The following is a 52,779-nucleotide window of genomic DNA, read 5'->3' on the forward strand; positions in this document are numbered from 1 at the left end:
TCCGTCCACACCCCCGAACACCTCGCCACCGTCGCCACCCAACTCAACGGCCGACCCCGCGAAACCCTCGGCTGGGACACCCCCGCCGAAGCCCTCCACCAACTACTCTGCCCCCCACACCAACAAACCAGCGTTGCAACCACCAGTTGAAACCACCAGATCGACAACGGCGCTAACTACCCCCATTCCGCTTTGGCTACCCTCGGGCCATGAGTGATCAGTGCCTGTTCTGCGGCATCGTGGCCGGCAGCATTCCGAGTGTGAAGGTGGCCGAGGACGACACGACCTACGCCTTCATGGACATCAACCCGGCCTCGGACGGGCATCTGCTCGTCGTCCCCAAGAGGCACAGCAAGGACCTGCTCGAGATTCCGGGCGACGACCTGACCGCCGTCACCCTGGCCGCGCAGCGCCTCGCCAAGGTCGCGGTCGAGGAGTTGGGCTCGGACGGGGTGAACCTGCTCAACTGCTGCGGCGCCGCCGCATGGCAGTCGGTGTTCCACTTCCATCTGCACGTGATTCCCAGGTACGCGGACAAGGCCAGGGACCGGCTGACGTTGCCCTGGAAACCGGAGGTCGCGGGCGACATGGACACGATTGCCGCCCTGGGCGCCCGGCTTTCCGCCGGCCAGGGTTGACCCCGAGCGGGGCCCCGCCACAACCCGTCCGCACTTTCCCGGGAAAGTGCGGTTGGGGGCGGGGCCGGGGTCAGCCGGCCATGTCGGCGTAGGCGATCACCTTGGTGATCTTCGCCCGGACCAGGTACTCGCCCGGCACGGCGTTGCGCCTGCCGAACTCCTCGGCCCGGTCCTCGCCCATGTAACGGCTGCCGATCATGGTGGCCCAGCGCAACAGCTCCGCAGGGTCCTCCGACAACGACACCGAGCCCCGGAACTGCACGAAGGAGTAGGGCGGTGCCTGGTCGTCCACGGCCAGGGAGAATCGGGGATCCCGCCGCAATGCCCTGCCCTTCAACGAGGTCGCGCCCGTGTTGAAGATCAGTTCGGCACCGTGGGTGCCCTCGTGCAGCACGAACCAGATCGGGGTGACATGGGGGGCGCCGTCCGCTCCGGTCACGGCCAGCTTTCCGGTGCGGGTGCCCTCGGTGGTGAACGCCCACCACTCGTCCCTGCTCATCTCGTACATGACGGGACCATATCGAGACCGCGGGCGGCTGGGGGCGAGTGCCGCGGACCGGTCACCCGTGCGGGTAGACCGCCACGGCGACTAACCTTGCCCGCTGTGCGCGACGACGAGCTGAACGGGGCGGGGCTGGCCGACGAGGCGCTGGCCCGCAGGCTGAAGGCATTGGCCTGCACGGCTCCCCTGCATGACCTGGACGCACGCAAGGCCAAACTCGACTGGGCTGACGCGACCATCTACCAGATGGCGGAGATCGCCCTGCACACGATCGACCAGGTCACGATCGCGATGGACTTCGACACCGGCGCCGACCACCAGCAGGTCATCAACCGGTTGCGCCCGTTCATCGCGGCGCAGGCGCCGGGCAGGCATCCGGACGAGCACGAGCGGGTCGCGCGGTGGGTGCTGGACAACCTGATCAACGTCGGCACCGCGGACCGCGGATTCCGGCGGGTGTACGGCAGCGTCGACGCCTCGGGCGCCTACCAGCGGCGCGCGTTCGACTTCAAGCTGCTGGTCGAGCTGGCCGCGCCGGACGGCGAGGTCTACCTGCGCGCCAGTGACGAGGCCATCAACGTGCTGGTCGGCGCGCTGGACACCGACGTGGAGTCGGCGCAGATCGCCGCCGAGGTGAAGCTCGAGAACCTGATCATCCGAGGCAGGCTGGCCGACGCCAAACTCGCCGCCGAACAGGCCCGCTACCGCACAGTGCAGTACGGCGAGGTCCTGCGCGCGAAACTCGACGCGACCCGGCGTGACGTGCGCGCCGTGGACTGGGACGAGGAGATGCCCGCGCTGCTGGACTCGGCGCTGTCGCACATCGAAGCCCGCTTCCGCGCGGAGAACGCGATCCTGCGCAACATCACCACCGCACGGGACGAGGCCGAGGATCCCGATCGCAAGCGCAGGGCCGCGGAGCTGGTGGACATCGTCGCCGACTGCATCGGCAGGCACACCCAGCTGCAGTCCCGCGTGCAGGCCGCGGGCGCCACCTTCCGCGCCGAGCAGGACCGCCAGCAGTTCTCCGGCCCGCCGAGGCGGGCCACCGTCGACCTGTTCGGCCAGCTGCTGGTGCCCAGCCTGGAACTGCCCATCGCCGACGCCGTGCGCCCGGTGGAGGCGTTCTTCCACGGGGCGGCCGGGCTGGCCGTCCCGACCGTTCCGGCGTTGCCCGCGCTGGTGTCGCTGCTGCTGCGTCCGGCACCGGAGCGGGACAAGCTCGTCGGGGAGATCCCGGAACCGGAGCTCATGCCAGCCGAGTCACTCGACCGCTTCAGTGACGAGCACTGGCGCCGCGCCGACGAACTGCTTCACCTGCCGGACGTGCCCCGCAGGCTGTCCGGGCTGCTCGCCGAGGCGAGGGAGATCGCGCCGGACGTCGCGCAGCTGGTGGCGCTGCGGGCGGTGCACTCCTACAGCCCGGAGGTGGGCGCGGCCATCCGCCAGGGTGACGAACGGGCCCTGCTCGCGGTGGACGACGGCACGGTCCTGCAGGATGAGCAGTTCGGCGGCGCCGATCTGCTGCTCACCTCGGCGCTCATCGACCGAGGCGGCGATCCGCCGAGTATGGCGGACGAGGAGGGAGAACCGGCGTGAAGAACGTCGACGTGGAGTCGGCCGCGCGGCTGATCTCCTTCGGCATGCGGCCGAAGCAGTTGCCGTCGCGGGACGTGGTGTACGCCGACCTGGTCCGCCGCTACGGCGAGGACAGCGCGTTCAAACAGCTGACGAACTCCGTGGCGGCCGGCCTCGGTCTGCTGGTGCTGGACGTCAGTGCGCAGGCCGGCGCCGTGCTGGCGGCCACCGACGAGTCGGTGTTCGAGATCAAGATGGACAGCTACGCGCGGCAGAGCAAGATCCGCGAGCGCAGGGAGACCGAGAAGGTGTTGCACGGTCTCGTGCATCTCGCCACCGCCGCGCTCGGGTACCCGCGCCCGGACGATCTGGCCAACGACACCTACGTCGGCCGGGTCAGTGTCGAACAGGTGGACAGCGTCGTCCGTGAGGCGTGCCGGATACTGGACGAGCGTGCGGCGAAGGCCGAGCAGAACAACGACCCGCTCTCCGACGCGCCCGAACTGGAACAGGCCTGGCGAGCCTACGCGCGACGTCCCGCGGCCGCGGCGACCAAGGACGGGCGGATGTCCTCCGACACGACCCGGGGAATGGTCGCGCGTGCGTTGCGCTTCCTCGCCGAACAGGGTTTTCTCGTCCAGGTCAGCGGCGAACAGGGTGGGACGTACCGGACCACGCCGCGGTATCAGGTGCAGGTGCGCGAACTGGCCGCCGACAGCGCGTTCACGGAGCTGCTGGAACTCGACGTCGTCGCCGTGTCCGGCAGTTCGGGAACGCTCCGCCCGACCATCTCGGACACGTTGTGAACCAGGGGGACCGGTAGATGTACGAGCTGTCACGAGTACGGCTGCACTCGGTCGGGCCGGCCGGTGCGCGCTACCAGGACGTCGTGCTCGACCTCAGCGGCGTCGGTCCCGTCGTGCAGGCGCCGACCCAGGACGCGCTGTTCTCCGCCGGAATCCACTCGGTGGACCAGGGACTGCCCCGCAGGCCCGCACCGGCCAGCGTGCTGTTCCTGGAGAACGGCGGTGGTAAGTCCGTGCTGATCAAGCTGATCTTCTCGGTGATGCTGCCCGGCAGGAGACAGGTGGTGGGCACGACCAGTACGCGCGTGCTGGAGAAGTTCGTCGGCGCCAAGGACGTCTCGCACGTGGTGCTGGAGTGGCAGCACACCGACACCGGTCGCAGGCTGATCACCGGCAAGGTCTCCGAATGGCGCGGCCACGTCACCTCCTCCGACCCGGCGAACCTCGTCGACTCCTGGTACTGCTTCCGGCCGAGTTCGACGCTCGGCCTCGAGTCGCTGCCGCTGGCCGAGGACGGGCGGCTGCTCACCATGTCTGGCTTCGCGGAGAAGGTGGACCACAGCCACCGCGCGGAACCCGAGCTGGAGCTGTTCTGGACCCGCAGGCACCACGAGTGGACCGAGCGGCTGGACCAGCTCGGCCTGGACACCGAGCTGTTCCGGTACCAGCGCGCGATGAACGCGGGCGAGGGCGAGGCGGCCGATGCCTTCAACTTCAACACCGACGGCGCGTTCGTCGAGTTCCTGCTGAAAGCGGTGATCTCCGAGGACGACCCGCGTGATCTCGCCGAGGTGCTGCGCACCTATGCCCACAACCTCGGGCAACGCGGCGAACTGGTCGCCGAGCGGGATTTCGTCGAGGGCGCGCTGGAGCTGCTGGGGCCCCTGTCGGACGAGGAGTCGATGGCTGCCGCCGCGCGGTCGCTGGCCGAGGACGCGCGGGCGCAGGCGCGGACCTTCGCCGACGCGGTCACCGCCCGCCACCGCATCGAGTCGGAGCGGCTCGACGGTCTCCGGGCCCACGTCGAGGAGACCCACGACGCCGAGAAGCTGGCCGAAGGTGATCACCGAAGGCTCACCGCCGTGGTCACCGAACTGCGCCGGATCGTCGCGGACCTGCGCCTGGCCGACGCGGTGACCGCGAAGGAGGCGTGCGACGCCGAACTCGCGCGGGCCAGGACGACGGCGCAGGCGTGGCGGGAGACCGGCACCGTGCTGGCCCACGTCAACGCTGTGCGTAAGGCCGAGGCCATCCGCGCCCTCGTGGGCGAGCGGGAACAGACCGCCAAGCCGGCGTTGGAGGCCAAGAACACCGCGGCGGCCGCGCTGGCCAGGGGACTGCTCGCCCTCGCGCGGGAGGCGGGTCAGCAGGCCGACGCCGCCGAGCGGCGGGCTGCTGCCCTGCACGCGGAGGCCGCGGCCAAGCAGTCGGATCGCGACCAGGCCACCGGCATCGCCGCCCGGCACCGCGCTGAAGCCGCCCAGCTCGCCGAGCGGATCGACGAGGTGACCGGCGAGGTGCGCAGGTCGGTCCGTGCCGGCCTGCTGTCCGCACCGGCGAGCGGGACGGAGATCAGCGGCGTCGCCGATGCGGCGCAGCGGGCGCGCACCGACGCCTCGACCGCCGTATCCGAGCTGGCCGCGGCGGAGGCGGCACTGGAGGTCGTCGAGGACGAGCTGACCGACATCCAGTCCGAACTGCACACCGCACGCCAGCGGGTGAACTCCGCAGACAGCGCGGAGCGGCAGGCCACGGCCGAACTGGACAGGGCGCATCGGCGCACCGACGCCCTCGCCGCGCATCCCCGCCTCGCGGAACTGCTCGGGGGCGACGTCGTGCGCATGGAGACCGACGCACCCGCGTTGTTGAAGCGCCTGCGCCAGGCCCGTGGCGAGGCCGAGCGGGAGCAGACGACCCTGCGCATGGAGGAACAGGTGGACGAGCGCGCACTCGCCGCGCTCGGCAGCGGGGGCCTGCTGCCCGCGCCGGCCGAGGTGCAGGCCGCGCTCGACGTTCTGGAGGACGCGGGAGTCACCGCCTGGTCCGGCTGGCGTTATCTGTCCACACTCGACTCGAAGGCGCGGGAAGCGGCGCTGCGCCGCTACCCCCACCTGGTGGGCGGGGTGCTGCTGAACGACGCGGCGCAGGTGCCCCGTGCGGAGTCTGCGCTCACCGCGGCCAAACTGCTGCCGGGTGTGCTGCTCGCGGTCGGCACCACCGCGGCCGTCCTCGGGGACGGGCCAGGGGACGGCCCGTCCGGTATCGATTTCCTGGTTCCCCCCAATCCTGCGATGTACGACGAGGACGCGGCCGACGCGGAGCGGGAGGCGATCGCCGCCCGGCACTCGCGGCGGCAGAAGCAGCTCGAGTCACTCGCCGCCGCCGTCGAGGTGGACGCGGGCCTGGAATGGAAGCTCACGGCGTGGCGGGAGGACTACCCGGCCGGCGCTGTGGCGGGGCTCGCCGAGGACGCGGAGAACACCGCGAGCGATCTGGCCGAGGCCAGGTCGCGGCTGGGGGCCGTCGAGTCCAGGGTGGACGAGCTCTCCGCCAGGCGGCTGCGGCTGCGCGAGGGTGTGCCGCAGCGGCGTGCCGCCCTGCGCACCATCGAGGAACGCACCAGGTCCCTGGACGAACTCGCGGCACGGGTGGCCCGCGTCCCGGAGTGGACCGACGCCGCGCAGCGGGCTCGGGAGGTGCTCGCCGAGGCCGAGGCGGAGGCGGAGGCGGCCGCGGTGCACGCCGACCGGTTGCGTGCGGACGCCGCCGAGGAGCAGCGCACCGCCGATGGGCACCGGCGCACGGTCAGCAGCGCCAACGCGGAATTGGCGGAGGTGCCCGGTGGCGGCGCCGTGTCGGCCGACGATCCGGTGCCCGACGAACCGGTGGACGTCCTGCGGCGGGCGTTTCATGCCGCGGGCGATGCCTACGCGAAGGTGGAGGTCGGCAGCGACCTGCGCGCGGAGCTGGAGCAGGCGGAGAGCGCCGAGTCCGCCGCCCGTGCGGCGCTGGAGGCACTCGACGCGGAAGTCCGCGAACAGGCGAGCGCGATGCTGGACACGCCGGACGGTTCCGACGCCGCGACCCGGGCCGCGGCCCAGTCCCGTGCGGGCAGGGCGGTGGCCGCGCTGGAGGCCGAGCACAGCGAGGCGATCGGCGTGGTGGCGACGCGAAGGGCCGAGCTGGAGCAGTTGCCGAAGCAACCGGCTTCGCTGGACGGACATTCCCGCCCGCGCGACGTCGAGCACGGCAGGGAGCTCGTCGAGGCCGCGACGGCCGATGCCACGGCGGCGGCGAGGGCGCTGGAACGTGCGCAGACGCAGCGCGCCGAGGCCGAGTACGTACTGGAGCGGGCCACCTCCTCCGCCGGTGGTTTCGCGATGCTCGCCGAAGCGGTGGCGCATCTGTCGAGCGGAAGTGAGCAGAGCGAGGTCTTCGACAGCGACCTCGACACGGCGAGGTCGCGCCACGGTTCGCTGAACGAGGCGTTGAAGACCGCGGAGGCCGCGGTGGAGCAGGCGCAGTCCAGGGTCCGCGCCGCGGCGGACGCGCTCGCGCAGTACGCCACCGAGAAGCGGTTCGAGCACCTGGCGAGCCCGGTTCGCCAGCAGATCATCTCGGTCAAACGGGACAGCCTGCCCGCGAGCGCGGGAGAGTGGGCCGCCGCACTGCGGCCGCGACTGCGGACCCTCACCGACGACCTGGCCCAGATCGACCGGCACCGGTCCGGGATCGTGGCCCGGTTACAGGGCATGGTGGAGGGCGCGCTGCGCATGCTGCGCTCGGCCCAGCGGCTGTCGCGCCTGCCGGAGGGGCTCGGCGACTGGTCCGGTCAGGAGTTCCTCCGGATCCGTTTCGCCGACCCGGAAGAGAATTTGCTCGCGGAGGCGCTCGGCGAGGTGGTCGACGAGGCCGCGCTCGGGCGGACCAGCGATGGCCGCGAGGTGAAACGGGACGGCATGTCACTGGTGCTGCGCGGCGTGCAGGCGGCCGTGCCGAAGGGGTTCCGGGTGGACATGCTCAAACCGGACTCGGTGCTGCGGACCGAGCGGCAGCGCGTTTCGGAGATCCGCGACGTCTTCTCCGGTGGCCAGCAGCTCACCGCCGCGATCATCCTCTACTGCACCCTCGCGGCCTTGCGGGCGAACAACCGCGGCAAGATGCGCAACCGGCATTCGGGGGTGCTGTTCCTGGACAACCCGATCGGGCGTGCCTCGGCCGGGTATCTGCTGGAGCTGCAGCGGGTGGTCGCCAGTGCGCTCGGAGTGCAGCTGATCTACACCACCGGCCTGTTCGACGCGGGTGCGCTCAGTGAGTTCCCGCTGATCATCCGGCTGCGCAACGACGCGGATCTGCGAGCCGGACGGAAGTACCTCTCGGTGGACGCCACCATCCGGGGTGAGCTCGCCGGTCTCGCCGAACCCGACGGCACCGCCCTGATCTCGTCGACCCGCGTGTTCACGAAACCACGCGCGGCTGCCGAGACGTCTACTGTGGACGGCTGAAGGCCAGGCCCGCGCCGAGGCCGATCATCATCACCCCGCCGGATCCGCCGACGAGTTCGAGCCGCCGAGGAGAGTGCGCGAACCACGCGCGGGCGGTCCCCGCGACGAGTGCCCACGCGCTGTCCGACAGCAGCGCGATGGCGGGCAACGCGATGCCGAGGATCAGGATCTGCGCCGGTACGGCACCAGCGCTCGGGTCGACGAACTGGGGGAGTACCGCCGCGAGGAACACGATCGACTTCGGGTTGGCGAAGCCGACGACGAAACCGTCCCGGAGCACCCGTAGCGCCCGTCCCCTGCGGACCTCGCCGCCGGTGTCCAGGGCCCCGTGCAGTGCACGACGGTGCCTGATCGCCTGCACGCCGAGGTAGACCAGGTACCCGGCGCCGAGCAGCTTGATCACCGTGAAGACGGTCGCGGAGCTCTCGACCAGGGCGCCGAGCCCGAAGGCGACCGCGACGACCTGGACGTAGACGCCTGCCGCGTTGCCGGCCACGGAGATCAGCGCGTCACGCTTGCCGACCGTCAGCGCCCGGCTGATCGCGAACAGCACGCTCGGGCCGGGAACCACGATCATCAGGAAGGTCAGTGCGGCGAAGGCGGCGAGCTGGCCGGGAGACACCATGGCCCGAGCCTAGCCCCGCGAGGGCCGGATCGGGCCCGGTTCCGGTCAAGCGGGAGCTGGTATCTTGATCGATTCTCCTGGTGAGGGCGAAGTGGCCCACGTCTCCGCTGGGGCATTCAGGTAGCCGCAGGTGAGCACGCTAGGGTTAGCACCGATCGCGCATCATCGAGACATGTGAATTCCAGCCCGTGCAGACGTGTTACCCGGCACAGCCGGGTCGAGCCCCGAGGAGAGAAGAGCAGTGACGGTTCGCGTAGGCGTCAACGGCTTCGGCCGGATCGGTCGAAACTTCTTCCGCGCCGTACAGGCCAGCGGTCACGACATCGAGATCGTGGCGGTGAACGACCTGACCGACAACTCCGCCCTCGCGCACCTGCTCAAGTACGACAGCGTGCTCGGTCGCCTTCCGGAGGAGGTCGGCACCAACGACGAGGGCATCGTCGTCGGTGGCAAGACCATCAAGGCGTTCGCCGAGCGTGACCCGGCGAAGCTGCCCTGGGGCGACCTCGGTGTCGACGTCGTCGTGGAGTCCACCGGCTTCTTCACCAATGCCGAGGACGCGCGCAAGCACGTCGAAGCCGGCGCGAAGAAGGTCATCGTGTCCGCGCCGGCCAAGGGCGAGGACCTCACCGTCGTGCTCGGCGTGAACGACAACGCCTACGACGGTTCGCAGACGATCATCTCCAACGCGTCCTGCACCACCAACTGCCTCGGGCCGCTCGCCAAGGTGCTGCACGACAGCTTCGGCGTCGAGCAGGGCCTGATGACCACGATCCACGCCTACACCGCGGACCAGAACCTGCAGGACGGCCCGCACAAGGACCTGCGCCGTGCCCGTGCCGCCGCGCTGAACATCGTGCCCACCGGCACCGGTGCGGCCAAGGCGATCGGCCTCGTGCTTCCCGAGCTCAACGGCAAGCTCGACGGTTACGCGCTGCGGGTGCCGGTGCCGACCGGTTCCACCACGGACCTGACCGTGCAGCTGACCAAGAGCGCCTCGCTCGAGGACATCAACGCCGCCTACCGCGCCGCCGCCGACGGTCCGCTCAAGGGCATCCTGCGCTACAGCGACGAGCCGATCGTCTCCTCCGACATCGTCACCGATCCCGCGTCGTGCATCTACGACGCGCCACTGACGAAGGTCATCGGTAATCAGGTCAAGGTCGTCGGCTGGTACGACAACGAGTGGGGCTACTCCAACCGCCTCGCGGACCTGGCGAAGCTCGTCGGCTCCAAGCTGTCCTGATCGATGGCGACGAAAACTCTCGACGATCTGCTCGGCGAGGGCGTTTCGGGGCGCACCGTACTGGTGCGCTCCGACCTCAACGTCCCGCTCGACGGTTCCACCATCACCGATGACGGCAGGGTGCGCGCCGCGCTGCCCACGATCCGGCGGTTGTCCGAGGGCGGGGCCAAGGTCATCGTGACCGCGCACCTCGGACGGCCGAAGGGCGAGGCCGATCCGGCGTACTCACTCGCTCCCGTGGCCGCCCGCCTCGGTGAGCTGCTGGGCGCGGAGGTCTCCCTGGCAGGCGATGTCACCGGCGATTCGGCGCGGCAGACGGTGGCCGCTCTCGGTGACGGCGGTGTGGCGTTGCTGGAGAACGTGCGGTTCGACCCGAGGGAGACCAGCAAGGACTCCACCGAACGGGCTGCCTTCGCGGCGGAACTGGCCGCGCTCACCGGCGACGGCGGAGCCTTCGTCTCCGACGGTTTCGGTGTCGTGCACCGTAAGCAGGCCTCCGTCTACGAGGTGGCCGAAGTGCTGCCCGCGTACGCGGGCGGGCTCGTGCTGGCCGAGCTCGAGGTGCTGAGCACCCTCACCGGCGACCCCCGCAGGCCCTATGCCGTGGTTCTCGGCGGGTCGAAGGTCTCGGACAAGCTGGCCGTGATCGAGGCGCTGCTGCCGAAGGTGGACGCCCTGCTGGTCGGCGGCGGCATGTGCTTCACGTTCCTCGCCGCGCAGGGTCACTCCGTCGGCGGCTCACTGCTCGAGTCGGACATGATCGACACCTGCAAGCGGCTGCTGGCCGAAGCCGGCGACAAGCTCGTGCTGCCCACCGACGTCGTCGTGGCCGACGCGTTCGCCGCCGACGCGGCGACGCGCACGGTGGCCGCGGACGCGATCGAGGACGGCTGGCTGGGGCTGGACATCGGCCCCGACAGCGTGCGGGCGTTCGCCGGCACCCTCGCGGGCGCGGGCACCACCTTCTGGAACGGCCCGATGGGCGTGTTCGAGATGGCGCCGTTCGCCGAGGGGACCAGGGCGGTGGCGCAGGCCATCGCCGACTCGGCCGCGTTCAGCGTGGTCGGCGGCGGGGACTCGGCCGCCGCGGTGCGCCTGCTCGGGCTGCCCGATGACGGCTTCTCGCATATCTCCACCGGTGGCGGAGCCTCCCTGGAGTACCTCGAAGGCAAGGAACTACCCGGCGTCGCGGTGCTGGAGAAGGGTGTCTGATGGCACGCAAGGTGCTTATTGCCGGAAACTGGAAGATGAACCTCAACCACCTCGAGGCCATCGCTCTGGTGCAGAAGATCGCGTTCTCCCTGCCGGAGAAGTACTACGCCAAGGTGGATGTGGCGGTGCTACCGCCGTTCACCGACATCCGCAGCGTGCAGACGCTCATCGACGGCGACAAGCTGCTGCTCGGCCACGGTGCGCAGGACCTGTCCCCGAACGACTCGGGTGCGTACACCGGCGACGTGTCGGGCGCGATGCTGGCCAAGCTCGGCTGCACCTACGTCACGGTGGGGCACTCCGAGCGGCGGGAGTACCACGCCGAGACCGACGAGACCGTCAACAAGAAGGTGCGGGCCGCCGTCAAGCACGGGGTCACGCCGATCCTGTGTGTCGGTGAGCAGCTGGACGTCCGCGAGGCCGGTGGTCAGATCGAGCACACCACCGGCCAGCTGATCGCGGGGCTGAAGGGGCTCAAGACCGAGCAGGTGGCCGGGGTCGTCGTCGCCTACGAGCCGGTGTGGGCCATCGGCACGGGGCGCGTAGCCACGCCCAGCGATGCCGAGGAGGTGTGCGCGGCCCTGCGCACGGCGCTCGCCGAGAAGTACGGCGCGGAGGTCGCGGACGGAGTCCGTGTGCTCTACGGCGGCTCGGTGAAATCCGGTAACATCGCCGACCTGGTGGCGTGCGACAACGTCGACGGTGCACTGGTGGGCGGCGCAAGCCTGAACGCCGACGAATTCACCAAACTCTGCGCGCTCGCCGCCGGTGGGCCGCTGCCGTAACCCGGTGGCCGCCCGGTAGTCTGAACCTTCGGCCGCCGCACTGACGAGGATGAGATGAAGCTGTTCCTGCAGATCCTGTTGATCGCCTCCAGCGTGCTGCTGATCGGGGCCGTGCTGTTGCACCGTGGGCGGGGTGGCGGCCTGTCTTCCCTGTTCGGTGGAGGCATGCAATCGAGCCTTTCGGGCTCGAGCGTCGCTGAGAAGAACCTTGACCGGATCACGTTGCTCCTCGGCTCTATCTGGCTGATCAGCATCGTGGGTCTCGGCCTGCTGCTGAAGGTTTGACGGCACTCCCGGAAGCCTTTTGCCGCGCTTCCGGTGGTGCCGAGTGCACGGGCGTGCCTATGGGGGGTGCGCCGCCGATGTCATAACTGTGAGGATTCATGGTTGGCGGTAATGCAATTCGCGGCACCCGGGTCGGTGCTGGTCCAATCGGTGAGTCCGAGCGCGGGGAATCCGCGCCTCGGCGCCGAATTTCCTACTGGTGCGCGAACGGGCACGAGTCGCAGCCATCGTTTTCGATGGACGCGGATATCCCGGATGAATGGGATTGTCCGCGTTGCGGTCTGCCTGGTGGGCAGGATGAGCGGAACCCGCCCGCGGCACCGAGGACCGAGCCGTACAAGACGCATCTTGCCTACGTGAAGGAGCGGCGCAGCGACGCCGACGGTGAGGCGATTCTCGCCGACGCTCTCGAACGTTTGCGGAAGCGGCGCCAGATCTGACCGGATGCGGGGGGAACTTTCGTAGGGAAAGTTCCCCCCGCATCGTCGGTACGGTATGGCCGCGCTCAGGCCCTCGGCCCGACCCGGCGCTCGGAGTCCGGACGCTGTTCGATCGGGATCTCCGTGGTGTCTTCCTCATCACTGGCCAGCCGCATCGGGTAGCGGGCTCGGACCCGGAAGCCGCCGTCGTCGGTAGTGCTGGTTTCGAACGTCCCACCCAGCAGGCGGGCCCGTTCGGCGAGTCCGGTGAGGCCGTGCCCACCCGAGGGCAGGCCGCTGACGGGTTCGCACGCCGGTTCGTTCCAGACCTCGATGTGCAGCCCGTCCGCGCTGCCCAGAACGCGCACGACCGCCTTGGCTCCCGGGGCGTGCTTGTGCACGTTCGTCAGGCACTCCTGCACGGTGCGGTAGGCCGCGGCCGACACCTTCGTGCACAGCTCGTCCGGTACCCGCTCCACGGTCAGCTGGACCGGAACATCGGTGTTGCGCACGAGCTGGTCGAGTTCGGTGATCCCTGGCTGGGGGCCGTCGTCCTCGCCACCGGAGCGCAGGACGCCGACCAGTGACCGGAGTTCCTCAAGGGTGTGTCTGCTGAGCTTGCGGATCGTCTGAGCGGTCTGCTGGGCCTCGGCCGAGGTGTTGGCGACCGAGAGCACCCCGGCCTGCATGGCTATCAGGGTGATGTCGTGGGATACGACGTCATGCATCTCCCTGGCCAGGCGGGCACGCTCCTCGGCCCGCACAGCTTGCGCGTGCAGTTGTTTCTCCCGGTCCCGGCTGGCGGCGAGTTCGGCGAGCCGAGCGGACAGTTGTTTGCGGGCACCGATCAGCAGGCCGATCGCGACGGGCATACCGGCCACGATCACGCCGTAGATGGCTGCCAGGCCGTGCTCACGCCAGCTCCGGGCGACGAAGTCCTCCAGCGGCCACTGCACGAAACGGCCGACCCAGACCAGGCCCGCACCGAACCAGACCTGCCAGTGGTGCTGTTTGCGGGTGGCGAGCAGCCCCAGCGCGATCATCGCGGCGAGCTGGGACCAGCCCGCGAGGAAGCCGGGGAACGTCGCGAGTACGACCAGGAACGGGAACCATCGGCGGGCCAGTAGTGCGACACAGGCGGCCGCCGAAAGCACGTAGGAGTACGGCTCGGCCTTTTCGGGAAACACGAGCCAGAAATCGAGCACGGCGATCACGATCACCGCGGCGTCGACCGCGAGCGAGCGGATCGCCGGACTGACGAACCAGTCGGCTCGTCGTACTGCGTCGGCCGGTCGCCGCGTTCGGTCGGCGGCCCCCGCGCCGGGGCCGCCGACCGAAATCCTGAGGAAGGAGAGTCCCTCTGTGGTCATGGCTTGGACCTCTCGTCTTGTGGACTTACAGAAGAGAGGTGCGAATGACCGAATTAAGACGCGGGGCCCCGAACAAATGTGCGGATGCTAAGTCCACGATTATTCCGCCATTTTCGGCGGCGCGTTACCGCCGTGCTATGGCAAAGCGCTATGGCCGGGTGCGGGGGAGTGCGTCCGCGGCGGCCTCGTCGAGCAGCCAGAGGGTGCGGCGGCTACCACGTGCACCCGCGACCGGCAGCTGGGCTTCGGGTGCTCCGGCCACCGCGAGCGCGACCGCGTCGGACTTCGCCGAGCCCGTGGTCACCAGCCACACCTCCGCCGACCGCCGGATGGCGGGCAACGTCAGGGAGACCCGTGTCGGGGGTGGCTTCGGGGATTCCCGCACGGAGATGACAGAGCGCTCCCGCTCGTGCACAGCGGGGGAGTCCGGGAAGATCGAAGCTGTGTGCCCCTCGCCGCCGAGACCCAGCAGGGTGATGTCGAAGGCAGGTACCCAGCCGTCAGCGGCCGCGCCGGCCAGCAGCCGGGCGTACCCGTCGGCCGCGGCGTCGGGGTCGGAGCCGAACTCGCCGTCGGACGCCGCCATGGGATGAACCCTGCTCGGATCAAGCGGCACGTGATCGAGCAGGGCCTGCCGCGCCTGCTTCTCGTTGCGTTCGTCGTCATCGACCGGCACGAAACGCTCGTCGCCCCAATAGAGATCGAGCTTCGCCCAGTCGATCGCGTCGCGCGCGGGAGAGTGGCGTACGTGCTCGAGAACGGCGATGCCGGTGCCGCCGCCGGTCAGTACCACCGACGCGCTGCCCCGTTCCGCCTGCACGTCCGCGATCCGGGTGATCAGCCTGGCCGCCGTCGCCGCGGCGAGCAGTTCGGGATCTCGGTGCACCACAACGCCGGACGTGCTCATCAGACGGACTCCGTCTTCTTCGCCGCGGGCTTGCGCGTGGTCTTCGACGCCGCAGGCTTCTTCGTCGTCCTGGCCGCGAGCTTGCCCAGTCCGCGCAGCGCCCCTTCGTAGACCTCGTCGGGATCGAGCCTGCGCAACTCCTCGATCAGACAGTCCTTTGTGTCCCTGCGCTGCAGGGCTACTCGCCTGCTGGGCTGGTTCGGCGCGGTGAGCGTACCGACCTTGCCGTCCGGGCGGTGCAACTCGATCGCGCCCGAGCGGCGTTCCAGCGACACCGAGACGATGCCCTGCGCAGTGGTGGTCTTGACCCGCTTCACCGGCACGTTCAGATACTCGGCCAGCCATCCGGCCAGCAGCTCGGTGGATGGCGAGTCGCCCTCGCCGGTCACCGTCACCCCGGTCACCTTCTCGTACGGAGGCAGGTCGAGCGCGGAAACCAGCTGGGCCCGCCAGTGAGTGAGCCTGGTCCAGGCGAGGTCGGTGTCTCCGGGATCGTAGGACTTGGCCCTGGTCGACAACGTGCGGACCGGGTTACGGGCCGCCGCGGAATCGGTGATCCGGCGCTGCGCGAGCTGCCCCAGCGGATCCTGCGAAGGCGCCGTCGGCCCAGTCCCCGGCCACCAGGTGACGATCGGGGCGTCGGGCAGCAGCAGCGGAACGACGGCGCTCTGCCCCTGCGCCGCGAGGGCACCGTAGAGCCGCAACACGATGACCTCGCTCGCGCCGGCGTCCCCGCCGACCCGGATCTGGCCATCGATCCGGGCCGCGGCCGTCCGCGATCCCTTGGCCACCACGATCACCCTGGACGGGTGCTCCCGGCTGGCCTCGTTGGCCGCGTCGATGGCGTCTTCCAGCCGGTCGTCGTCGTCCGCCGCGATCACCAGCGTGAGCACCCGGCCGAGCGCGACAGCGCCGCCACGCTCCCGCAGTTCCACCATCTTCTGGTTCACCTGGGAGGTCGTCGTCGAGGGCAGGTCGATAATCACGGGCGCCTCCAGTTTTGTCGCGGGACACCCGCACCCGGTCGGCACCCGTATGCGGGTAGGAAAGCGTCGCTCACGGGCGCCTCCAGTGTTTTTGCGGGATACCCGCACCCGGTCGGCACCCGTATGCGGGTAGGAAAGCGTCGCTCACGGGCGCCTCCAGTGTTTGTGCGGGACACCCGCACCCGGTCGGCACCCGTGCGCGGGTAGGAAAGCGTCGCTCACGGGCGCCTCCAGTGCCTGCCACTGCGTCCAAGCAGCTCTTCCGCCGCCGACGGCCCCCAGGTGCCCGGCTGGTACACCTCGGGTGCGCCGTGCTTGGCCCAGTGCTCCAGCACCGGGTCCAGGATCTCCCAGGAGAGCTCGACCTCCTCGTTCACCGGGAACAGCGACGGCTCCCCGAGCAGCACGTCCAGGATCAGCCGCTCGTAGGCCTCGGGCGAGGTCTCGGTGAAGGAGTGGCCGTAGCCGAAGTCCATCGTGACGTCGCGGACCTCCATCGTCGTACCGGGCACCTTGGAGCCGAAGCGCATGGTGATGCCCTCGTCCGGCTGTACCCGGATGACGAGTGCGTTCTCGCCGAGCTCCTCCGTCGACGTCGAGTCGAACGGCAGGTGGGGCGCGCGCTTGAAGACGATCGCGATCTCCGTGACCCGCCTGCCGAGTCGCTTTCCGGTGCGCACATAGAAGGGCACGCCGGCCCAGCGCCGGTTCTGCACCTCCAGTGTCACGGCCGCGTACGTCTCGGTCGTGGAGTCCCTGGCGAAGCCCTCCTCCTGCAGCAGGCCGGGCACCTTCGTGCCACCCTGCCAGCCGCCGCCGTACTGGCCGCGCGCCGTGGTCTCGTCGAACGGCTCGACGGGTTTGGTCGCCGCGAGCACCTTGACCTTCTCCGCCCGCAGCGCCCTCGGCTGGAACGACACCGGCTCCTCCATCGCGGTCAGCGCGAGGAGCTGAAGCAGGTGGTTCTGGATGACGTCGCGGGCCGCGCCGATGCCGTCGTAGTACCCAGCGCGCCCACCGAGGCCGATGTCCTCGGCCATCGTGATCTGCACGTGGTCGACGTAGTTCGCGTTCCAGATCGGCTCGAACATCTGGTTGGCGAACCGCAGCGCCAGGATGTTCTGCACGGTCTCCTTGCCGAGGTAGTGGTCGATGCGGAACACCGACTCCTCGGGGAAGACGTCGTTGACGACGGCGTTGAGTTCCCGCGCGCTCTCCAGATCGTGCCCGAACGGCTTCTCGATGACCACCCTGCGCCAGGTCTCGGCGTCGGCCTCGGCGAGACCGCAGCGGGCGAGTTGTTTGGTCACCACAGGAAACGCCCACGGCGGGATCGAGAGGTAGAACGCGGTGTTGCCACCGGTGCCCCGCTCATCGCTGAGATCCCAGACCGTCTGTGCCAGCTGGTCGAAGGCGTCGTCGTCGTCGAAACTGCCCTGTACGAACCGGATTCCCTCGGCGAGGCGCTGCCATACCGACTCGCGGAAAGGGGTTCGCGCGTGTTCGGCGACGGCGTCGTGCACGACCTGCCCGAAGTCCTGGTGCTCCCACTCCCGGCGGGCGAACCCGATCAGGGAGAAGCCCGCGGGCAGCAGACCCCGGTTGGCGAGGTCGTAGATCGCCGGCATCAGCTTCTTGCGGGAAAGATCTCCGGTGACGCCGAAGATCACCAGGCTCGACGGCCCGGCGATCCTCGGCAGCCGCTTGTCCCGTGCATCGCGGAGCGGGTTGTTCCACCTACGGCTCATGTCTTTTGCCTCACTCGCCGGCGGGCTGCACATCGCTCAATGCCGTGCCCGACTTGTTCGCGGTGCCGGTCGCTCATGTCTGCAGATCCTGTAGTGCTCGGACGATCTCCGCCAGTCCGGCTGCCCGGTCGGTCAGGTGCAGCCGCAGTACCGGCCTGCCGTGTTCCCGCAGCACGGCCCCGTCGCCCAGTGCCTGAGCCAACTGCAGGGTGCCGAGGGTGTACGGCCGGTCCGGAACCTCGATGTCGTTCTCGGTGTCCCCGGTGATCTGCAGGAAGATCCCGTTCTGGTGGCCACCCTTGTGATACTGCCCCGTGGAGTGCAGGAACCGTGGTCCCCAGCCGAACGTCACCTGCACGCCTGCGCGCTTCGCGAGCTCACCTCGCAGTAGCGTCGCGGAGGCGTCGTCGAGCCGGTCCAGATAGGCCTGCACGGCGACATATCCGTGTTCCGGCACCGTACGCAGGAACTCCTGCAGCACATCACCGAGCCCACCGTCCCCGGACACTCCTGCGGAGGCGTACACCTCGACTGAACCATCCACTGTGGACGGCTCTTGGTCACCGCCGAGTGAGTCCGGTTCGTCCAGAAGGGACCGTGCCGCGTTCTTCGCGGCCTCCACGTCCGGCTGGTCGAAGGGGTTGATCTCCAGCAGCCTGCCGATCACGGCCGTGGCGTACTCCCACAGCAGGAACTGACCGCCGAGCGGGCCCCGCACTGCCAGGTCCGCCGTCGCCACGCGCGGACCGATGGCCACCGTGGTGGCATCGGTGTCGGCATCGGCGAAACCGGGGGAGTCGGGCCCTTCGACCACCACCGGGAGCAGACCGGTGTCCTGCTTGCCGGTCGACTCCGCGATGAGCTGCTCGGCCCAGTCGCCGAAACCGGTGAGCGTGTCCGGGCTGCCCGTGTCGCTGTTCGCCAGCACGACCTTCTCGGCGCCGGCTTGATGCGCCGCGGACAGTGCCGCGGCCAGTCGGAGCGCGGGGTTGTCGTCGGTGTCCACCGCGAGCTCACCCGCGGCTGCCGCCGCCTGGTCCAGCAGCCTTGCCACGTCCGCACCGGCCAGGCCCGCGGGGACGAGACCGAACGCGGTGAGCGCCGAGTAGCGACCGCCGACGTTCGGATCGGCGAGGAACAGCTTGCGGTAGCCCGCCGACTCGGCCAGCTCCGCGAGGGGGGAGCCGGGATCGGTGACCACCACGATTCGCCTGCCGGGGTCGATACCGGCCTCGGTGAACGCCTTGGCGAAGATCCGCCGGTGGCTGTCGGTCTCCACGGTGCCGCCGGACTTGGACGACACCACGATGACCGTGCGGTCGAGATCGCCCGCGAGCGCATCGGCGACCTGACCTGGATCGGTCGTGTCGAGCACGGTCAGCGGAACGCCCTCGGCCGCGGTGATCACCTCGGGCGCCAGGGACGAACCGCCCATCCCGGCGAGCACCACCCGGTCGACGCCCTCGCCGCGCAGTTCCTCACGCAACGCCTCGACCTCACCGATCAACGGTCGTGACGACTTGTGCAGGGTGGTCCAGGACAACCGGATCGATGCTTCCGGCTCGGCGTCCGTCCCCCACAGCGTCGGGTCCTGAGCCGCGAGTTTGCTCGCGACCCGGTCCGCCACCAATTTGTCGATCAGTTCGCCGACAGCGCCCCCGGCGCCGGAGTCACCGAGGTCGACGGTCAGGGCTGTGTCTTGCGACTGGGGCATAAGGGCGTCAGCTCCTGGCCTGGTCGAGCTGACCGGTGACCGTGTCCAGCAGCTCGGCCCACGACTTGTCGAACTTCTCCACGCCCTCGTTCTCCAGCGCCAGGAAGACATCGGTGACGTCGATCCCGACGCCCACGAGCTTGTCGAAGACCTCCTGGGCCTGCGCTGCCGTACCGCTGACCGTGTCACCGGTGATCTCGGCGTGGTCGGCCGCGGCGAAGAGTGTCTTCTCCGGCATCGTGTTCACCGTGTTCGCGACGACGAGCTCATCGACGTAACGGGTGTCGGAGTACTCCGGGTTCTTCACTCCGGTGGAGGCCCACAGTGGACGCTGAGGGCTCGCACCCTGCTCCTGCAAGGCCTTCCACCGCTCGGTGCCGAACAGTTCCTCGTACGCCGCGTACGCCAGTCGCGCGTTCGCGATCGCCGCCTCACCGCGCAGGGCCAGTGCATCGTCGGTGCCGATGGCCTCGAGCCGCTTGTCCACCTCCGCGTCCACACGGGACACGAAGAACGAAGCTACCGACTGGATGCCGCGCAGGTCGTGCCCGTTGGACTTGGCCTGCTCGAGTCCGCTGAAGAAGGCGTCGATGACCGCGCGGTACCGCTCGACGGAGAAGATCAGCGTCACGTTCACGCTGATGCCCTCGGCCAGTGTCCTGGTGATCGCGGGCAGGCCCTCTTCGGTGGCTGGGATCTTGACGAAGATGTTCGGCCGGTCGACCGTCTTCCACAGATCCTGCGCCTCGGCCACCGTCTTCTCGGTGTCCTTGGCGAGCCCGGGGTCGACCTCGATGGACACCCGGCCGTCGACACCGTTGGTGGCGGAGTAGACGTCCCGGAAGAGGTCGGCGGCGTTGCGGACGTCGGTCGTGGTCAGCTCCCGCACGGCCGCGTGCAGATCGGCGCCGCGCTCGGCGAGCTCGCGCACCTGGTCGTTGTAGGCGTCGCCGGAGGACAGTGCCCCGGCGAAGATCGTCGGGTTCGTGGTGACCCCGACGATGTGCTTGTCACGGATGAGCTCCGCGAGGTTGCCGGAGTTCAGTCGCTCCCTGGACAGGTCGTCGAGCCAGATCGAGACGCCGGCCTCGGACAGCAGGCCCAGCCGATCGGTGGTGCTCATGACGTCATCCCCTTCGCGTCGGATGGTGGAGCTTTCTCTATTTGCTGCCTGCCGTGCCGATCGAACGGCGCGCCGCGTCGGCGACGGCGTCCGCGGTGATGCCGAACTCGCGATAGAGCGTCTGGAAGTCGGCGGAGGCGCCGAAATGCTCGATGGAGACGATCTCTCCCGCGTCACCGACGAACCGGTACCAGGACTGCGCGATCCCGGCCTCGACGGCGACCCTGGCCCTGACCCCGGACGGGATCACCGACTCCCGGTAGGCCTCGTCCTGGGCGTCGAACCACTCGACACACGGCATGGACACCACACGGGCGGCAACGCCCTCGGCGGCCAGTGTGTTCCGTGCCTCAACGGCCAGCTGGACCTCGGAGCCGGTGCCGATGAGCACCACGTCCGGGGTGCCCTCGGTGTCGGCCAGCACGTATCCGCCGCGGGCCACGCCCTCTGCGGCCTTCTCCCTCGTGCCCTCCAGCACCGGAACGTTCTGCCGGGTGAGCGCGAGCCCGGACGGTGCGTGGATGTCCTCCAGCACGGCCTTCCAGGCGGCCGCGGTCTCGTTGGCGTCAGCGGGGCGAACCACGTTCAGGCCGGGGATCGCCCGCAGCGCGGACAGCTGCTCGATCGGCTGGTGGGTCGGGCCGTCCTCGCCGAGGCCGATCGAGTCGTGCGTCCACACGTAGGTGATCGGTGCCTTCATCAGCGCTGCCAGGCGAACCGCGGGGCGCATGTAGTCGCTGAAGATGAGGAACGTCGCGCCGTAGGGACGGGTTCCGCCGTGCAGCGCGATGCCGTTGAGGATCGAGCCCATCGCGTGCTCACGCACCCCGAAGTGGAGGTTGCGGCCGAACGGGTTGGTGGTGAACATGTCGGTCGACGCGCTCGCCGGTCCGAAGGACTCGGCGTTCTTGACGATCGTGTTGTTGCTCTCCGCGAGGTCGGCCGAGCCGCCCCACAGCTCGGGCAGCACGTCGGCGACGGCGTTGATGACCTCGCCGGAGGCCTTACGGGTGGCGATGCCCTTGGCGTCGGGCTCCCAGCTGGGCAGCTTCTCCGCCCAGCCCTCGGGCAGGGAGCGGGTACGCAGCCGGTCGGCGAGTTCCTTGCGCTCCGGGTTGGCCGAGGCCCACGCGTCGAAGCGCTCCTGCCACTCGGCGCGGGCCTGCTTGCCCCGGTCCACCGCCTTGCGGGTGTGGGCGAGGACCTCGTCGGTGACGACGAAGTCCTGCTCGGGGTCGAACCCGAGGGCCTTCTTCACCCCGGCGACCTCGTCCGCGCCGAGCGCGGCGCCGTGTGCCTTGCCGGTGTTCATCTTCGTCGGCGCGGGGTAGCCGATGATCGTCCGCAATCGGATGAAGGACGGGCGCGTCGTCTCGGCCTTGGCCGCGGCGATCGCGTCCTCGAAGGCCACCACGTCCTCGCCGCCCTCGACGGTCTGCACGTGCCAGCCGTACGCCTCGTAGCGCTTCGCGGTGTCCTCCGACAGCGCGATGGCGGTGTCGTCCTCGATGGAGATCTCGTTGTCGTCGTAGATCACCACGAGGTTGCCGAGTTCCTGCCTGCCCGCGATCGAGGAGGCCTCAGAGGTGACGCCTTCCTCGATGTCACCGTCGGAGGCGATCACGTAGACGAAGTGGTCGAACAGGCTCTCGCCCTGCGCGGGCGACGGGTCCAGCAGGCCGCGCTCGCGGCGCGCGGCCATCGCCATGCCGACGGCGTTGGCCAGGCCTTGGCCGAGCGGACCGGTGGTGGTCTCGACGCCGAGGGTGTGGCGGTACTCGGGGTGTCCCGGTGTCTTGGAGTCCCATTTGCGCAGCTGTTTGAGGTCCTCGAGCTCGAGGCCGTAGCCGGCGAGGAACAACTGGATGTAGAGGGTGAGGCTGCTGTGCCCCGCCGAGAGGATGAACCGGTCGCGGGCGGGCCACTCCGGATCGGCCGGGTCGTGGCGCATGATCCGCTGGTACAGCGAGTAGGCCGCGGGAGCGAGGCTCATCGCGGTGCCGGGGTGACCACTGCCGCAGTGCTCCACGGCGTCGGCGGCGAGCACCCGGGCCGTGTCCACTGCGCGGGTGTCCAGTTCGGTCCAGTCAGCGGGAACATTGCGCCGCAGAAGTGGATTGTTCTCGCTGGTAGAGACGGTGTCGGACACTGAACTCGCACTCCTGAGTCTGCTAGAACGTCATAGTCGTCACACTGCGTTGTGCGGCTCGGGCCTCCGGGCCGTACGCCACACACCTTAATCGATCCCGAAGCGGGCTCGCTCGTCCTTCGCGCCGCGTGTTTCAGCACGTCGCGACTTGACACGGCCAGCCTAGTAGGTCGGTGGGAAGGCGCTGGGCGCGGAGCGTCTCCGTTTGGGTGGTGGTGGGCGACGGGCGGGCACTCGGCGCGAAGCGTCTCCGTTTGGGTGGTGGTGGGTGACGTGCGGGCACTCGGCGCGAAGCGTCTCCGTTTGGGTGGTGGTGGGCGACGGGCGGGCGCTCGGCCGTCCAGTGTTGACTGCCCCGCGAGCGTGTCGGCCAAACGAGCCAACTACGATCACCAGGAGCGCCGACCCCATCTCGCGGCGGGCGACACCTCGCCCCCGACGCTGCTACGGCGGGGCTGGGCTCGACCCGATCTGACTGCTGGGAGCGAAATGTCGTTGGTGGACGCCGCGCACGGCCGCGGTGACAGCACTGGCGCTGACGCACCTTCCGTCGCCGAGACACCCGGCAGGCGTGGTGTCCGGCAGGTGGTGGGTGCGTATGCGGCGCTGGCCAAGCCACGGGTGATCGAGCTCCTGCTGGTGACCACCATCCCCGCGATGTTCCTCGCCGGGCGCGAGATCCCTTCGCCATGGCTCGTGCTGGCCACGCTCCTCGGCGGGACGATGGCCGCCGGCAGTGCGAACGCGCTGAACTGCGTGATCGACACCGATATCGACAAGGTGATGAAGCGCACCAAGCGCAGGCCACTGGTGCGGGACTCGGTGCCACAGCGGGGCGCGCTGATCTTCGGTCTCACACTCGGGGCGGCCTCGTTCGCGGTGCTCGCGCTGACGGTGAACCTGTTGTCGGCGATCCTCGCGGTCGCGACGATCCTGTTCTACATCTTCGTCTACACCCTGGTGCTCAAGCGCCGCACGCCGCAGAACGTGGTGTGGGGCGGCGCGGCCGGATGCATGCCGGTGGTGATCGGCTGGTCCGCCGTCTCCGGGACGGTGGAGTGGCCCGCGCTGGTGATGTTCGGCGTGATCTTCTTCTGGACGCCGCCGCACACGTGGGCGCTGGCGATGAAGTACCGCGAGGACTACGAGCGCGCGGGCGTGCCGATGCTGCCGGTCGTGGCCACGCCGGAGCACGTCGCGAAGCAGATCGTCATCTACTCGTGGGTGATGGTGGGCTGGACGCTGCTGCTCGCCCCGGCGACGAGCTGGCTCTACACCACCTTCGCCGTGGTGGCAGGCGCCTGGTTCCTCTTCTACGCGCACCGGCTGCGCGCCGCTGTCGGCCGTGGCGTCGAGACCAAGCCGATGGCGCTGTTCCACCGCTCGAACACGTACCTGATGATCGTGTTCTGCGCCCTCGCCGTCGACGCGGCGATCGGCCTCCCGGTCCTCGGCCTCCCGTTCTGATCTCTGCCCACCCCCGGAATTCGCCGACGAATTCCCGCCGGGCAGGAACAACGGCGGGCTCGCTGTCGTTGGTTCCTGGGCCGATCGACACTCTGATTTGAAAGTGGGCTGCCCTTGTCCGTGTCCCCGCATGACCGGGAACCAGACAACTCCGAGATCGCCGCGGAGCAGGAGTATCTCTCGCTGCTCTACCGCAAGCTCGACGCCGAACGGGAGGTCGCGTCGCGCAGGCTGACCACAGCACTGGAGCAGACCGGGGGAACACCGCAGGCGCGCGCTGAACGTGAAGCCTCCACCTCGATGTACACCGAGCGGATCGCCCAGCTCGGCTCCGTCGAGCAGGGGCTGTGCTTCGGGCGCCTGAACCTGCGCGACGGTGAACAGTTCTACGTGGGCAGGCTCGGCCTGTTCGACGAGGACGACGAGTACAACCCGCTGCTGGTGGACTGGCGTGCCCCCGTGGCCCGCCCCTTCTACCTCGCCACGGCGGCCTCGCCGGACGGCGTCGTGCGCCGCAGGCACATCCGCACGCTCAGCAGGCGCGTGGTCGGTGTGGACGACGAGATCCTGGACCTTTCGGCCGCCGACCAGGGCCACGACCTCGGCCTCGCGGGGGAGGCCGCGCTGCTGGCCGCGCTGGAGCGCAGGCGGACCGGCGAGATGGCCGACATCGTCGCCACCATCCAGGCCGAGCAGGACCGCATCATCCGCGCGGACCTGAACGGCGTCCTGGTGGTGCAGGGTGGCCCTGGTACCGGCAAGACCGCCGTCGCGCTGCACCGGGCGGCATACCTGCTCTACACGTACCGGCGTCAGCTCAGCACCCGTGGCGTGCTCGTCGTCGGGCCCAACCCGACGTTCCTGCGCTACATCGGCCAGGTGCTGCCGTCTCTGGGGGAGACCGGCGTGCTGCTCAAGACGATGGGCACGCTGCTGCCCGGTCTCAGGGCGGACGGCGCCGAACCGGCAGGCGCGGCCGAGATCAAGGGCCGCGACGTCATGGTCCAGGTACTGGCCGACGCCGTGCGCGACCGGCAGGTGATCCCCGGCGATCCGCTGGAGGTCGACGTCGAGGGCGAGACGCTGGCGATCCACCGGGAGATGGCCGAGCGTGCGCGGGAAAAGGCGCGGCGCTCACAGCGGTCCCACAACGTCGCCAGGCGGATCTTCCTGGACCGCATGCTCGACGCGCTCACCGAACAGTCGGTGTCCCGGACCGAGGGTGATGTGTTCGACGGGCTGCCCGAGATCCCCCTCGCGGCGGGGGAGGACCCGGACGCCGATGTGCTCGACGCCCGCGACCATGCCGCGATCCGCGCGGAACTCGCCGAGGACAAGAAGGTGCGGGCGGCGCTGGATTCGTTGTGGCCGTTGCTGACTCCCGAGGAGACCCTCGGTGACCTGCTGGGCTCCGCCGAGCGGCTGGAGTGCGCGGCCGGGACGGCGCTGGACACCACGGAACGTGCGCTGTTGCTGCGCGAGCCGGGGTCACCCTGGTCGTCCTCGGACGTGCCACTGCTCGACGAGCTGGCCGAACTCCTCGGTGAGGACGACACCGAGGAACGCGCCGAGCAGGCGCGGCAGGAGCGCGAGCAGAAGGCGTACGCCGAGGGCGTGCTGCACATCCTCGAACAGGACGAGGAGATCATCGACGAGGAGGTGTTGCGGGTCGGCGACATCCTCGACGCCGAACTGCTGGCCGAGCGGCAGGATCGGCGCAGCGACCTCACCGCCGCGCAACGGGCCGCCCAGGACCGCACCTGGACCTTCGGGCACGTGATCATCGACGAGGCGCAGGAGCTCTCCGCGATGGACTGGCGTTCGCTCATGCGCCGCTGCCCGAGCCGTTCCGTCACCGTGGTGGGCGACGTGGCGCAGACGGGCTCGGAGGCGGGCACGTCGTCCTGGCACCAGGTGCTCGGCCCGTACGTGGACGACCGCTGGCGGCTGCGCGAGCTGACGGTGAACTACCGGACGCCCGCCGAGATCATGGCCGTCGCGGGCCGGGTGCTCGCCGAGGCGAACCCGGACCTGTCCGCTCCGGCCTCCGTCCGGGAGGCGGGGGTCGACCCGTGGCAGGTCGAGGTGGGCCGGGCCGAGGCGCCCGGCCGCGTCCGCGAGCTGGTCGACGGCGAACTGAGTGCGGTGGACGGTGGCACGGTCGCGGTACTGGCCCCGAATGGACAGCTCGACGGTCTCGCCGGCGCGCTGGACGGGCTGCTGTCCGACGAGCTGTCGGGGGAGCAGTCGCGGGTGTCGCTGCTGACCGTGGAGCTGGCCAAGGGCCTGGAGTTCGACTCGGTGGTGGTGATCGGCCCGGACGAGGTCGTCGCCGAGTCACCGAGGGGGCTCAACGACCTCTACGTCGCGCTGACGCGGGCCACGAAGCGGCTCGGGATAGTGCACACGGGCGAGGTGCTGCCCGCGCTGTCGGGTCCGGCGAAGGAAGGTGCCGCGCCCGGTTAAGGTGGTCGCCATGCGCAGACTTGGCAAGATCATCGTGGTGACGGCGGCGGCTGTCGCGCTGGGCGCCTGTTCCCCGAACAACGAGGAGCCCTCGGACCTTCCCCCGGGCACCGACCCCACGCCGAGCCAGCAGGCCTCGGCACCGGCGAGCACCAGCCCGTCCAGTTCGCAGGCACAGGGGCCGGCGTGCAAGGCGGAGGACATCGAGGTGAGCGGCGGCTTCGGCGAGGACCCGGAGATCACCATCCCCGACGACTGCGCACCGCCGAAGGAGCTGATCTCCGAGGACCTGGTGACCGGCGACGGCCCCGAGGCCACCGAGGGCAGCACCGTCGAGGTGAACTACAAGCTCAAGTCCTGGTCCGACGGCGAGGTCAAGGACAGCTCGTTCGAGCGGGGCGAGACCTTCCCGCTGGAGAACCTGGGTCAGGCTCGAGTCATCGACGGCTGGAACCAGGGCCTGATCGGCATCACCGAGGGCAGCCGACGCCTCCTAGTCGTCCCGCCGGACCTGGGATACGGAGAGCGGGGCAATCAGGGCATCGCGCCCAACGAGACGCTCGTCTTCGTCGTCGACGCCGTCAAGGTCACGCCCGCCTGAGCCACTACACGATCGGCGGTGCAGCGTGCGACACGCTGCACCGCCTTTGTGTTGATGGGGATGCCGTCACCCAGGTCGCACGCCAGTGATATCCGTCCTGGTCCGCACGCTCGGCGGTGAACCTCACGGAGTCTCCCGAGTGCAGGGAACCCCTTCCCCGTTCACGGCAGCAGCAGGAGCTTGCCCGTGCTGCGGCGGCCCTCGAGGTCCTCGTGCGCGCGGCGGGCCTCGGCCAGCGGGTAAGCGCCGCCGATGCGGATCTTCAACGTGCCTTCGGCGACCGCGCCGAACAGTTCTCCCGCGCGCCAGTCGAGCTCCTCGCGGGTGCGGATGTAGGCGCCGATCGACGGCCGGGTCAGATACACCGAGCCGGCCGCGTTGAGCCGCTGCGGGTCGACCGGCGGCACCGGGCCGCTGGCCGCGCCGAACAGCGCCAGCACTCCGCGCGGCCGCAGGCTCGCCAGGCTGCCGTCGAATGTGGACTGGCCGACGCCGTCGTAGACCGCCGCGACGCCCTCGCCTTCGGTCAGTTCGCGGGTCCGTTCCGCGAAGTCGGTCTCGGTGTAGCGGATGACCTCGTCCGCGCCCGCCTCCTTGGCCAGCGCCTCCTTCTCCGCCGTCGAAACCGTGCCGATCACCCGCGCGCCCCTGGCCTTCGCCAACTGGGTGAGCAGCAGCCCGACTCCGCCCGCAGCCGCGTGCACCAGCACCGTGTCCCCGTCCTGAACGGGGTGGGTGGAGGCGGCGAGATAGTGCGCGGTGATGCCCTGCAGGAGGGTGGCCGCCGCGATCTCGTCGGTGACGGCGTCGGGTACCCGGACAGCCGAGGCAGCCGGTACCAGGACGCGCTGCGCGTAGCTACCGGGCACTCCCTGCCAAGCGACCCGATCGCCCGCCGAGAAGTCCGTGACACCCTCGCCCACGGCGACGACGGAGCCCGCGCCCTCGAGGCCGAGCACGATCGGCAGGTCGAGCGGGTAGAGCCCGGAACGCTGATACGTATCGATGTAGTTGACGCCGGCGGCGGCCACCTGGATCAGCAGCTGCCCCTGCCCAGGGTCGCCGACCTCGACCTCGCCGACCTCCAGCACTTCGGGTCCGCCGTTCTGCCGAACCTGTACCGCCGTGGGCATACGTCCTCCTCGTTCACTTCTGACAAGCACCGATAATGCTGACTACCCGAGTTTCAATTAAGACACCGCGTACAACTATGGCCGGGACCACGATGTTCCACCTCGCAGGGGCCGGACATCTACACTCCGGTACGTGGCTGAACAGAGCGAGCAGACCGAGCAGACCAAGATCCAGACCACGTACCGGCCTGGGCACCTTTCGGCGGCCAAGAACTTCGTCGCCGAACACGGCAAGCCGTCGAAGGCCGTGGTGGAGTACCTGGGCCGTGCCGGTGCCCGAGTGGTGCTGGTCGGCGCCGACGGCGCTCTTGGCGACGTCGTGGTACCGAGCGTCAGCGCGGGTGAGGCGCTGGTGGAGGCGGTGGACGACCTGGAGCCCGCCGAATGGGACGCCGAGACGGTGAACGCCACCCGGATCAGCTCGGAGCATCGCCGCAAAATGGGTCGCTCCCTGCTGCGCCAGTGACAGCCGCGTCCCCGAAGGTCGTCCTCGCGGGTTGCGCGAAGCTGCCCGAGGGAGACGGCGACGAGGCCGAAGCCGTCACGGCGCTGCGCGAACTGGGCGTGGCCGCGGAATGGGCGCGCTGGGACGACCCCCACGTCGACTTCACCGCCGCCGATCTGGTTGTGCTGCGCTCGACCTGGGATTACCCGGACCGGCGCACGGAGTTTCTCGACTGGTGCGATTCGGTTCCCGGACTGTGCAATCCGGCCCAGGTCGCGCGCTGGAACACCGACAAGACCTATCTCATCGACCTGGCCCGGGCCGGGGTGCCGATCGTGCCGACCGAGTTGCTTCCGCCGGGAACCGCACCGCACTGGCCCGGCACCGAATTCGTGCTGAAGCCCGCAGTGGGCGTCGGCTCGATCGGTGCGGCGAGGTTCGCGGTCAAATCCGTCGAGGCCGCGCGGTCACACCTCGACAACCTGCACCGTGGCGGCCACACCGTGCTGGCCCAGCCATATCAGTCCGCTGTGGACAGCGAGGGGGAGACCGCACTGGTGTTCCTCGGTGGAGTCTTCTCGCACGCCTTCACCAAGGGGGCGATGCTGGCCGGCAACGAGGTGGACGGGACCGGGCTTTTCGTGTCCGAACGCCTGGGAGTCGCCACACCGGACCCGGCACGGCGAAAGCTGGCCGAGGACACGCTCGACGCCGCGGCCGAGCTGCTCCGCCTGCGCCGCTCGGATCTGCTGTACGCCCGCGTGGACCTGGTCCGCGCCGACGACGGCCGTCCCGCGCTGCTGGAACTGGAACTCACCGAACCCTCGCTCGGCTTCCGCCACGCCGAGCCTGCCGCGGCGCTACGGTTCGCCTCCGCGGTCCGCGCCCGGCTCGGCGGGTAGCGAATACATGTCTGCCGAATCGGACGAACCCGGCGAGCGCGAGAGTCCCGTCGACGACGCCGTCGACCGGATGATCGCCGAGTGGGCGCGGCGAGATCCGGATCTGGACGCGGGCGCACTGCACGTCGTCGGCCGGTTGCTGCTCAGCGCCGACAACATCCAGCGCGAGCTCGTTTCCGCCCTGCGCCCGCTCGGGCTGAGTTACGGGGACTTCGACGTGGTGAACACGCTGCGCCGGCTCGGGCAGGCTGACGGCACCAATCCGAAGGACCTGGCCAGGTCGGCGTTGATCACCTCCGGTGCGATGACGGCGCGTCTCGACCGGCTGGAACGGCTGGGACTCGTAGAACGGCGCGGTGACCCCGGTGATCGCCGGGGAGTGCTCGTCCGGCTCACTGAACGCGGGGAACAGCTCGCCGAACGCGCTCTCGCCGCGGTGCTGGCAGCCGACGAGGAGATCCTCGAACCGCTCGACAGCGCACAACGCGACACGCTGGCGGACATGCTCAAGCGGCTTCTCGTCCGGAAGGAGACACGGTGAGAGCCCTCAGGCGGCCTCGAACGCTGCCTTGTAGGCGGCAGCACCCTCGATGGCTTCGAACGGCCAGCTGACCAGGCTCATCGGCACCCGATTGTCCAGTGCCGCGGCCACCTCGGCCGCCGTGGTGAGCGAGGTCCCGCCGCAGATCTCGACGAGATCGGCGCCCTGCTCGACGAGTTCGACGGCCACCGCGGCCGCCGCCGCTGCGTCCGGCGCGCCGACGACGGTCGTGCGGCCACCGCCGGCGTGGGTGCGCACAACGCGGTCCACAGCTGGATCCGCGTCCGGTGCGGCGTAGATGGTCACGGAGTGACCGAGTTCCGGCCCCGGGAAGGAGCCGAACGCGAAGCCCGCGACGCCGACGGGGGCGCGTCCGGCCACCGCGGTCATGACCTGTGCCGCCGCATCGAGGCCGAATCCCCGGTACAGCTCGATCAACCGGACACCCGCTTCGGCCAGTTCGGCCGAGACACGTGCGGCTGCCTCCCCGTCCGGCACCCAGACCAGAAGCGTCTTGCTGCCGGAGTGCTCATGCACGACTCGGTCCTTGGCGGGATCCGATCCGGCCTGCAGGAAGACGAAGGCCTCGGCGAATTCGTTCATGACGGTCCCTCCCAGAGTTAGCTTGGCATCAAGTAACTTGATACCAAGCTAACCCCGGCAAGGCTCGCACGTATTCCGCCAACCGTGCCCGGCATACTTCCCCAATGTGGCATTGGGGACGTTGGTGTTCCCCAATGCCACATTGGGGAACACCAACTCAGGCGGGGGTGGCGCGCTTTGCCGCCAGGCGTTCCGGCTTCGGCCAGCGGACGTTGTGCGCCCAGCCGAGCTTCTCGAACGCCCAGATGACCCGTGCCGAGATGTCGAGCTGACCGCGCAGCACGCCGTGGCGGGCGCAGGTCGGATCGGCGTGGTGCGAGTTGTGCCAGGACTCGCCCATGGACAGGATCGCCAGGGGCCAGAAGTTGGCGGCCTTGTCGCGGCTGGTGAACGGGCGCGAACCGACCATGTGGCAGATCGAGTTCACCGACCAGGTGACGTGGTGCAGGAAGGCGATCCGGACCAGGCCGGCCCAGAAGAACGCGGTCACCGCACCCCAGATCGACCAGGTGAGCAGGCCGCCCAGGACCGCGGGCAGGGCGAGGCTGAGGGTGATCCAGAGCCAGAAGAAGCGGTTGACCACTCGCAGGTCCTCGTCGGCGACCAGGTCCGGGGCGAAGCGTTCGTAGTTGGTCACCTCACGCTTGAACATCCAGCCCATGTGGGCGTGCCAGAAACCGCGCAGCAGCGCGGAGGGCGAGGTGCCGAAGAGCCACGGCGAGTGCGGGTCGCCCTCGCGGTCGGCGAAGGCGTGGTGCCTGCGGTGGCTGGCCACCCAGAAGATGACCGAACCCTGCACGGCCATGCTCCCGGCGATGGCGAGGGCCACCCGCAACACCCGGTTGGTCTTGAACGCACCGTGGGTGAAGTATCGGTGGTACCCGACGGTCACACCGAGGGTGCCAACCGTGTAGAAGGTGACGGCGAGTGCCACGTCGACCCAGTTGAGTCCCCACCCCCAGGCGAACGGGACGGCGGCCAGCAGCGCCAGGAACGGGATCAGCAGGAAGGCCTTGAGCACGATCATCTCGGCGGTGGAGCGATGTCCGGAGATTATCGGTTTGGTCTGTGACCGCTGGTCGGGTTGGGCTGGTGCAGTGCTCATGTCGCGGGGTTACCTCGAATCGGGGGACGGGAAACAAGAAGAGCAAACCGGATAAAGCGCACCATTATGGGCACCTTCCCGGCGATTCAGCCTAACCTCTGCCTCCGCAGAACATGCCACTCGAGCATTACGAGCGCGTGACAGTCGGCTTGCGCTGTTCGGTGGAGGAGGTGTCATCCGCTTTCGCGGGTGCCGCGTGGAAGGAGACCGAGGGACCACGATCACGCGCGGCGCACCACAGGGCGGCGGTGGCCACGATGACCACGGCGGACCCGAGGACGTGGAACGACACCAGTTGTTCGGGGACTCCCAGTTCGTACTGCAGGGTGCCGAGGCCGCCCTGGGCAAGTGCCACCACCCAGACGATGCCATAGCGGCGCCACAGTCGTGGCGTGGCGCTCCCGCGCGACAGGTGCAGTCCCAGCAAGGCCAGCACGACCAGGTACACCACGAGCAGCGCGCCGTGGACGCTCGCGAGGACGTTGATCGGCGCCTGCAACCGAGGGGTGTCGGGATCCCCGCCATGCGGACCCGCGCCGGTGACCGTCGTGCCGGCCGTCAGTACCCCGGCCAGTGCGACCACGAGCGCGACCAGCAGTTTGCGGCCGCTCGCGGAGACCTGCCAACGCGGCGGTTCGTCCCCCTCGGCGAACGCGTGCAGCAGCAGCACGGCGAGCCAGACGAGGATCGTCGAGGCGAGGAAGTGGATGGCGACCGTCCACCACAGCAACCCGGCGAGCACTGTCATCCCGCCGATCACCGCCTGGGCGAGGACCCCGCCGGGCATCGTCCAGGCCAGCAGCAACAGCCGTTTGCGGCTCGGGTGGGTGACGTAGATCCGCCACGCGGCGAGTACGCACAGCGCGGCCACGAGCACCACGACCCCGGTGAGCAGCCGGTTACCGAACTCGATCCACTGGGTGAGTGTCTCGTACTCCGGGTGCTCGACCGGGAACATGCTGCCTTCGAAACACTGCGGCCAGGTCGGGCAGCCGAGACCAGAGCCTGTCACCCGGACGATGGATCCGGTGACGCCGATACCGCCCTGAGCGATGATCGCGGCGATGGCCAGTGCCCGCTGCACCGACGGGGACGGATACGGCAGGCGGGCGATCAGACTACTGACGGGCACCCGCAAATTGTAGGCAAGTGCGGGCAGGGCATCTTTTCGGGTAGCGGTGGGCCTCAGGTGAGCCGGGTGGTTCTCGTGGCAAGTGCGGCGGCCGCCGCCGCCCAGGCCAGCAGGACCACCATCGGCTGCCACCCGAGCACCCCGTCGACGAGGGCCGTGCGCAACCCCTCGGCCAATGCGCCGGAGGGCAGCAGGGCCACGAGATCGCCCGCGACTCCCGGCAGGGACGCTGGGGCGAGCAGGATGCCTCCGGCCAGCAGCAGCACGAACCAAACGATGTTGGCCAGCGCGAGTACGGCCTCGGCCCGCAGGGAACCGCCGAGCAGGACGCCGAGCGCGCCGAAGCTCAACGTGCCCGCCACCAGCAGGAGGACGGCGTAGAGCAGCCCGATACCGGACGGCGACCAGCCCAGTAGCGCCGCGACGACGCCGAGCACGACAACCTGCAGTGCGACGACCACCAGTGCCGCGAGCACCCGGCCGGCCACGAGCAGCCAGCGGGGCAGCGCGGTGGCCGAAAGGCGCTTGAGCACCCCGTAGCGCCGATCGAAACCCAATGCGATGGCCTGCCCCGTGAAGGCCGACGACATCACCGCGAGGGCCAGGATGCGCGGGGTGACCCAGTCCACCTTCGTGGTCGAGCCGAGGTCGTGCATCGGCAGGATGTCCAGGACGCTGAGGCCGATCAGCAGGGCGATCGGGATGAGCAGGGTGAGCAGGATCTGCTCGCCATGACGCAGGGTCATGGCCGTTTCGAGGCGCGCGTGGGCCAGCAGCATCCGGCCGAGACCGCCCTGCCCCGGCGCCGGGGTGAACGTGCCGGGTGCGAACCTCGGCTGGCTCTCGCTGCGTGTCGCGGTCACGTCCGCAGCTCCCGTCCGGTCAGCTCGAGGAAGACCTCCTCGAGGTCACGTCTGCCGACGTGCATCTCCTCGGCCAGTACGCCGTGCTGTGCGCACCAGGCGGTCACGGTGGAAACCACCTGGGGATCGACGAGGCCCTCTACGCGGTACGTGCCGGGGGCGGACTCGCGGACCAGGTAGCCCTCGGGCAGTGCGGCCGCCAGCAGCTGGGTGTCGAGCCCCGAACGGGCACGGAAGCGCAGCTGGGCGGCGTCGGCCTGTTCGGCCGTCAGCGAGGTGGGGGAGCCCTGCGCGATAACCCTGCCGTTGTCGACGATGACAACGGTGTCGGCGAGCGCCTCGGCCTCCTCCATCAGGTGGGTGGTGAGCAGCACGCTCACACCGTCGGTGCGCAGTGCGCCGAGCAGTTCCCACACGAGCCGGCGCGCCTGCGGGTCCATGCCGGAGGTCGGCTCGTCCAGGAAAACCAGCTCGGGGCGTCCCACGAGGGCGCAGGCCAGGGAAAGCCGCTGCTGCTGGCCGCCGGACAGCCGCTTGAACGGGATCCGGCGGGCGCCGTCGAGTCCGAGCACGTCGAGCAGCCAGGCCGGGTCCAGCGGCCGTGCCGCGCAGGCGGCGACGAGCCGCAGCATCTCCTCTGCCCGGACGCCGGGGTAGGCGCCACCGCCCTGCGGCATCACGCCGATCCGTGGTCGCAGGGCCGCGGACTGGCGCACTGGGTCGAGCCCGAGCACGCGCACGGTTCCGGCATCCGGCCGGACGAACCCCTCACAGATCTCGACCGTGGTGGTCTTGCCCGCCCCGTTGGGCCCGAGCAGCGCCAGCAGCGCGCCACGGGGGAGCCGCAGGTCGACGCCGTCGACGGCGGTGACGGATCCGAATCGCTTCACCAGCCCGGTGATCTCGACGGCGGGTGCACTCACAAGTGACGAGGATACGGACCGTCCCTATGTGTGGTTCCCCGCGGGCTCCCTGGCCGCCTGTGGCTCGCGGCGAAACACCATCGGCGACTGATGCCGGACCACCAGCAGGGCGAGCACGATCACGATCGCCCCGGCGAGGTAGGCCTGGGGAAGGATGTAGGAGCGCCCGTCGAAGGTGCTGCCCGTCGGCGGGATGAGCAGCGCCAGTACGGCGCTCACCGCGGTGGCCACCACCCGGAACCGGGAGGTCCCCGCCGATGCGGCCAGCGGGATCACGGCCCACAACAGCCACCAGGGCTGCATGGCGACGTGCAGCATCATGAACGCGCCGAGTGAGACGCCGAGGCCGATCATCGGCCGGTAGCGCCAGCGGAAGCTGTCCCAGAGGAACTTGACCGTGATCGCGCCTGCCACGGCGTAGCCGAGCAGGCCGAGAATGGCGATCAGGGAGCCGGTGTGGTTGCCGAGGCCGAGGGCGATGCCGAGGATTCCGCCCACATTGGCGAGTTCGGTGACCGGGGAGATCCAGCTCCACACCATCCCCGGGGTGCCGAGGGCGCCGATCCAGCCGAACCCGAGCCCGGTTCCGAGGCAGACGGAGACGGTGATCACCGCGAAGACCAGTGACATCAGCGCCCCGGCCCGCAGCAGGTCGACGATCCGGCCGTGCCAGCGTCTGGCGATCATCACCCCGAAGAAGCCGAGTGCCACGATGGCGTGGATCTTGATCATCGCGCCCAGGGTGATCACCGTGGCGCCGAGCAGGATGAACGCGAGTTCGCCCTTGGCCAGCGGCGGTGGTGAGTCCCCGGAGACGCGAACGGGGAGCCTGCGAATACCGAGCTCCAGTCCCGCGACCATCAGGCCGATACCGAGCGCCTCGTTGTGCGCACCCGCGACCAGGTGAAACAGCACGAGCGGGTTCGCGGCACCCAGCCACAACGCGGTGGCGGGCTGTACGCCGAACCGGCGGGCCAGCCGGGGTAGCGCCCAGATGATCAGGCCGACACCCACCAGCGCCAGCGCCCGCTGCAGCAGCACGCCGGTGGCCACGTTGTTCCCGGCGACCGAGGCGATCCAGCTGCCCGCTTTGAGGAACAGCGGGCCGTAGGGAGCCGGGGTGTCCTTCCACATGTTGGACACGCCCATGGTCAGCGGGTCGGAGATGCCCAGCGCCTCCCCGGGGCCGAGGGCGTAGGGGTCCATTCCACGGTGCACGATCTCGCTCTGGGCGAGGTAGCTGTAGACGTCCCTGGAGAACAGCGGCGGGATGACCAGGAGCGGCGCGGCCCACAGGATGATCGTGCGGTGCAGCTGGCGGGGCGTGGCCAGGTGCGGCCGGGTGGGTCTGGCGAACCGGCCCAGTAACAGCCAGCCGATCACCATCATGCCCATTCCGGTGAAGGCGATCGCCAGTGAGACCGTCGGGATCCGGGGGAACAACCGCAGGACCGGAATATCGAAAACGGGATTGAGTACCGGCGCGGCGCCAGCTCCCAGCGCGCCGAACGCGATCAGCAGCGAACCGACCGTGCCGAAACAGCGGATCACCCGGAACGCGTGCTGTTCGGTGTCGTCGAGCCGTCTTGCCGGGCGGGGGCGCACCGGGGACGCGCTCAGGCCCTTGCCCGAGGGCGTGGAGGGCTCGGCGGGTCCATCGCTGCCCGCTCGCGCGCCCGAGCCGCCGTCGTCTGCCACGCCGAAAGACTAGCGGGTAACGACTGGGTGACGACCGGCCCCGGCGAAGCCCGCGGACCCGGGCGGGCGACGACGGCGACCGTTCAGCTTGCCGGTCCGGAGTGAGTCGCGTCACGGCCTTCGCGCGGCGCTTTGCCATCACCCCGTAAATACGACACACTGATGTTGTGAAAAACATCGGCACCTCTCAGCAGCGGGAAGGCGGCGCACGGCACGTTCCGATGGCCGGCGCCGCGGCCGGTGCCGTGCCCGTGCAGATCACCGCTGAGGGCCGCACCCGGCACGAGGTGGCGCGCCTGCTTCTGGAGCGGGGCCCGCTGTCCGCTGTGGCGGTCGCCGACGAGCTTGGCATCAGCCCCACGGCCGTGCGCAGGCACCTGGACGCATTGCTCGCTGACGGGGAGGCCGAGGCGCGCGGCGCGCCCCGCGGTGGACCGCGCGGCCGGGGCAGGCCTGCCAAGCAGTTCCTGCTGACCGAGCCGGGCCGGGCCAGGTTCGGCCACGCATACGACGACCTCGCCGTCGCCGCCATCCGGTTCCTCGCCGAGCACGCTGGGGAGGACGCCGTGCGCGCGTTCGCCGAGCGACGAGTGGCCGCGCTGGTCGAGCCGCATCGCGAGGAGATCAACCGCGCCGCTGGCCCGGAAGGCAGGGCGGAGGCCCTCGCCGCCGCCCTGACCAGGGAGGGATACGCTGCGTCAGCCCGGCAGGTCGGCGTAGTGGATAAGACCTCCGGTGCCGGAGTCGCCGGTGCGCAGCTCTGCCAGCACCACTGCCCGGTCGCGCACGTCGCCGCGGAGTTCCCGCAGCTGTGCGAGGCCGAGACCGAGGCGTTCGCCGAGTTGCTCGGCACGCACGTGCAGCGGCTGGCGACCATCGCCCGCGGCGACGCCGCGTGCACCACACACGTACCCGCCTCCTCGGCGGGTCACCCGGCGGCCACCGAGCCGGGGAGCACACAGCCGTCACCGGACGCGCACATCGCGTGGCCGGACGAGGGCCGAGATGCAGTATCCGCGAATGGAGGGCAACCCGCATGACTGCCGCTGCCGAGCAGCGCACTCCCACCACAGCGCCCCTTTCCCAGGAAGAGACCATCGAGTCACTGGGTAACTACGCGTTCGGTTGGGCCGACTCCGATGCCGCGGGCGCCAGCGCCCGCCGCGGACTGAACGAGGATGTCGTCACTGACATCTCGGAGAAGAAGTCCGAGCCGGAGTGGATGCGCGAGGCGCGCCTGAAGGCGCTGAAGTTGTTCCACCGCAAGCCGATGCCCAACTGGGGCGCCGACCTGTCGGGGATCGACTTCGACAACATCAAGTACTTCGTCCGTTCCACCGAGAAGCAGGCGACCAGCTGGGAAGACCTGCCCGAGGACATCAAGCGGACCTACGACAAGCTGGGCATTCCCGAGGCGGAGAAGCAGCGCCTCGTCGCCGGCGTCGCGGCCCAGTACGAGTCCGAGGTCGTCTACCACCAGATCCGTGAGGACCTGGAGGAGCAGGGCGTTCTCTTCCTCGACACCGACAGCGCGTTGCGCGAGCACCCGGAGATCTTCAAGGAGTACTTCGGCTCGGTGATCCCGGCCGGGGACAACAAGTTCTCCGCGCTCAACACCGCCGTCTGGTCGGGTGGATCGTTCATCTACGTGCCGCCGGGCGTGCACGTGGACATCCCGCTGCAGGCCTACTTCCGGATCAACACCGAGAACATGGGCCAGTTCGAGCGCACGCTGATCATCGTCGACGAGGGTGCCTACGTGCACTACGTCGAGGGTTGCACCGCGCCGATCTACGACTCGGACTCGCTGCACTCCGCGGTCGTGGAGATCATCGTGAAGAAGGGCGGCCGTTGCCGCTACACGACGATCCAGAACTGGTCGAACAACGTCTACAACCTGGTCACCAAGCGCACCAAGTGTGAAGAGGGCGCGACCATGGAGTGGGTCGACGGCAACATCGGCTCCAAGGTGACGATGAAGTACCCGTCGGTCTTCCTGATGGGCGAGCACGCCAAGGGTGAGGTGCTCTCGGTCGCGTTCGCCGGCGAGGGCCAGCACCAGGACGCGGGCGCCAAGATGGAGCACCTCGCGCCGTACACGTCCTCGACGATCGTGTCGAAGTCGGTGGCGCGCGGTGGTGGCCGGACCTCTTACCGCGGTCTGGTGAAGGTCGCCAAGCGGGCGCACCACTCGCGCTCCAGCGTGGTGTGTGACGCGCTGCTGGTGGACACCATTTCCCGGTCGGACACCTATCCCTACGTCGACATCCGTAACGACGACGTGTCGATGGGCCACGAGGCCACGGTGTCCAAGGTCAGCGAGGATCAGTTGTTCTACCTGATGTCGCGTGGCCTCACCGAGGAAGAGGCCATGGCGATGGTGGTCCGCGGGTTCGTCGAGCCGATCGCCAGGGAACTGCCGATGGAGTACGCCCTCGAACTGAACCGGCTGATCGAGCTGCAGATGGAAGGATCCGTCGGCTGAGATGACGGCTACGGCAGGCAAGACAGACAGCAACACGCTCAACACCGCCGTCGCGGGGGAGGCTGTCATTCCGGCAGCCTCCCGCGCGGAGCGGTTCTCCGGCTACGACGTCGAGGCCTTCGAGGTCCCGGGCGGGCGCGAGGAGAACTGGCGCTTCACGCCGATGAAGCGGCTGCGGGGACTGCACGACGGTTCCGCGGTCGCCACGGGGGAGATCACCGTGGAGGCGGACGCCGCCGACGAGGTGACCGTGGAGACCGTCGGTCGCGACGACGCGCGCCTCGGTGAGGCGGGCGCTCCCAGCGACCGTATCGCCGCGCAGGCCTACTCGTCGTTCACCTCGGCCACGGTCGTGACGGTGCCGAAGGAGACCAAGGCCTCGAAGCCGACGGTCATCCGGCTGCACGGCCCAGGTGCGGGCTCGACGGCCTACGGCCACGTCCAGGTGCGTGCCGAGCAGTTCGCGGAGGCCGCGATCGTGCTCGACCACGTCGGTTCGGGCACGTACGCCGACAACGTCGAGTTCGTCATCGGCGACGGCGCGAAGCTCACGGTGGTCAGCGTCCAGGACTGGGCCGACGACGCGGTGCACGTGTCCGAGCAGCACCTGCGGCTCGGCCGCGACGCCACGCTCAAGCACATCGTCGTCACGCTCGGCGGTGACCTGGTGCGGGTGAGCCCCACGGCCACCTTCGCCGACGCGGGCGGCGACGTCGAGATGCTCGGGCTCTACTTCGCGGACGCGGGCCAGCACCAGGAGCACCGGCTGTTCGTGGACCACGCGGTCGCGAACTGCAAGTCCAACGTGATGTACAAGGGTGCGCTGCAGGGCGAGGGCGCACACGGGGTGTGGATCGGCGATGTGCTGATCCGCGCGGCTGCCGAGGGCACACAGACCTACGAGCTGAACCGGAACCTGGTGCTCACCGAGGGCGCGCGTGCGGACTCGGTGCCGAACCTGGAGATCGAGACCGGGGAGATCGCCGGAGCCGGTCACGCCAGTGCCACGGGAAGGTTCGACGACGAGCAGTTGTTCTACCTGCAGTCGCGGGGAATCGCGGAGGAAGAGGCGCGCAGGCTGGTCGTGCGCGGGTTCTTCCACGAGATCCTGATGAAGATCGACATCCCGGAGGTGCGCGAGCGCCTGCAGACCGCGATCGAGGCAGAGCTGGAGGCGGTGGGCTCCTGAGCCCGGCGCCCGCCACCGAGTCAACTTCCCGCAACTGAACTAGAGAAACGAAGAGACATGGCAACCCTGGAAATCAAGGACCTGCACGCCGCGGTCACCACGGACGAAGGCCCCAAGGAAATCCTCAAGGGCGTCAACCTGACGATCCGCTCGGGCGAGATCCACGCGATCATGGGCCCGAACGGCTCCGGCAAGTCGACCCTGTCCTACGCGATCGCCGGTCACCCGAAGTACGAGGTGACCTCCGGCGAGGTGCTGCTGGACGGCGAGAACGTGCTCGAGATGAGCGTCGACGAGCGTGCCCGTGCCGGGCTGTTCCTCGCGATGCAGTACCCGGTCGAGGTGCCCGGCGTCTCGATGTCGAACTTCCTGCGCACCGCCGCGACCTCGGTTCGTGGTGAGGCCCCGAAGCTGCGGCACTGGGTCAAGGAGGTCAAGCAGGAGATGGCAAACCTGGACATCTCTGCCGAGTTCGCCGAGCGCAGCGTGAACGAGGGCTTCTCCGGCGGTGAGAAGAAGCGGCACGAGATCCTGCAGCTGTCGCTGCTGAAGCCGAAGTTCGCGATCCTCGACGAAACCGACTCCGGTCTCGACGTCGACGCGCTGCGCGTGGTCTCCGAGGGCGTGAACACCTACTCGTCGAACAACGACGCTGGCGTCCTGCTGATCACGCACTACACGCGGATCCTCAAGCACATCACGCCGAACTACGTGCACGTGTTCGCCGGTGGTCGCATCGTCGAGTCCGGCGGTGTCGAGCTGGCGAACGAGCTCGAGGAGAGCGGCTACGTCAAGTACGTCGGCAAGCCCGAGCCCGCCAGCATCTGAGGCGCGGCGCACGGCGCTATCCGACCGAGCCCGAACGAGACACCGAGAGGAGTTGGCGCGATGACCACCACTGCATCCCAGAACGCGGGGTCCCGTCAGGCTGACTCACTGCCGCTGGACGTCGCCGCACTGCGCGCCGACTTCCCCATCCTGTCGCGCACTGTGCGCGACGGGAAACCCTTGGTGTACCTGGACTCCGGGGCTACCTCGCAGCGCCCTGCACAGGTGCTGGACGCGGAACGGCGGTTCCTCGAGACCGCCAACGCCGCGGTGCACCGTGGTGCCCACCAGCTCGCCGAGGAGGCGACCGACGCCTACGAGGACGCCCGCGCGAAGATCGCGGACTTCGTCGGCGCCACCCCGGGCGAGCTGGTCTTCACCAAGAACGCCACCGAGGGTGTGAACCTCGTCGCGTACGCGATGAGCAACGCCACGACTGCGGGACCGGAGATGGAGCGGTTCACGCTCGCTCCCGGTGACGAGGTCGTGATCACCGAAATGGAGCACCACGCGAACCTCGTGCCCTGGCAGCAGGTCTGCCAGCGCACGGGTGCGACGTTGCGGTGGTTCGGGGTCACCGACGAGGGCAGGCTGGACCTGTCGAATATCGATGAACTGATTACCGAGCGCACGAAGCTGGTCGCCTTCACGCATCAGTCCAACGTGCTCGGAACGGTGAATCCGGTCGCCGAGATCGCACGGAAGGCGCGCGAGGTGGGTGCGCTGACCCTGCTGGACGCATGCCAGTCGGTGCCGCATTCGCCGGTGAACTTCACCGAGCTGGGTGTGGACTTCGCGGTGTTCTCCGGGCACAAGATGCTGGCGCCCTCGGGCATCGGCGTGCTCTACGGCCGCCGTGAACTGCTCGAGGCGATGCCGCCGTTCCTGACCGGCGGCTCGATGATCGAGCTGGTGCGGATGGAGGGTTCGACGTTCGCGCCGCCGCCGCAGCGGTTCGAGGCCGGTGTGCCGATGACCTCACAGGCAGTGGGTCTCGGTGCGGCGGTGGACTACCTATCGGCCATCGGCATCGACCGGATCGCCGAGCACGAGCACGTGCTGACCGCAGCGGCGCTGGAGCAGCTCCAGCAGGTGCCGGGCGTCCGCATCATCGGGCCTGCCGAGGCGGTGGACCGCGGGGGAGCGGTGTCGTTCGTGATCGACGGCGTGCACCCGCACGATGCGGGCCAGGTGCTCGACAGCCTGGGAATCGCGATCCGCGTGGGGCATCACTGCGCGTGGCCGCTGCACCGCAGGCTCGGTGTTCCCGCGACGGTGCGTGCCTCGTTCTACCTGTACAACGACCTGTCCGAAGTGGACGCGCTGGTGAGCGGGGTCCGTGAGGCACAACGATTCTTCGGGGTGGCGTGAGACGATGAACCTGGAGAGCATGTACCAGGAGATCATCCTGGACCACTACAAGAATCCGCACGGCCGTGGCCTGCGGGACCCGTATGACGGAGAGTCGTTCCAGGTCAACCCGACCTGTGGGGACGAGGTCACCCTGCGGGTCAGGCTGGACGGGGACACGGTCTCCGACGTCTCCTATGACGGACAGGGCTGTTCCATCAGCCAGGCGTCGACCTCCGTGCTGACGGATCTCGTCGTCGGGCATACGGTGGACGAGGCGATGACGAAGATGGACGCGTTCGTCGAGCTGATGCAGGGACGTGGCCGGGTGGAGCCGGACGAGGACGTGCTGGACGACGGCATCGCCTTCGCCGGCGTCGCCAAGTACCCGGCGAGGGTCAAATGTGCCCTGCTCGGCTGGATGGCGTTCAAGGACGCGTTGGGCCGGACGTCCGGCCCGGCGGGTGCGAACCCAGTGACCTCGAACGGAGCGGAAACGCGATGAGTGAGCAGCAGACCGAAACTCGCACCGAGGACCAGGAACACCGCGAGGGCCGGACGGCCGCGGACCTGCCCGAGCAGAAGCAGCCCGCCGCCGACGTCGCCAAGGTCGAGGACGTCGAAGAGGCGATGCGCGACGTCGTTGACCCCGAGCTGGGCATCAACGTCGTCGATCTGGGACTCGTGTACGGCATCCACGTCGAGGAGGACAACTCCGCGACGATCGACATGACCCTGACGTCGGCCGCGTGCCCGCTGACCGACGTGATCGAGGATCAGACGGCGTCCGCCCTCGTCGGCGGCGCGGGCCTGGTGAAGGATTTCCGGATCAACTGGGTCTGGATGCCGCCGTGGGGCCCGGAGAAGATCACCGATGACGGCCGCGAGCAGCTGCGCGCCCTCGGCTTCACCGTCTGACTCGGGTACGCCCTAGACGCTAACGCCATCGGGGCTGTCCACGGCATGGAGCAGTCGCTCCACCGTGGGGTCGTCGAGTGACTCTTTGATGCACTGCCACAGCTCCAGGTTGGCCACGGCCCACCTGGAGTATGTCTGTGCGGCCACCGGGTTGTAGAAGTAGTAGCCCTCGTCGTGCACCTCGCACTGCTCGCCGACGATTTTGTCGGCGAGTTCCCTCAGGCTGACCCCGTTCTCGCTGAGGTACCGGTGGGCCAGCATGACCGGAGTCACGGGCAGTGCCTTGAACAGCGTGTCGGCATCGCTGAGCGCCTGGGCCTCGAGGCTGATGTGCCTGCCCCGTGCGGCCATCTCCGCCTCGTCGATGATCTCGTCTATCCAGCGGGCCGTTGCGGCCGGGACCTCCGCGTCGCTGAGGACACCCAGCCGCAGGTCCCGGCCCGCCGCGGCTGGGGAGTTGCGGAGCACGATGTAGTTGACGTCGTGCACCAGTGCGGCGGTCTCGACAACGCTTCGCTGGGCGCCGTTGTGCCCGGCGAACTCGACCGCCTTAGTCCGGACGAAGTCGACGTGGTGCCAGCCGTGGAAGGGCAGCCGTTCGGCGTACTTCAGGCACAGTTGCCGCACCCTGCGCTCGACGGCCGCGAGTGCGACGTCGGAAACGCGGAGCGGAGCCGTCGCTGTGCCGCTGAAGGCGTTGGGTGCGGTGCTCTGGTCGTGGACGCGCATGAACCTCTCCGATCCCGGCCTGCTCTTCGGGCGGGTGGAGTGATCGTAGTGCGATCGCGCGTCCGGTGTTCTAAATTCGCTCGGTCAACTCCCCCAATCGGGTCTCCACCGGCACATGCCGGTGACCTGTCTGTGTCTGCGGGTCGTAGGAGAGGCTCCAGGGGCTCACGGGGCGGGATTTGACCAGCAACGTGAGTGTGTTGTCGGCGGCGCGGGGGATCCGGTGGAACTCGTGCGCGAGCATCGCCCCAGCCGTGCCGGCCGGACAGTCCGTGCGCCTGCGGAGTTCGGTAGAGCTGATCAACTGGCTGTCCGGGTCGACGGTCGCGTCGTACCGTTCGTGTTCGTAGCCGCCCCGCAGGATCGTGGTGCAGAAGTGGTAGCGGTGGTTGTGCACCGAGTCCGCGTACCCGCGTCGCCAGTCGCGTTGCGGCTTGTACTCGTGCAGCCAGAACGAGAACGGATCGGCCCGCTCGTCGAGCAGGCACCAGGCGAAGTGCGTGGTCGTCTCCCGCGAGCGATCGGCCACGGTAGCGGCCGCCTCTGGCGACAGCCCGCGCAGGTACGAGCTCACCTCCGCCTGCAGGCTCGTACGGCTGGTCCGCCGTTGGAACCACTGATCGACGGTCTGCCAGCGCTCGACCAGTGGGAAGTCGGCGCGGCGCAGTTCGGCGGCGAGATCGGCGAGCAGGGACAACTGGGTCAGCATCGCGTCAGCTTCCGAGTTCGGCGGTGGTGGTGAACTTCTGCCGGAAGGTGTGGAACCGGTCCCTGAGCCGATGGAACTGTTCCTCGTCCAATCCGGTGCCGGTGATCTCCTCGAACACCCCGACGAAGTCCGATCTGGTCGAGGATGGGGTCAGCCGAAAGTGCTGTTCGCTGTTCGACGTTCCGAGCCGCAGGAACTCGGCCCGCTCCATGCCGTAGATGAACGAGCCCTCGGAGAACCGCAGAGTTCGGGGAAAGAGGGTTCTTCCTTGCGCCGGATCGCTGTACAGCGTCACCCAGACGCTGCCGTCGAACATCTCGACCCGGTCCAGCGGTGGATCGGTGAGCACGGTGATCTCGACGCCGGCGCACCGGTTACGAGCGAGGTAGAGACCGACAAGTCCCATCCACGTCTCATCCCTGAGCTGTCGTTGGACGGCGTCCGAATCCGCATCCGCACCTTCGTGGCGCAGCAGGTACCGCGCCCTGCCGCCCGCCGCGGTGTTGCCTCTGGGGTCGGCGATGACGACGTGAATCTCCCGTTCGGCCTGGGACAACAGCAGCCGTGCCGCGGCGTGTCTTCCCGAGAAGCCGCGGAAGAAGTACTGCCGGGTTTCCCGCAGGTCCCGCATCATCAGCTGGTTGAACGTCGGGTCGGGCCTGTTACTGGCCGCGAAGATGTGCGTCGGGAAGAACTCGTTGTTGAGCGCGCGGTACTCGGAACTGAGTTCCTGCAGGGTGCGCTTGCTCTCCTCGATGACCGGGGCGACCAGGGCTCTGCGGGTGGCCGTCGCGGTGAGCAGGGTCTGTCCGAACCCCACCACCGCCGAGATGAGAGTTCCGGTGCCGACCGCCTCGACGAACGTCCTCGCGGTGCCCGCCTGCATGGTGCTCGCCAGCGCCAGGCTCGAGCCGGAAACGACGACCAGGGCCAGCAGCAACAGTCCCGTCCTGGTCCAGAAGATCTCCTGGAGCGGATTGCTGCGGAGCCCGCTGGCATCCGCCGACACGACCCACCTCCCTTGCCCGCACCCGTCCGAAAGGGACTCTCTGTGTTCGTTCGAGTGCAGGCAGCTACTCTACGCGCCGCTGTGTGCCCGCGAAATAAGAGAATCGGGCGAATCAGTCTGCTGGTCGGGTGGCCAATCGGTGGCAACTGTTGCGCCGTCAGGGTGAGAGAGGCGGCCAACGCGGGCTCTGCCACGATCAGCCGGTGACGATACGGCGGCTTTGCGCGGTGCTGATGAGCCGATCCACATACCAGCGCTGGGCCTACCTGATCCTCGGCGGCGCGCTGGTCGTGCCATACCTGCTTGTCGCGGGGGTCGTGGTTCCGTCCGTTCTGCCGCTCGCCCTCGACGAGGGTATGGCCGTCGCGCTCGGCTCGGTGATCGCGCTGCTGGTGATGGTCGCGAGTTCGTTCGTTCCCGCCGTACGGGTCCTCGAGGGAACCGCGATCCGTGAGCTGCTCGGGGATCCGGTGCCCGCTGCGGTGTTCGGGCCCGCGGCGACCATGACCGCGCGTCTGCGCTCCAGTTCGATGTTCCTGTCGCACGTACTGGCCGGGGCAGTGGTGAGCCTGCTCAGCCTGGTTCTGCCCGTCTTCTTCGTGCTGTCGCTGGCGGGTCCGTACACTGGGAAACTGGGAATCGGTTCGGAGAGCGGCATTTCCGTGTCACGTGGCTGGGCAGGAGCCTGGCTGCCCGCCGCCTTCGGGCTGGCGCTGATCCTGCTGGTGTACCTCGTGGCGAGTACGGGCGCATGGCTCACCCGCGCCGCCGAGGCGCTACTGGGAACGTCGGCGGCGGATCGGATCGCGGAGCTGGAGCGTCGCGCTGACCGGCTCAGCGAGCGCAACCGGCTGGCCAGGGAGTTGCACGATTCTGTCGGGCACGCGCTCAGCGTCGTCACGATCCAATCGGGCGCGGCGCGGCGAACCCTGCGCCACGACCCCGAGGTGGCCGAGCGGGCACTGCTGGCGATCGAGGACTCGGCCAGGGCGGCCCTGGACGATCTCGACTACGTGCTTGGACTGTTGCGCGACGAGCCAGCGGCCCGGGCCCCGCAGGCGGATCTCGGGGACCTGCAGGCGCTGCTGGACGCGACACGGGCCACCGGGGCGGCGGTCGACGCGCAGGCGCGCGGGGATCTCACCGTCGTGCCTCCGACGGTGTCCAGGGAGGCCTATCGGATCCTGCAGGAATGCCTCACCAACGCCTTGCGCCACGCCGGTAAGGTGCCCATCACCGTGCGGCTCGGGGTTGGCGGCGATCTGCTGGAGATCTCGGTGACCAATCCGGTCGAACCGCGGCCAGGGCGAACCACGGATCCACCTCGCGGCGGACGTGGACTGCGGGGTGTCCGGGAGCGGGTCGAGGTACTGCGCGGTGACGTCAGGACGGGGAGAGCCGATGGGCTCTGGGAGGTCCTGGTGCGGTTGCCGCTCGGCGGACATGCGGTGGTGGGGGAGAAGCGGGTGGACGAGGCGTGAGTGCGACGCGGCGGATCGGTGTGCTGCTGGTCGACGACGAGGACCTGATCAGGGCGGGGTTACGGGCCATTCTGGATTCCGAATCCGACCTCGAGGTGCTCGGTGAGGCGGCCGACGGCGCCGAAGTCCCCGGGCTGGTCTCCCGGTTGCGGCCCGACGTCGTCCTGATGGACGTCCGCATGCCCGCGGTGGACGGGATCAGGGCGACGGAACATCTTGTGTCCACAATGGACTCGCCGCCGAAGGTTCTCGTGGTGACGACGTTCGAGAACGACGAGTACGTGTACGAGGCACTACGAGCGGGGGCCAGTGGTTTCCTGCTCAAACGGGCCAGGCCGGAGGAGATCGTCGCGGCCGTCCGGACGGTCGCGGCCGGTGACACCCTGCTGTTCCCGGCGGCGATCCGCAGGCTCGCGAATCACCACTCGCCGGGCCGCGGCGGCGACAAGCTGGCGAGGGCGGGGCTGACCGTCCGCGAGGCCGAGGTACTGCGTCTGATGGCGACGGGCTTGTCCAATGTGGAGATCGCTGGTGAGCTCTTCCTCGGTGTGCAGACCGTTAAGACACATGTCGGCAATGTGCTCGGCAAACTGTGCGCTCGCGATCGCACCCAGGCGGTGATCAAGGCCTACGAGTCCGGATTCATCCCGGTATCAGGTTGAGCCGGAGCTCAGCTCGCCGAGCGGTGCGAGACGAGCTGCCCGTTGGCGAGACCACGCAGCACCTCGATCCGGTCCGAGCCCGGCCTGCCCAGCACCCAGCTCGACCCGGACACGTCCTTGGCGCGCTGCTTCAGCGGGGCGAGCATGCGGGAGATCTCCCGGTAGGAGTCGATGGAACCGCTGGCGCAGACGAGCGTCGCCAGCGAGACGGTCACCGGGATACCCTCCGCCGACCACGACGTGTCCAGCAGGGTGGCCGCCACGGTGGCGATCTCGTCCATGTCGCAGGCGATGAGGAAGTCGTCGCCCCCGACATGGCTGACGGTCATTCTGCTCAGCTGGGTGGACAGGTCGGTGAGCGCGCGTCCCAGTTCGCGGATGAGGTCGTCACCCGCGGCGAAGCCGACACTGTCGTTCACCGCCTTGAAGGAGTCGACGTCGAGCCACGCGACCACCAGTGCCTCCTGCACCGACAGTCTCCGGTCGACGTCGCGCGCGATCGTGTCGCTGCCGGGCAGCCGGGTGAGCGGGCTCAGTGCGGCGGCTTCCTCGATTTTGGTCTCGGCCACGCCGCGCACGATCTCGGTGACCAGCACCACGCCAAGGCACTGTCCGTCGTCGTCGACGACCACCACGTCGTCACCGGTGCGTCCCCAGTCGGCGTCGTTGACCAGATCGAGGAGGGCGAGTGCGCCCGCCTCCGCGTGGATCGTGTGGGGATGGTCGGCAAGCCTGGCCGCGGGACGCTTCGCGTGCAGCGCGTGTCCGTAGCGGCCGGTCACCGCGAGCAGGAAACGGCTGCGGTCGATCGACCAGGCGGGCCTGCCATCGTCGTCCAGCCCCACGATGCCGGTCGGCGCGTCGCCGGCGGCGAGTACCTCCCGGACCTCGTCGCAGGTGGCGTCCGCGTCCAGTGTCGTGGCGGGCCGGAGGAAGTCGGCGACCTTGGGCGCGGAGGTCGCCGCGACCAGCGAGGACGGCTCGTCCGGGTCGGGGGTCGCCGGGCTGAGCGTGCCCGTCCAGACGGCCGACTGCCGGGCGGGGGCGAACAGCCGGCCCTGCGCGATCCGGATGCCGAGCCGCCGGGCGGCGTCGAGCTGTTCGCGGGTTTCGACGCCGGTTGCCACGAGGCGCAGGCCTGCCCTGGACGCGAACTGTGCCAGCGCCTCCACCGCGGCGGCCGTGGTCGGATCGCCGGGCAGGCGACCGAGCAGACCGCGGTCCAGCTTCAGCATGTCCGCCGGTGCGCAGGTGAGCAGGTCGAGCGCGAGGTCGCCGGCGCCGAGCCCGTCGAAGGCGATCCGGAATCCCAGTTCGGTGAGGCGCCGTAGCCCGGCGACGAGGTTGTGCGTGCCCGCGGGCCGGAACGGGGGGCCGATCTCCAGCACGACCTCTCTCGGTCGTCTGCCGCTGTTCGACAGCGCGTCGAGCAGCGGAGTCAGGGCGCCGGGTTGGGCGGCGGCCGACGCGGCGGTGAGATTGAGGTGCAGCGGCAGGAGCGTGTCGTGCCGCGCCTCCTCCTCGACCGCGCGGGCGGCGAGGCCGACGTCGACCTCGACCAGTTTGCCCGCCCTCAGGGCCGCGGTCAGAAGTTCGGGCACCTCGCCCGTCTGCGGGCGGGCCAGCGCCTCGAGTGCGACGACACCACCTGTGTGCAGGCTGTACAGCGGTTGGAAGGCGAAGCGAACGGTCTGCAGCGATTCGATCCCATTCGACACGACCACGCGTGAATAATGCCTCTTCAATGGCCGTTACGACAAATTTGTGGCCAGGAGTTCACGAGGCCGACATGCAGGTGAACACCATCGCCCTGGTCGTCCTCCGGCCGGGGGATACGGTGAGGGCCATGAACCAACACGACCGGCGCCAGTCCGGCGCGGCCGACGTCGATCCGCGGACCGTCCGCCGGGACGGCCCCGAGGAGCAAGCGGGGGCCGAACGCGGCTACTCCGATCTGGCTACGAGCCCGTTCCGGGTGGACCGGGACCGGATCGTGGCCTCACCGTTCTTCGCGCGGCTGGGCGGGGTGACGCAGGTCGTGAGTGCCGGGGGATCCGGTTTGCTGCACAACCGGCTCACGCACAGCCTCAAGGTCGCGCAGGTGGCGCGGTCGATCGCGGAACGGATCCAGGCCGAGCCGGACACCCGGGAGCTTGCCGCGAAGCTGGGTGGTTGCGACCCCGACGTGGCCGAGGCGGCGGCATTGGCCCACGATCTCGGACACCCGCCGTTCGGGCACCTCGGTGAGCGGGTGCTGGATCGGATAGCCCGGCATCGCTACGGCCTGGCCGACGGGTTCGAGGGCAACGCGCAGTCGTTCCGGATCATGACCACCACCGACGTCCGGGGTCCCTCGGCGGTCGGCCTTGACCTGACCGCCGCCGTGCGGGCGGCGGTGCTGAAGTACCCGTGGTTGCGGCTGCATTTTCCCAGCCCGCATCCGGGGAAGCTGCCGATCCCGCCGCGAGGCGCGGGGGAGCCGGACGACGGGCCGGGTACCGGGTCCGCCAAGTTCTCCGCGTACAGCACGGAACTCGACGATCTCGTGCAGGCCAGGGCGCCGTATGGCGGCCGGATCGAGTCGTGGCAGCAGACGGTGGAGGCCTCGGTGATGGACACCGCGGACGACATCGCCTATGCGATCCACGATCTGCAGGACTTCCACCGGATCGGGGTGCTGCAGCACGCCTCGGTGGCGACGGAGTTCAGCCGCTGGACCGCCGACATAGCGACTCTGTCCTCCTTGGATTCCGCGGAACTGGGGACGGACCGGCGCAGGCCGGGATATTCGTTGGAGCGGTTGCGCCGGAGGATGCACGCCAAGGACGGCTGGATCGTCGACGACGAAGCGTTCATCCAGGCCGTGCACCGGGTTCGGGCCGAGTTGGTGGACGACCTGCTGGCAGGTCCGTTCGACGGTTCGATCGAGGCGGAACAGTCGATGGCGAGTTTCTCGGCAAGGTGGATGTCGCGCCTGGTGGAGGGCGTCCAGGTCGCGCCGTCGGTCTCCACTCGGTCGGGCCACGTGTTGCTGGCCAGGGCGCAGTGGCACGAGGTGCAGGTGCTCAAATTCGTCCATCGAAGGTTCGTGTTGTTGCGTCCCGATCTGGCGTTGCACCAGCGCGGTCAGGCGAGCCTGTTGTCGACGCTGGTGGACGCACTGGACGCGTGGCTGGTGGACCGGGACGAGGCGTCCCGGCTTCCGCGCAGGCTGCACGACCTGGTGGAGCTGGCCCATGACGAGTACGCGTCGCTGGCAGCGCATACGCCCGAACTGCTGGTCGGTGCGACCGGCGAACCGGTGAGCGGTGCTGACGCTGTCCACGAGCTGGCCAGGGGCAGAGCGGTGGTGGACTTCGTCGCCTCACTGACCGACCGGCAGGCGGTGACCCTGCTCGACGCGCTCTCCGGGCGCAGCGCGCAGCCCTGGTCGGAGTCGTTCGTGCTCTAGGGAGCCTGGGTGTTGCGTCACTTTCTCGCAAAAGTGCCCTACAGCTGCGTTGTTGCGTGGAGGGTGGCTCTTTGCGGCGGGCGACGTTGCGCCGGCACCCATGCACCCTGGCGCCGGGTCCCTGGCGGATGGTGGGCGGTGTTCCGGATGGGTTTCTGTTCGGGGTCCAGCCATTTCGGCGGGATGAACTCTGGTGTTCCGTGGCGGATGCGGACGGACCATTCGGTGTGGTGTAACTCCCGGTGGTGCCGGGCGCAGACGAGGATCATGTTGTCCAGGTCGGACGGCCCGTGGTCGATCCACGAGATCACGTGGTGAACTTGACACCACTTTGGACCGCGTGTGCAGCCAGGCCTTACGCAACCCCGGTCCCGGAGCGCGAGTGCGCGGCGTTGGCCGGGGGTGGCGAGCCGCTGGTTGCGGCCGAGGTCGAGGACCTCGCCGTGGGTGCCGAGGACGGCGGGGAGGACTTTGGCTTCGCAGCACCAGCGGCGGAGCTGGCTGATGGAGGTGTAGCCACGGGCGTCGAGCATGGCGGTGTCCGCGCGTTGTTCCAGCTCCGCCAGCGACACCGTCACGATCACCACGGCGCGTTCGCCGCCGGTGGTCGGGAGGTCGTCGGCGCGGGCGGTCCGGCTGATGATCTCGGCCAGCGCATCGCCTTGCCGCTGCGCGTGACCGCGTGGGTCGTGGCGGCCGTCGGAGTCGGTCGGGCCGGGCTTGGCCAGCGGGTGCATGACGCCTTCCAACTCCGCGGCCGTTTCCGGGTCCACCTGGCCGGAGAACATGTACTGCCCGTCGCGGCGGTAGCGGCCGTGGAACTCCCGGTACGGTCCCTTCGGGTGATCCCGATCTTTCGGCGGGGCCTTCTCGGCATCCCAATGTCCCAAGATCCGCTGCCCGACCTTGGCGACCTCTGTGGCGCTGGCCTGCCGCGCCAACGCCACCAGCGTGTCCTCGGTCGCGAGGCGTTCGGTGTCTGGCAGGGCGTCCGGTGCCTGGGCGAGAATCTTCTGAATCTGCCCGACCTGCGCCACGCCGATCTCCCCCGCCCGCAACGCGTCATCCACCATGGGCGTCGGGGTCGTCGCCTGCGCGAGACGGGCTGTGGCTTCGCCGCGGGTGAGGTGCAGCGCCATCATCAACATCAACATCGACACCGTCCCCGCGTACCCCTGTGACGTCGCCGCACCACGCTTCTCGGCCTCGGCAACCAACTCCAGCATCCGCCCGTACTGCCGCCGCAGAGCCTTCTCGGACTCGAGCAACCCACCGAGCAGCTCCCCCTCGGAAAGCTGCCACACGGGAAGTACCTGCTCGTCGTCCACACCACGACGCTACTCGAACACATGTTCTACCGGCAGCGCCCCTCGGCAAGCGGTCAACCAACCCCGCCAAACGGCACCCCGCGACCACCCCCACTGCGCACACCCCACCCCCGCCCATCGCACTTTCCCGGGAAAGTGCGATGGACGGGGGTGGGGTGTGCGC

General features: G+C 69.2%; 46 protein-coding genes and 1 pseudogene. 26 read left to right on the forward strand and 21 right to left on the reverse strand.

The window, feature by feature from the left end; genetic code table 11:
- Positions 1-150: pseudogene (locus tag D0C15_RS35200) on the forward strand (IS30 family transposase); the annotation flags it as partial.
- Positions 151-209: 59 nt separating this feature from the next.
- Positions 210-638 carry an HIT family protein gene (locus D0C15_RS26310; protein ID WP_116050627.1) on the forward strand — a complete coding sequence of 143 codons (429 nt, stop codon included), beginning with the start codon at positions 210-212 and terminating at the stop codon, positions 636-638.
- Between the two features lie 70 nt (positions 639-708).
- Here the strand turns inward: D0C15_RS26310 and D0C15_RS26315 are convergent, their stop codons facing one another.
- Positions 709-1,146 carry a PPOX class F420-dependent oxidoreductase gene (locus D0C15_RS26315; RefSeq protein ID WP_116050629.1) on the reverse strand — a complete coding sequence of 146 codons (438 nt, stop codon included), beginning with the start codon at positions 1,144-1,146 and terminating at the stop codon, positions 709-711.
- Between the two features lie 96 nt (positions 1,147-1,242).
- On the opposite strand from D0C15_RS26315, the gene D0C15_RS26320 reads away from it, so the two are divergent.
- The 3 genes from D0C15_RS26320 to D0C15_RS26330 are packed head-to-tail and all read left to right on the forward strand — an operon-like array spanning position 1,243 to position 8,029.
- The gene (locus tag D0C15_RS26320) at positions 1,243-2,739 is read left to right on the forward strand and encodes a hypothetical protein (protein ID WP_116050631.1); all 1,497 of its coding nucleotides are present in this window, start codon (positions 1,243-1,245) and stop codon (positions 2,737-2,739) included.
- 44 nt (positions 2,740-2,783) lie between these two features.
- Positions 2,784-3,524: a hypothetical protein gene (locus tag D0C15_RS26325; RefSeq protein ID WP_116050691.1), complete on the forward strand. Its 741-nt coding sequence runs from the start codon at positions 2,784-2,786 to the stop codon at positions 3,522-3,524.
- A 17-nt stretch (positions 3,525-3,541) separates the two neighbouring features.
- Positions 3,542-8,029 (forward strand): coiled-coil domain-containing protein, encoded by a 4,488-nt coding sequence (locus D0C15_RS26330; protein ID WP_116050633.1) that lies wholly within the window; start codon positions 3,542-3,544, stop codon positions 8,027-8,029.
- On the opposite strand, the gene D0C15_RS26335 is transcribed toward D0C15_RS26330, so the two are convergent.
- Positions 8,013-8,654 carry a LysE family translocator gene (locus D0C15_RS26335; protein WP_116050635.1) on the reverse strand — a complete coding sequence of 214 codons (642 nt, stop codon included), beginning with the start codon at positions 8,652-8,654 and terminating at the stop codon, positions 8,013-8,015. The two genes, D0C15_RS26330 and D0C15_RS26335, sit on opposite strands and share 17 nt — an antisense overlap.
- A 241-nt stretch (positions 8,655-8,895) precedes the next feature.
- On the opposite strand from D0C15_RS26335, the gene gap reads away from it, so the two are divergent.
- From gap to D0C15_RS26360, 5 genes are all read left to right on the forward strand, one after another.
- Positions 8,896-9,900, forward strand: coding sequence for a type I glyceraldehyde-3-phosphate dehydrogenase (gene gap / locus D0C15_RS26340; protein ID WP_116050637.1), 1,005 nt, complete (start codon positions 8,896-8,898; stop codon positions 9,898-9,900).
- 3 nt (positions 9,901-9,903) lie between these two features.
- Positions 9,904-11,112, forward strand: coding sequence for a phosphoglycerate kinase (locus D0C15_RS26345; RefSeq protein ID WP_116050639.1), 1,209 nt, complete (start codon positions 9,904-9,906; stop codon positions 11,110-11,112).
- Positions 11,112-11,897, forward strand: a complete 786-nt coding sequence (tpiA, locus tag D0C15_RS26350) for a triose-phosphate isomerase (protein WP_116050641.1) — start codon at positions 11,112-11,114, stop codon at positions 11,895-11,897. The genes D0C15_RS26345 and tpiA overlap by 1 nt, the downstream gene beginning before the upstream one ends.
- 54 nt (positions 11,898-11,951) lie before the next feature.
- Positions 11,952-12,182, forward strand: coding sequence for a preprotein translocase subunit SecG (gene secG, locus D0C15_RS26355; protein ID WP_116050643.1), 231 nt, complete (start codon positions 11,952-11,954; stop codon positions 12,180-12,182).
- A gap of 98 nt (positions 12,183-12,280) precedes the next feature.
- Entirely contained in the window at positions 12,281-12,622 is a 342-nt protein-coding gene (locus D0C15_RS26360; RefSeq protein WP_116050645.1) for an RNA polymerase-binding protein RbpA, read from the forward strand.
- A gap of 65 nt (positions 12,623-12,687) precedes the next feature.
- On the opposite strand, the gene D0C15_RS26365 is transcribed toward D0C15_RS26360, so the two are convergent.
- The 7 genes from D0C15_RS26365 to tkt all read right to left on the reverse strand — a co-directional run bounded on the left by D0C15_RS26365 (position 12,688) and on the right by tkt (position 22,598).
- Positions 12,688-13,971, reverse strand: coding sequence for a histidine kinase (locus tag D0C15_RS26365; RefSeq protein WP_116050647.1), 1,284 nt, complete (start codon positions 13,969-13,971; stop codon positions 12,688-12,690).
- Positions 13,972-14,119: 148 nt separating this feature from the next.
- A complete protein-coding gene (gene pgl, locus D0C15_RS26370) occupies positions 14,120-14,878 on the reverse strand; it encodes a 6-phosphogluconolactonase (protein ID WP_116050649.1) in 759 nt (252 codons plus the stop codon).
- Positions 14,878-15,864 carry a glucose-6-phosphate dehydrogenase assembly protein OpcA gene (gene opcA / locus D0C15_RS26375; RefSeq protein ID WP_116050651.1) on the reverse strand — a complete coding sequence of 329 codons (987 nt, stop codon included), beginning with the start codon at positions 15,862-15,864 and terminating at the stop codon, positions 14,878-14,880. Before opcA ends, pgl begins: the two co-directional genes overlap by 1 nt.
- A gap of 218 nt (positions 15,865-16,082) precedes the next feature.
- Positions 16,083-17,612: a glucose-6-phosphate dehydrogenase gene (gene zwf / locus D0C15_RS26380; protein ID WP_116050652.1), complete on the reverse strand. Its 1,530-nt coding sequence runs from the start codon at positions 17,610-17,612 to the stop codon at positions 16,083-16,085.
- A 73-nt stretch (positions 17,613-17,685) separates the two neighbouring features.
- A complete protein-coding gene (locus tag D0C15_RS26385) occupies positions 17,686-19,326 on the reverse strand; it encodes a glucose-6-phosphate isomerase (RefSeq protein WP_116050654.1) in 1,641 nt (546 codons plus the stop codon).
- Between the two features lie 7 nt (positions 19,327-19,333).
- Positions 19,334-20,449: a transaldolase gene (tal, locus tag D0C15_RS26390; protein WP_116050656.1), complete on the reverse strand. Its 1,116-nt coding sequence runs from the start codon at positions 20,447-20,449 to the stop codon at positions 19,334-19,336.
- 37 nt (positions 20,450-20,486) lie between these two features.
- Entirely contained in the window at positions 20,487-22,598 is a 2,112-nt protein-coding gene (gene tkt / locus D0C15_RS26395; RefSeq protein WP_116050658.1) for a transketolase, read from the reverse strand.
- A gap of 489 nt (positions 22,599-23,087) precedes the next feature.
- Here tkt and D0C15_RS26400 point away from each other — a divergent pair, with 489 nt between their 5' ends.
- The 3 genes from D0C15_RS26400 (at position 23,088) to D0C15_RS26410 (ending at position 27,132) form a co-directional block, all read left to right on the forward strand.
- Positions 23,088-24,065 carry a heme o synthase gene (locus D0C15_RS26400; protein ID WP_116050660.1) on the forward strand — a complete coding sequence of 326 codons (978 nt, stop codon included), beginning with the start codon at positions 23,088-23,090 and terminating at the stop codon, positions 24,063-24,065.
- Positions 24,066-24,179: 114 nt separating this feature from the next.
- On the forward strand, positions 24,180-26,531 hold the full coding sequence (locus D0C15_RS26405) for an ATP-binding domain-containing protein (protein ID WP_116050662.1): 2,352 nt from the start codon (positions 24,180-24,182) through the stop codon (positions 26,529-26,531).
- A 10-nt stretch (positions 26,532-26,541) separates the two neighbouring features.
- Positions 26,542-27,132 (forward strand): FKBP-type peptidyl-prolyl cis-trans isomerase, encoded by a 591-nt coding sequence (locus D0C15_RS26410; protein WP_116050693.1) that lies wholly within the window; start codon positions 26,542-26,544, stop codon positions 27,130-27,132.
- Between the two features lie 161 nt (positions 27,133-27,293).
- Here the strand turns inward: D0C15_RS26410 and D0C15_RS26415 are convergent, their stop codons facing one another.
- A complete protein-coding gene (locus D0C15_RS26415; RefSeq protein ID WP_116050663.1) occupies positions 27,294-28,265 on the reverse strand; it encodes a quinone oxidoreductase family protein in 972 nt (323 codons plus the stop codon).
- A gap of 133 nt (positions 28,266-28,398) precedes the next feature.
- Here D0C15_RS26415 and D0C15_RS26420 point away from each other — a divergent pair, with 133 nt between their 5' ends.
- The 3 genes from D0C15_RS26420 to D0C15_RS26430 are packed head-to-tail and all read left to right on the forward strand — an operon-like array spanning position 28,399 to position 30,153.
- Positions 28,399-28,731: a hypothetical protein gene (locus D0C15_RS26420; RefSeq protein WP_425455431.1), complete on the forward strand. Its 333-nt coding sequence runs from the start codon at positions 28,399-28,401 to the stop codon at positions 28,729-28,731.
- Positions 28,728-29,612, forward strand: coding sequence for an ATP-grasp domain-containing protein (locus tag D0C15_RS26425; RefSeq protein WP_116050665.1), 885 nt, complete (start codon positions 28,728-28,730; stop codon positions 29,610-29,612). Before D0C15_RS26420 ends, D0C15_RS26425 begins: the two co-directional genes overlap by 4 nt.
- Before the next feature lie 7 nt (positions 29,613-29,619).
- Positions 29,620-30,153, forward strand: a complete 534-nt coding sequence (locus tag D0C15_RS26430; RefSeq protein WP_211323331.1) for a MarR family winged helix-turn-helix transcriptional regulator — start codon at positions 29,620-29,622, stop codon at positions 30,151-30,153.
- A 6-nt stretch (positions 30,154-30,159) separates the two neighbouring features.
- Here the strand turns inward: D0C15_RS26430 and D0C15_RS26435 are convergent, their stop codons facing one another.
- The 6 genes from D0C15_RS26435 to mptB all read right to left on the reverse strand — a co-directional run bounded on the left by D0C15_RS26435 (position 30,160) and on the right by mptB (position 36,399).
- A complete protein-coding gene (locus D0C15_RS26435) occupies positions 30,160-30,756 on the reverse strand; it encodes a DUF6506 family protein (RefSeq protein ID WP_116050667.1) in 597 nt (198 codons plus the stop codon).
- A gap of 157 nt (positions 30,757-30,913) precedes the next feature.
- Positions 30,914-31,861 (reverse strand): acyl-CoA desaturase, encoded by a 948-nt coding sequence (locus tag D0C15_RS26440; protein WP_116050669.1) that lies wholly within the window; start codon positions 31,859-31,861, stop codon positions 30,914-30,916.
- 127 nt (positions 31,862-31,988) lie between these two features.
- Entirely contained in the window at positions 31,989-32,993 is a 1,005-nt protein-coding gene (locus D0C15_RS26445) for a COX15/CtaA family protein (RefSeq protein WP_116050671.1), read from the reverse strand.
- A gap of 53 nt (positions 32,994-33,046) precedes the next feature.
- Complete coding sequence (locus D0C15_RS26450; protein WP_162830264.1) at positions 33,047-33,856, reverse strand: ABC transporter permease; 810 nt, start codon at positions 33,854-33,856, stop codon at positions 33,047-33,049.
- Positions 33,853-34,779 (reverse strand): ABC transporter ATP-binding protein, encoded by a 927-nt coding sequence (locus tag D0C15_RS26455; RefSeq protein WP_116050673.1) that lies wholly within the window; start codon positions 34,777-34,779, stop codon positions 33,853-33,855. Before D0C15_RS26455 ends, D0C15_RS26450 begins: the two co-directional genes overlap by 4 nt.
- Before the next feature lie 24 nt (positions 34,780-34,803).
- Positions 34,804-36,399, reverse strand: a complete 1,596-nt coding sequence (gene mptB / locus D0C15_RS26460; RefSeq protein WP_116050701.1) for a polyprenol phosphomannose-dependent alpha 1,6 mannosyltransferase MptB — start codon at positions 36,397-36,399, stop codon at positions 34,804-34,806.
- Between the two features lie 245 nt (positions 36,400-36,644).
- On the opposite strand from mptB, the gene D0C15_RS26465 reads away from it, so the two are divergent.
- The 7 genes from D0C15_RS26465 to D0C15_RS26495 are packed head-to-tail and all read left to right on the forward strand — an operon-like array spanning position 36,645 to position 43,247.
- On the forward strand, positions 36,645-37,517 hold the full coding sequence (locus D0C15_RS26465) for a helix-turn-helix transcriptional regulator (protein WP_425455432.1): 873 nt from the start codon (positions 36,645-36,647) through the stop codon (positions 37,515-37,517).
- A complete protein-coding gene (gene sufB / locus D0C15_RS26470; RefSeq protein WP_116050675.1) occupies positions 37,514-38,962 on the forward strand; it encodes a Fe-S cluster assembly protein SufB in 1,449 nt (482 codons plus the stop codon). The genes D0C15_RS26465 and sufB overlap by 4 nt, the downstream gene beginning before the upstream one ends.
- A gap of 1 nt (position 38,963) precedes the next feature.
- Entirely contained in the window at positions 38,964-40,151 is a 1,188-nt protein-coding gene (gene sufD, locus D0C15_RS26475) for a Fe-S cluster assembly protein SufD (RefSeq protein WP_116050677.1), read from the forward strand.
- Positions 40,152-40,208: 57 nt separating this feature from the next.
- Positions 40,209-40,979 (forward strand): Fe-S cluster assembly ATPase SufC, encoded by a 771-nt coding sequence (gene sufC / locus D0C15_RS26480; protein ID WP_116050679.1) that lies wholly within the window; start codon positions 40,209-40,211, stop codon positions 40,977-40,979.
- Positions 40,980-41,039: 60 nt separating this feature from the next.
- Positions 41,040-42,350, forward strand: coding sequence for a cysteine desulfurase (locus tag D0C15_RS26485; protein WP_116050681.1), 1,311 nt, complete (start codon positions 41,040-41,042; stop codon positions 42,348-42,350).
- A 4-nt stretch (positions 42,351-42,354) separates the two neighbouring features.
- Positions 42,355-42,834 carry a Fe-S cluster assembly sulfur transfer protein SufU gene (gene sufU / locus D0C15_RS26490; protein ID WP_116050683.1) on the forward strand — a complete coding sequence of 160 codons (480 nt, stop codon included), beginning with the start codon at positions 42,355-42,357 and terminating at the stop codon, positions 42,832-42,834.
- On the forward strand, positions 42,831-43,247 hold the full coding sequence (locus D0C15_RS26495) for a metal-sulfur cluster assembly factor (protein WP_116050685.1): 417 nt from the start codon (positions 42,831-42,833) through the stop codon (positions 43,245-43,247). Before sufU ends, D0C15_RS26495 begins: the two co-directional genes overlap by 4 nt.
- 12 nt (positions 43,248-43,259) lie before the next feature.
- Here the strand turns inward: D0C15_RS26495 and D0C15_RS26500 are convergent, their stop codons facing one another.
- The 3 genes from D0C15_RS26500 to D0C15_RS26510 form a co-directional block, all read right to left on the reverse strand.
- Positions 43,260-43,976 carry an HD domain-containing protein gene (locus D0C15_RS26500; RefSeq protein WP_245976262.1) on the reverse strand — a complete coding sequence of 239 codons (717 nt, stop codon included), beginning with the start codon at positions 43,974-43,976 and terminating at the stop codon, positions 43,260-43,262.
- A 70-nt stretch (positions 43,977-44,046) separates the two neighbouring features.
- The gene (locus tag D0C15_RS26505; RefSeq protein ID WP_116050688.1) at positions 44,047-44,685 is read right to left on the reverse strand and encodes a hypothetical protein; all 639 of its coding nucleotides are present in this window, start codon (positions 44,683-44,685) and stop codon (positions 44,047-44,049) included.
- 4 nt (positions 44,686-44,689) lie between these two features.
- A complete protein-coding gene (locus tag D0C15_RS26510) occupies positions 44,690-45,694 on the reverse strand; it encodes a hypothetical protein (RefSeq protein WP_116050689.1) in 1,005 nt (334 codons plus the stop codon).
- Between the two features lie 233 nt (positions 45,695-45,927).
- Here D0C15_RS26510 and D0C15_RS26515 point away from each other — a divergent pair, with 233 nt between their 5' ends.
- Complete coding sequence (locus D0C15_RS26515; RefSeq protein ID WP_116050707.1) at positions 45,928-47,175, forward strand: sensor histidine kinase; 1,248 nt, start codon at positions 45,928-45,930, stop codon at positions 47,173-47,175.
- The gene (locus D0C15_RS26520) at positions 47,172-47,837 is read left to right on the forward strand and encodes a response regulator transcription factor (RefSeq protein WP_245976265.1); all 666 of its coding nucleotides are present in this window, start codon (positions 47,172-47,174) and stop codon (positions 47,835-47,837) included. Before D0C15_RS26515 ends, D0C15_RS26520 begins: the two co-directional genes overlap by 4 nt.
- 8 nt (positions 47,838-47,845) lie before the next feature.
- Here D0C15_RS26520 and D0C15_RS26525 read toward each other — a convergent pair whose 3' ends face one another.
- Positions 47,846-49,543, reverse strand: coding sequence for a GGDEF domain-containing protein (locus D0C15_RS26525; RefSeq protein WP_116050710.1), 1,698 nt, complete (start codon positions 49,541-49,543; stop codon positions 47,846-47,848).
- A gap of 140 nt (positions 49,544-49,683) precedes the next feature.
- Between D0C15_RS26525 and D0C15_RS26530 the strand changes: the two genes are divergently transcribed.
- On the forward strand, positions 49,684-51,288 hold the full coding sequence (locus D0C15_RS26530; RefSeq protein WP_116050712.1) for a deoxyguanosinetriphosphate triphosphohydrolase family protein: 1,605 nt from the start codon (positions 49,684-49,686) through the stop codon (positions 51,286-51,288).
- A gap of 38 nt (positions 51,289-51,326) precedes the next feature.
- On the opposite strand, the gene D0C15_RS26535 is transcribed toward D0C15_RS26530, so the two are convergent.
- Entirely contained in the window at positions 51,327-52,616 is a 1,290-nt protein-coding gene (locus D0C15_RS26535) for an HNH endonuclease signature motif containing protein (RefSeq protein ID WP_245976266.1), read from the reverse strand.
- Positions 52,617-52,779: the final 163 nt, after the last annotated feature.

Source organism: Amycolatopsis palatopharyngis (assembly GCF_003385185.1).
Taxonomy (GTDB): domain Bacteria; phylum Actinomycetota; class Actinomycetes; order Mycobacteriales; family Pseudonocardiaceae; genus Amycolatopsis; species Amycolatopsis palatopharyngis.

Coding starts and splice junctions, on each gene's coding strand:
- D0C15_RS26310 (WP_116050627.1), top strand. CDS start 210: ATGAGTGATCAGTGCCTGTTCTGCGGCATCGTGGCCGGCAGCATTCCG.
- D0C15_RS26315 (WP_116050629.1), bottom strand. CDS start 1,146: ATGTACGAGATGAGCAGGGACGAGTGGTGGGCGTTCACCACCGAGGGC.
- D0C15_RS26325 (WP_116050691.1), top strand. CDS start 2,784: ATGCGGCCGAAGCAGTTGCCGTCGCGGGACGTGGTGTACGCCGACCTG.
- D0C15_RS26330 (WP_116050633.1), top strand. CDS start 3,542: ATGTACGAGCTGTCACGAGTACGGCTGCACTCGGTCGGGCCGGCCGGT.
- D0C15_RS26335 (WP_116050635.1), bottom strand. CDS start 8,654: ATGGTGTCTCCCGGCCAGCTCGCCGCCTTCGCCGCACTGACCTTCCTG.
- D0C15_RS26345 (WP_116050639.1), top strand. CDS start 9,904: ATGGCGACGAAAACTCTCGACGATCTGCTCGGCGAGGGCGTTTCGGGG.
- tpiA (WP_116050641.1), top strand. CDS start 11,112: ATGGCACGCAAGGTGCTTATTGCCGGAAACTGGAAGATGAACCTCAAC.
- secG (WP_116050643.1), top strand. CDS start 11,952: ATGAAGCTGTTCCTGCAGATCCTGTTGATCGCCTCCAGCGTGCTGCTG.
- D0C15_RS26360 (WP_116050645.1), top strand. CDS start 12,281: ATGGTTGGCGGTAATGCAATTCGCGGCACCCGGGTCGGTGCTGGTCCA.
- D0C15_RS26365 (WP_116050647.1), bottom strand. CDS start 13,971: ATGACCACAGAGGGACTCTCCTTCCTCAGGATTTCGGTCGGCGGCCCC.
- pgl (WP_116050649.1), bottom strand. CDS start 14,878: ATGAGCACGTCCGGCGTTGTGGTGCACCGAGATCCCGAACTGCTCGCC.
- zwf (WP_116050652.1), bottom strand. CDS start 17,612: ATGAGCCGTAGGTGGAACAACCCGCTCCGCGATGCACGGGACAAGCGG.
- D0C15_RS26385 (WP_116050654.1), bottom strand. CDS start 19,326: ATGCCCCAGTCGCAAGACACAGCCCTGACCGTCGACCTCGGTGACTCC.
- tal (WP_116050656.1), bottom strand. CDS start 20,449: ATGAGCACCACCGATCGGCTGGGCCTGCTGTCCGAGGCCGGCGTCTCG.
- D0C15_RS26400 (WP_116050660.1), top strand. CDS start 23,088: ATGTCGTTGGTGGACGCCGCGCACGGCCGCGGTGACAGCACTGGCGCT.
- D0C15_RS26410 (WP_116050693.1), top strand. CDS start 26,542: ATGCGCAGACTTGGCAAGATCATCGTGGTGACGGCGGCGGCTGTCGCG.
- D0C15_RS26415 (WP_116050663.1), bottom strand. CDS start 28,265: ATGCCCACGGCGGTACAGGTTCGGCAGAACGGCGGACCCGAAGTGCTG.
- D0C15_RS26430 (WP_211323331.1), top strand. CDS start 29,620: ATGTCTGCCGAATCGGACGAACCCGGCGAGCGCGAGAGTCCCGTCGAC.
- D0C15_RS26435 (WP_116050667.1), bottom strand. CDS start 30,756: ATGAACGAATTCGCCGAGGCCTTCGTCTTCCTGCAGGCCGGATCGGAT.
- D0C15_RS26440 (WP_116050669.1), bottom strand. CDS start 31,861: ATGAGCACTGCACCAGCCCAACCCGACCAGCGGTCACAGACCAAACCG.
- sufB (WP_116050675.1), top strand. CDS start 37,514: ATGACTGCCGCTGCCGAGCAGCGCACTCCCACCACAGCGCCCCTTTCC.
- sufD (WP_116050677.1), top strand. CDS start 38,964: ATGACGGCTACGGCAGGCAAGACAGACAGCAACACGCTCAACACCGCC.
- sufC (WP_116050679.1), top strand. CDS start 40,209: ATGGCAACCCTGGAAATCAAGGACCTGCACGCCGCGGTCACCACGGAC.
- D0C15_RS26485 (WP_116050681.1), top strand. CDS start 41,040: ATGACCACCACTGCATCCCAGAACGCGGGGTCCCGTCAGGCTGACTCA.
- sufU (WP_116050683.1), top strand. CDS start 42,355: ATGAACCTGGAGAGCATGTACCAGGAGATCATCCTGGACCACTACAAG.
- D0C15_RS26495 (WP_116050685.1), top strand. CDS start 42,831: ATGAGTGAGCAGCAGACCGAAACTCGCACCGAGGACCAGGAACACCGC.
- D0C15_RS26500 (WP_245976262.1), bottom strand. CDS start 43,976: ATGCGCGTCCACGACCAGAGCACCGCACCCAACGCCTTCAGCGGCACA.
- D0C15_RS26505 (WP_116050688.1), bottom strand. CDS start 44,685: ATGCTGACCCAGTTGTCCCTGCTCGCCGATCTCGCCGCCGAACTGCGC.
- D0C15_RS26515 (WP_116050707.1), top strand. CDS start 45,928: ATGAGCCGATCCACATACCAGCGCTGGGCCTACCTGATCCTCGGCGGC.
- D0C15_RS26530 (WP_116050712.1), top strand. CDS start 49,684: ATGAACCAACACGACCGGCGCCAGTCCGGCGCGGCCGACGTCGATCCG.